This is a genomic window from Microvirga medicaginis (genome assembly GCF_052658925.1).
The window spans coordinates 1-55,003 of the sequence record NZ_JBQWEL010000008.1 but is presented as its reverse complement, the minus strand read 5'-3'; the positions used below and the strand labels follow the sequence as shown (position 1 = coordinate 55,003).

General features: G+C 63.0%; 54 protein-coding genes (1 of these 54 cut by a window edge). 29 read left to right on the top strand and 25 right to left on the bottom strand.

Annotation, left to right across the window (positions count from 1 at the left end; all coding sequences use genetic code 11):
• Both pnp and mbfA read left to right on the top strand, forming a co-directional pair.
• Positions 1 to 1,623 carry the 3' portion of a polyribonucleotide nucleotidyltransferase gene (gene pnp / locus ACUXUR_RS12225; RefSeq protein WP_445502629.1) on the top strand. The gene continues 552 nt to the left of window position 1, outside the view, so 1,623 of the gene's 2,175 nt are visible here — the last part of the coding sequence; its start codon lies off the left edge, out of view; the stop codon is at positions 1,621 to 1,623.
• Positions 1,624 to 1,766: 143 nt separating this feature from the next.
• Positions 1,767 to 2,750: an iron exporter MbfA gene (mbfA, locus tag ACUXUR_RS12220; RefSeq protein WP_445502628.1), complete on the top strand. Its 984-nt coding sequence runs from the start codon at positions 1,767 to 1,769 to the stop codon at positions 2,748 to 2,750.
• 75 nt (positions 2,751 to 2,825) lie between these two features.
• On the opposite strand, the gene ACUXUR_RS12215 is transcribed toward mbfA, so the two are convergent.
• Positions 2,826 to 4,514 carry an adenylate/guanylate cyclase domain-containing protein gene (locus ACUXUR_RS12215; protein ID WP_445502627.1) on the bottom strand — a complete coding sequence of 563 codons (1,689 nt, stop codon included), beginning with the start codon at positions 4,512 to 4,514 and terminating at the stop codon, positions 2,826 to 2,828.
• Between the two features lie 139 nt (positions 4,515 to 4,653).
• Entirely contained in the window at positions 4,654 to 5,592 is a 939-nt protein-coding gene (locus ACUXUR_RS12210) for a DMT family transporter (RefSeq protein WP_445502626.1), read from the bottom strand.
• A gap of 134 nt (positions 5,593 to 5,726) precedes the next feature.
• On the opposite strand from ACUXUR_RS12210, the gene ACUXUR_RS12205 reads away from it, so the two are divergent.
• The 3 genes from ACUXUR_RS12205 to ACUXUR_RS12195 all read left to right on the top strand — a co-directional run bounded on the left by ACUXUR_RS12205 (position 5,727) and on the right by ACUXUR_RS12195 (position 7,910).
• On the top strand, positions 5,727 to 6,341 hold the full coding sequence (locus ACUXUR_RS12205) for a pyridoxamine 5'-phosphate oxidase family protein (RefSeq protein WP_445502625.1): 615 nt from the start codon (positions 5,727 to 5,729) through the stop codon (positions 6,339 to 6,341).
• Positions 6,342 to 6,455: 114 nt separating this feature from the next.
• On the top strand, positions 6,456 to 7,187 hold the full coding sequence (locus ACUXUR_RS12200; RefSeq protein WP_445502624.1) for a helix-turn-helix transcriptional regulator: 732 nt from the start codon (positions 6,456 to 6,458) through the stop codon (positions 7,185 to 7,187).
• A gap of 87 nt (positions 7,188 to 7,274) precedes the next feature.
• The gene (locus tag ACUXUR_RS12195) at positions 7,275 to 7,910 is read left to right on the top strand and encodes an acyl-homoserine-lactone synthase (protein ID WP_445502623.1); all 636 of its coding nucleotides are present in this window, start codon (positions 7,275 to 7,277) and stop codon (positions 7,908 to 7,910) included.
• 273 nt (positions 7,911 to 8,183) lie between these two features.
• On the opposite strand, the gene ACUXUR_RS12190 is transcribed toward ACUXUR_RS12195, so the two are convergent.
• Positions 8,184 to 8,573, bottom strand: coding sequence for a helix-turn-helix domain-containing protein (locus tag ACUXUR_RS12190; protein WP_445502622.1), 390 nt, complete (start codon positions 8,571 to 8,573; stop codon positions 8,184 to 8,186).
• Positions 8,574 to 8,750: 177 nt separating this feature from the next.
• Here ACUXUR_RS12190 and ACUXUR_RS12185 point away from each other — a divergent pair, with 177 nt between their 5' ends.
• Positions 8,751 to 9,101 (top strand): RidA family protein, encoded by a 351-nt coding sequence (locus ACUXUR_RS12185; RefSeq protein ID WP_445502621.1) that lies wholly within the window; start codon positions 8,751 to 8,753, stop codon positions 9,099 to 9,101.
• A gap of 61 nt (positions 9,102 to 9,162) precedes the next feature.
• Here the strand turns inward: ACUXUR_RS12185 and ACUXUR_RS12180 are convergent, their stop codons facing one another.
• The 3 genes from ACUXUR_RS12180 to hslV all read right to left on the bottom strand — a co-directional run bounded on the left by ACUXUR_RS12180 (position 9,163) and on the right by hslV (position 11,744).
• On the bottom strand, positions 9,163 to 9,603 hold the full coding sequence (locus tag ACUXUR_RS12180) for a BA14K family protein (protein WP_445502620.1): 441 nt from the start codon (positions 9,601 to 9,603) through the stop codon (positions 9,163 to 9,165).
• Between the two features lie 242 nt (positions 9,604 to 9,845).
• Entirely contained in the window at positions 9,846 to 11,156 is a 1,311-nt protein-coding gene (hslU, locus tag ACUXUR_RS12175; protein ID WP_445502619.1) for an ATP-dependent protease ATPase subunit HslU, read from the bottom strand.
• 57 nt (positions 11,157 to 11,213) lie between these two features.
• Positions 11,214 to 11,744, bottom strand: a complete 531-nt coding sequence (hslV, locus tag ACUXUR_RS12170; RefSeq protein WP_445502771.1) for an ATP-dependent protease subunit HslV — start codon at positions 11,742 to 11,744, stop codon at positions 11,214 to 11,216.
• Between the two features lie 173 nt (positions 11,745 to 11,917).
• Between hslV and hisB the strand changes: the two genes are divergently transcribed.
• The 9 genes from hisB (at position 11,918) to ACUXUR_RS12125 (ending at position 18,066) form a co-directional block, all read left to right on the top strand.
• On the top strand, positions 11,918 to 12,505 hold the full coding sequence (hisB, locus tag ACUXUR_RS12165; RefSeq protein WP_445502770.1) for an imidazoleglycerol-phosphate dehydratase HisB: 588 nt from the start codon (positions 11,918 to 11,920) through the stop codon (positions 12,503 to 12,505).
• 134 nt (positions 12,506 to 12,639) lie between these two features.
• Positions 12,640 to 13,134: a DUF2628 domain-containing protein gene (locus tag ACUXUR_RS12160; RefSeq protein WP_445502618.1), complete on the top strand. Its 495-nt coding sequence runs from the start codon at positions 12,640 to 12,642 to the stop codon at positions 13,132 to 13,134.
• A complete protein-coding gene (gene hisH / locus ACUXUR_RS12155) occupies positions 13,131 to 13,781 on the top strand; it encodes an imidazole glycerol phosphate synthase subunit HisH (RefSeq protein ID WP_445502617.1) in 651 nt (216 codons plus the stop codon). Before ACUXUR_RS12160 ends, hisH begins: the two co-directional genes overlap by 4 nt.
• On the top strand, positions 13,769 to 14,521 hold the full coding sequence (gene hisA, locus ACUXUR_RS12150; protein WP_445502616.1) for a 1-(5-phosphoribosyl)-5-[(5-phosphoribosylamino)methylideneamino]imidazole-4-carboxamide isomerase: 753 nt from the start codon (positions 13,769 to 13,771) through the stop codon (positions 14,519 to 14,521). The genes hisH and hisA overlap by 13 nt, the downstream gene beginning before the upstream one ends.
• Complete coding sequence (gene hisF, locus ACUXUR_RS12145; protein ID WP_445502615.1) at positions 14,521 to 15,324, top strand: imidazole glycerol phosphate synthase subunit HisF; 804 nt, start codon at positions 14,521 to 14,523, stop codon at positions 15,322 to 15,324. The genes hisA and hisF overlap by 1 nt, the downstream gene beginning before the upstream one ends.
• Before the next feature lie 64 nt (positions 15,325 to 15,388).
• Positions 15,389 to 16,138, top strand: a complete 750-nt coding sequence (map, locus tag ACUXUR_RS12140; protein WP_445502614.1) for a type I methionyl aminopeptidase — start codon at positions 15,389 to 15,391, stop codon at positions 16,136 to 16,138.
• A 7-nt stretch (positions 16,139 to 16,145) separates the two neighbouring features.
• The gene (locus ACUXUR_RS12135) at positions 16,146 to 16,466 is read left to right on the top strand and encodes a phosphoribosyl-ATP diphosphatase (RefSeq protein WP_445502613.1); all 321 of its coding nucleotides are present in this window, start codon (positions 16,146 to 16,148) and stop codon (positions 16,464 to 16,466) included.
• Between the two features lie 47 nt (positions 16,467 to 16,513).
• Positions 16,514 to 17,488, top strand: coding sequence for a type I pantothenate kinase (coaA, locus tag ACUXUR_RS12130; RefSeq protein WP_445502612.1), 975 nt, complete (start codon positions 16,514 to 16,516; stop codon positions 17,486 to 17,488).
• Between the two features lie 59 nt (positions 17,489 to 17,547).
• The gene (locus tag ACUXUR_RS12125) at positions 17,548 to 18,066 is read left to right on the top strand and encodes a YidH family protein (protein WP_445502611.1); all 519 of its coding nucleotides are present in this window, start codon (positions 17,548 to 17,550) and stop codon (positions 18,064 to 18,066) included.
• Positions 18,067 to 18,251: 185 nt separating this feature from the next.
• On the opposite strand, the gene ACUXUR_RS12120 is transcribed toward ACUXUR_RS12125, so the two are convergent.
• The 5 genes from ACUXUR_RS12120 to ACUXUR_RS12100 form a co-directional block, all read right to left on the bottom strand.
• The gene (locus ACUXUR_RS12120; RefSeq protein ID WP_445502610.1) at positions 18,252 to 19,253 is read right to left on the bottom strand and encodes an adenosine kinase; all 1,002 of its coding nucleotides are present in this window, start codon (positions 19,251 to 19,253) and stop codon (positions 18,252 to 18,254) included.
• Between the two features lie 74 nt (positions 19,254 to 19,327).
• The gene (locus ACUXUR_RS12115) at positions 19,328 to 19,735 is read right to left on the bottom strand and encodes a helix-turn-helix domain-containing protein (RefSeq protein WP_445502609.1); all 408 of its coding nucleotides are present in this window, start codon (positions 19,733 to 19,735) and stop codon (positions 19,328 to 19,330) included.
• A 6-nt stretch (positions 19,736 to 19,741) separates the two neighbouring features.
• A complete protein-coding gene (locus ACUXUR_RS12110) occupies positions 19,742 to 20,314 on the bottom strand; it encodes a Smr/MutS family protein (protein WP_445502608.1) in 573 nt (190 codons plus the stop codon).
• On the bottom strand, positions 20,311 to 21,429 hold the full coding sequence (gene mltA, locus ACUXUR_RS12105; protein ID WP_445502607.1) for a murein transglycosylase A: 1,119 nt from the start codon (positions 21,427 to 21,429) through the stop codon (positions 20,311 to 20,313). The genes ACUXUR_RS12110 and mltA overlap by 4 nt, the downstream gene beginning before the upstream one ends.
• Positions 21,430 to 21,479: 50 nt before the next feature.
• A complete protein-coding gene (locus ACUXUR_RS12100; protein WP_445502606.1) occupies positions 21,480 to 22,202 on the bottom strand; it encodes a Tim44/TimA family putative adaptor protein in 723 nt (240 codons plus the stop codon).
• Between the two features lie 264 nt (positions 22,203 to 22,466).
• On the opposite strand from ACUXUR_RS12100, the gene secB reads away from it, so the two are divergent.
• A complete protein-coding gene (secB, locus tag ACUXUR_RS12095; protein ID WP_445502605.1) occupies positions 22,467 to 22,952 on the top strand; it encodes a protein-export chaperone SecB in 486 nt (161 codons plus the stop codon).
• A gap of 213 nt (positions 22,953 to 23,165) precedes the next feature.
• Here secB and dnaQ read toward each other — a convergent pair whose 3' ends face one another.
• The 5 genes from dnaQ to ACUXUR_RS12070 form a co-directional block, all read right to left on the bottom strand.
• Entirely contained in the window at positions 23,166 to 23,894 is a 729-nt protein-coding gene (gene dnaQ / locus ACUXUR_RS12090; protein WP_445502604.1) for a DNA polymerase III subunit epsilon, read from the bottom strand.
• A 2-nt stretch (positions 23,895 to 23,896) separates the two neighbouring features.
• The gene (gene coaE / locus ACUXUR_RS12085) at positions 23,897 to 24,514 is read right to left on the bottom strand and encodes a dephospho-CoA kinase (RefSeq protein ID WP_445502603.1); all 618 of its coding nucleotides are present in this window, start codon (positions 24,512 to 24,514) and stop codon (positions 23,897 to 23,899) included.
• The gene (locus tag ACUXUR_RS12080; RefSeq protein WP_445502602.1) at positions 24,511 to 25,359 is read right to left on the bottom strand and encodes a shikimate dehydrogenase; all 849 of its coding nucleotides are present in this window, start codon (positions 25,357 to 25,359) and stop codon (positions 24,511 to 24,513) included. Before ACUXUR_RS12080 ends, coaE begins: the two co-directional genes overlap by 4 nt.
• A gap of 133 nt (positions 25,360 to 25,492) precedes the next feature.
• The gene (locus tag ACUXUR_RS12075; RefSeq protein WP_445502601.1) at positions 25,493 to 26,110 is read right to left on the bottom strand and encodes a Maf family protein; all 618 of its coding nucleotides are present in this window, start codon (positions 26,108 to 26,110) and stop codon (positions 25,493 to 25,495) included.
• A gap of 4 nt (positions 26,111 to 26,114) precedes the next feature.
• A complete protein-coding gene (locus ACUXUR_RS12070) occupies positions 26,115 to 26,966 on the bottom strand; it encodes a pyruvate, water dikinase regulatory protein (RefSeq protein WP_445502600.1) in 852 nt (283 codons plus the stop codon).
• Positions 26,967 to 27,447: 481 nt separating this feature from the next.
• Between ACUXUR_RS12070 and hemE the strand changes: the two genes are divergently transcribed.
• From hemE to rho, 3 genes are all read left to right on the top strand, one after another.
• Positions 27,448 to 28,485, top strand: a complete 1,038-nt coding sequence (gene hemE, locus ACUXUR_RS12065) for a uroporphyrinogen decarboxylase (protein ID WP_445502599.1) — start codon at positions 27,448 to 27,450, stop codon at positions 28,483 to 28,485.
• 7 nt (positions 28,486 to 28,492) lie between these two features.
• On the top strand, positions 28,493 to 28,915 hold the full coding sequence (gene hemJ, locus ACUXUR_RS12060; protein ID WP_445502769.1) for a protoporphyrinogen oxidase HemJ: 423 nt from the start codon (positions 28,493 to 28,495) through the stop codon (positions 28,913 to 28,915).
• 325 nt (positions 28,916 to 29,240) lie between these two features.
• Positions 29,241 to 30,506: a transcription termination factor Rho gene (rho, locus tag ACUXUR_RS12055; protein WP_445502598.1), complete on the top strand. Its 1,266-nt coding sequence runs from the start codon at positions 29,241 to 29,243 to the stop codon at positions 30,504 to 30,506.
• A gap of 228 nt (positions 30,507 to 30,734) precedes the next feature.
• On the opposite strand, the gene ACUXUR_RS12050 is transcribed toward rho, so the two are convergent.
• Positions 30,735 to 32,741, bottom strand: coding sequence for a thioredoxin domain-containing protein (locus tag ACUXUR_RS12050; protein ID WP_445502597.1), 2,007 nt, complete (start codon positions 32,739 to 32,741; stop codon positions 30,735 to 30,737).
• 132 nt (positions 32,742 to 32,873) lie between these two features.
• Between ACUXUR_RS12050 and mnmE the strand changes: the two genes are divergently transcribed.
• The 5 genes from mnmE (at position 32,874) to ACUXUR_RS12025 (ending at position 38,650) form a co-directional block, all read left to right on the top strand.
• The gene (gene mnmE, locus ACUXUR_RS12045; RefSeq protein WP_445502596.1) at positions 32,874 to 34,184 is read left to right on the top strand and encodes a tRNA uridine-5-carboxymethylaminomethyl(34) synthesis GTPase MnmE; all 1,311 of its coding nucleotides are present in this window, start codon (positions 32,874 to 32,876) and stop codon (positions 34,182 to 34,184) included.
• A 202-nt stretch (positions 34,185 to 34,386) separates the two neighbouring features.
• Positions 34,387 to 36,288, top strand: a complete 1,902-nt coding sequence (gene mnmG, locus ACUXUR_RS12040; RefSeq protein WP_445502595.1) for a tRNA uridine-5-carboxymethylaminomethyl(34) synthesis enzyme MnmG — start codon at positions 34,387 to 34,389, stop codon at positions 36,286 to 36,288.
• Positions 36,285 to 36,911 (top strand): 16S rRNA (guanine(527)-N(7))-methyltransferase RsmG, encoded by a 627-nt coding sequence (gene rsmG, locus ACUXUR_RS12035; RefSeq protein ID WP_445502594.1) that lies wholly within the window; start codon positions 36,285 to 36,287, stop codon positions 36,909 to 36,911. Before mnmG ends, rsmG begins: the two co-directional genes overlap by 4 nt.
• Positions 36,908 to 37,747: a ParA family protein gene (locus tag ACUXUR_RS12030; protein ID WP_445502593.1), complete on the top strand. Its 840-nt coding sequence runs from the start codon at positions 36,908 to 36,910 to the stop codon at positions 37,745 to 37,747. Before rsmG ends, ACUXUR_RS12030 begins: the two co-directional genes overlap by 4 nt.
• Before the next feature lie 18 nt (positions 37,748 to 37,765).
• Complete coding sequence (locus tag ACUXUR_RS12025; RefSeq protein ID WP_445502592.1) at positions 37,766 to 38,650, top strand: ParB/RepB/Spo0J family partition protein; 885 nt, start codon at positions 37,766 to 37,768, stop codon at positions 38,648 to 38,650.
• Between the two features lie 1,605 nt (positions 38,651 to 40,255).
• Here ACUXUR_RS12025 and holA read toward each other — a convergent pair.
• The 3 genes from holA to leuS all read right to left on the bottom strand — a co-directional run bounded on the left by holA (position 40,256) and on the right by leuS (position 44,524).
• A complete protein-coding gene (gene holA / locus ACUXUR_RS12020; protein ID WP_445502591.1) occupies positions 40,256 to 41,275 on the bottom strand; it encodes a DNA polymerase III subunit delta in 1,020 nt (339 codons plus the stop codon).
• Between the two features lie 104 nt (positions 41,276 to 41,379).
• A complete protein-coding gene (locus ACUXUR_RS12015) occupies positions 41,380 to 41,916 on the bottom strand; it encodes an LPS assembly lipoprotein LptE (protein WP_445502590.1) in 537 nt (178 codons plus the stop codon).
• Positions 41,903 to 44,524 (bottom strand): leucine--tRNA ligase, encoded by a 2,622-nt coding sequence (gene leuS / locus ACUXUR_RS12010; protein WP_445502589.1) that lies wholly within the window; start codon positions 44,522 to 44,524, stop codon positions 41,903 to 41,905. Before leuS ends, ACUXUR_RS12015 begins: the two co-directional genes overlap by 14 nt.
• Before the next feature lie 127 nt (positions 44,525 to 44,651).
• Here leuS and ACUXUR_RS12005 point away from each other — a divergent pair, with 127 nt between their 5' ends.
• Together ACUXUR_RS12005 and ACUXUR_RS12000 are read left to right on the top strand one after the other, a co-directional pair.
• A complete protein-coding gene (locus tag ACUXUR_RS12005; RefSeq protein WP_445502588.1) occupies positions 44,652 to 45,335 on the top strand; it encodes a YggS family pyridoxal phosphate-dependent enzyme in 684 nt (227 codons plus the stop codon).
• Positions 45,336 to 45,426: 91 nt separating this feature from the next.
• Positions 45,427 to 46,374, top strand: a complete 948-nt coding sequence (locus ACUXUR_RS12000; RefSeq protein WP_445502587.1) for a DNA-methyltransferase — start codon at positions 45,427 to 45,429, stop codon at positions 46,372 to 46,374.
• Between the two features lie 83 nt (positions 46,375 to 46,457).
• On the opposite strand, the gene ACUXUR_RS11995 is transcribed toward ACUXUR_RS12000, so the two are convergent.
• The gene (locus ACUXUR_RS11995; RefSeq protein WP_445502586.1) at positions 46,458 to 47,453 is read right to left on the bottom strand and encodes an aldo/keto reductase; all 996 of its coding nucleotides are present in this window, start codon (positions 47,451 to 47,453) and stop codon (positions 46,458 to 46,460) included.
• A 117-nt stretch (positions 47,454 to 47,570) separates the two neighbouring features.
• Here ACUXUR_RS11995 and ACUXUR_RS11990 point away from each other — a divergent pair, with 117 nt between their 5' ends.
• Complete coding sequence (locus tag ACUXUR_RS11990; protein WP_445502585.1) at positions 47,571 to 48,473, top strand: LysR family transcriptional regulator; 903 nt, start codon at positions 47,571 to 47,573, stop codon at positions 48,471 to 48,473.
• A gap of 229 nt (positions 48,474 to 48,702) precedes the next feature.
• Here the strand turns inward: ACUXUR_RS11990 and ACUXUR_RS11985 are convergent, their stop codons facing one another.
• Positions 48,703 to 49,236 (bottom strand): L,D-transpeptidase family protein, encoded by a 534-nt coding sequence (locus tag ACUXUR_RS11985; protein ID WP_445502584.1) that lies wholly within the window; start codon positions 49,234 to 49,236, stop codon positions 48,703 to 48,705.
• 218 nt (positions 49,237 to 49,454) lie between these two features.
• On the opposite strand from ACUXUR_RS11985, the gene ACUXUR_RS11980 reads away from it, so the two are divergent.
• A complete protein-coding gene (locus ACUXUR_RS11980; RefSeq protein ID WP_445502583.1) occupies positions 49,455 to 50,141 on the top strand; it encodes a response regulator transcription factor in 687 nt (228 codons plus the stop codon).
• Positions 50,142 to 50,145: 4 nt separating this feature from the next.
• Positions 50,146 to 50,637: a cyclic nucleotide-binding domain-containing protein gene (locus ACUXUR_RS11975; RefSeq protein WP_445502582.1), complete on the top strand. Its 492-nt coding sequence runs from the start codon at positions 50,146 to 50,148 to the stop codon at positions 50,635 to 50,637.
• Positions 50,638 to 50,770: 133 nt separating this feature from the next.
• On the opposite strand, the gene ACUXUR_RS11970 is transcribed toward ACUXUR_RS11975, so the two are convergent.
• The 3 genes from ACUXUR_RS11970 to ACUXUR_RS11960 form a co-directional block, all read right to left on the bottom strand.
• Positions 50,771 to 52,849, bottom strand: a complete 2,079-nt coding sequence (locus ACUXUR_RS11970) for a methyl-accepting chemotaxis protein (protein ID WP_445502581.1) — start codon at positions 52,847 to 52,849, stop codon at positions 50,771 to 50,773.
• A 134-nt stretch (positions 52,850 to 52,983) separates the two neighbouring features.
• Positions 52,984 to 53,796 carry an exodeoxyribonuclease III gene (gene xth, locus ACUXUR_RS11965; RefSeq protein ID WP_445502580.1) on the bottom strand — a complete coding sequence of 271 codons (813 nt, stop codon included), beginning with the start codon at positions 53,794 to 53,796 and terminating at the stop codon, positions 52,984 to 52,986.
• A 122-nt stretch (positions 53,797 to 53,918) separates the two neighbouring features.
• A complete protein-coding gene (locus tag ACUXUR_RS11960) occupies positions 53,919 to 54,875 on the bottom strand; it encodes an outer-membrane lipoprotein carrier protein LolA (RefSeq protein WP_445502579.1) in 957 nt (318 codons plus the stop codon).
• Positions 54,876 to 55,003 lie beyond the last annotated feature (128 nt).

Sequence of the window (55,003 nt, the reverse complement as noted above, 5' to 3'; positions counted from 1 at the left end):
GCCGTGCTCATGGTGGAATCCGAGGCGAAGGAACTGGCCGAGGACGTGATGCTCGGCGCCGTCATGTTCGGCCACAAGCACTTTCAGCCGGTGATCGAGGCCATCATCCGCCTCGCCGAGAAGGCTGCCAAGGAGCCGCGCGACTTCCAGCCGGCCGACGTCTCCGAGGTCGAGAAGGCTGTTCTCGACATCGCCGAGAAGGACCTGCGCGAAGCCTACAAGATCACCAAGAAGCAGGACCGCTACGCTGCCGTCGACGCCGTGAAGGCGAAGGTGATGGACGCGCTCTGCCCGGTTGAAGGTGAAGCCAAGTTCGACGCCGAAAAGGTGAAGGCCGTCTTCAAGGAAGCCCAGGCCAAGGTCGTGCGCTGGAACATCCTCGACGAAGGCAAGCGCATCGACGGCCGCGATCTTCGCACCGTCCGCCCGATTCTCTCGGAAGTCGGCGTTCTGCCGCGCACCCACGGTTCGGCGATCTTCACCCGCGGCGAGACGCAGGCTCTCGTGGTGGCGACGCTCGGCACCGGCGAGGACGAGCAGTTCATCGACGAGCTCGAAGGCACCCGCAAGGAAACCTTCCTGCTGCACTACAACTTCCCGCCCTACTCCGTCGGTGAGACGGGCCGCATGGGCTCACCCGGCCGCCGCGAGATCGGCCACGGCAAGCTCGCCTGGCGCGCCATCCACCCGATGCTGCCGGCTTCCCACGAGTTCCCCTACACGATCCGCGTCGTGTCGGAGATCACGGAGTCGAACGGCTCGTCCTCCATGGCCACCGTCTGCGGCTCTTCGCTGGCCCTGATGGATGCGGGCGTTCCGCTGCGCCGTCCGGTGGCGGGCATCGCCATGGGCCTCATCCTCGAGGGTGAGCGCTATGCGGTTCTGTCCGACATCCTCGGCGACGAGGATCACCTCGGCGACATGGACTTCAAGGTGGCCGGTACCGACCAGGGCATCACGTCGCTCCAGATGGACATCAAGATCGCCGGCATCACCGAGGAGATCATGCGCGTCGCGCTCGATCAGGCCAAGGAAGGTCGCGCTCACATCCTGGGCGAGATGAACAAGGCCCTGACCGCTCCGCGCGCCGAGCTCGGCGAGCACGCGCCGCGCATCGAGACGATGCAGATCCCGGTCGACAAGATCCGCGAGGTCATCGGTTCGGGCGGCAAGGTCATCCGCGAGATCGTGGAGAAGACCGGCGCAAAGATCGACATCAACGACGACGGCCTCATCAAGATCGCCTCGGCCGACGGCAAGTCGATCAAGGCCGCCTACAACTGGATCCGCTCCATCGTGGCGGAGCCGGAAGTCGGCATGATCTACGACGGCACGGTCGTGAAGGTGATGGAGTTCGGCGCCTTCGTGAACTTCTTCGGTTCCCGCGATGGCCTCGTGCACATCTCGGAGCTCGCCAAGAACCGCGTCGCCAAGGTGACGGACGTCGTCAAGGAAGGCGACAAGGTGAAGGTGAAGTTCCTCGGTACCGACGAGCGCGGCAAGGTCCGCCTCTCCATGAAGGTCGTGAACCAGGAGACCGGCGAGGACATCACCGAGCAGCTCAAGGCCGAGCGCGAAGCCGAAAAGGCCCAGCGCGACCAGCAGAAGGCTGCGGGCGAGTAGGCCTCTCGGTTCTCGGGAAAGATCAGGAAGCGCGGCGAAAGCCGCGCTTTTTTGTTGCGCTCTTCACGAGGATCGAGCTTGGCGCGATTGACGCTCTGGTCGAGGGGCGATATTTAGAATTATTCTAAACATGGCTTCCCGGCATGCTCTCTCGCGTCTTCGGCTTCGACCGCCGCCCCTTCGACTCTCTCAGCGAACAGGAAATCCTCGCCCTTGCGATTTCCTCGGAAGAGGACGACGCGCGGATCTATCGATCCTATGCCGAGGGCCTGCGCGAGTCCTTTCCCCAATCGGCCAAGGTCTTCGACGAGATGGCGGCCGAGGAGGACGGGCACCGGGCGGCGCTGATCGAGCTGCACCGCAGGCGTTTCGGCGAGACGATTCCGTTGATCCGCCGCGAGCATGTGCGCGGCTATTACGAGAGAAAGCCCGACTGGCTCGTGCGCCCGCTCGGCATCGAGAAGGTGCGCACCGCCGCCGAGACCATGGAGGCACAAGCCTATCGGTTCAATGTGGAAGCCGCCAAGCGCACCAAGGATGCCTCGACCCGTAAGCTGTTGGGAGATCTGGCGACGGCGGAGCAGGGCCATGAATCCCTCGCCCGCCGGCTCGACCTCGCCTACACGCCGGAATCGGTGAAGGAGGAAGAGGCCCAGACGGAGCGGCGGCAATTCATCCTGACTTACGTCCAGCCGGGCCTGGCGGGCCTCATGGACGGCTCGGTTTCGACGCTCGCTCCCATTTTTGCGGCGGCGTTTGCCACGCAGGATACCTGGCAGACCTTCCTCGTCGGCCTCTCGGCCTCGGTGGGTGCCGGCATCTCCATGGGCTTCACGGAAGCAGCCCACGATGACGGCAGACTCTCCGGACGCGGCTCGCCCGTCAAGCGCGGTCTGGCCTCCGGGATCATGACCGCTATCGGGGGCCTCGGCCACGCCCTGCCCTACCTCATCCCGCATTTCTGGACCGCAACGATCATCGCCGCCGCCGTGGTGTTCGTGGAGCTCTGGGCCATCGCCTTCATCCAGAACCGCTATATGGAGACGCCCTTCCTGCGCGCCGCCTTCCAGGTGGTGCTCGGCGGCGCGCTGGTTTTCGGAGCGGGCGTCCTGATCGGGAATGCATAGGATGGATTGCTGTACTGGAGCGCGGGATCGGCCCTTGCGCTCGGAGTGCGCCTTTTCATGTTTTTGCGAAGACAATCAGCGGGCCAATTCGCTCACCTCGGGAATGATCCAGCTGTCGATCGGAGCGGCACGACCTCGAAGGGGGATCGTGCGCCGTTCGCGGCTTGAAAGATCGAGCCCGGCACGAACGGCAACGTCCTGCGAGATCACGAGCTCCACATCGAGATCCTTGGCCAGACCCTCCAGGCGGCTTGCGGCATTGATGGTATCGCCCACGGCGGTCAGGCTCGTCGCCTGACCGTAACCCATCTCGCCGACGATGGCAGGGCCTGCGTGAAGGCTCATGGCGATCTGCAACGGCTTCTCGAATTCGCTCGCATATTGCCTGTTGAGAGCGGTGAGCCCTGCGCGAATCCTCAAGGCCGCATCGATGGCCTGTTTGGCCGCTTCCTGCGATGTCGTCTTCAAGCCGAAGAGAGCCAACGCCCCATCACCGATGAACTTGTCGATATGGCCGCCGGCATTCTCCACGCATTCGCCCACCATCTCGAAATAGCGGTTGAGGATGAAGACCGTGTCGAAGGGCAGATGCCGTTCCGCCAGGCTCGTGAATCCACGCAGGTCGCAGAAGAGGACTGCGATCTCGCGTTCCTGCCCCTGCGCCCTGCCGCCCCGCACCAGAGATGTCAGGCCGTTGCGGCTCGTCGACAGGATCGGCACCACCGCGACATCGTGAACCGGCCTGAACTGGCAGGCGAGCCTCACATCGGGCCCGGCCTTGATCCGCGCCAGGGTTCCGCGCTCCTGGCCGCTGGGAGGCGGTTGTCCCTCTTCACCGCCGACGACACGCACGCGGCACGTGGAACAGCGCCCTCGCCCGCCGCAGACGGAGATATGCGGGATGCCTGCGATCCGGCTCGCTTCCAGCACGCTGAAGCCGAGAGGCACGCTGACGATCTGATTGTTGGGATAGATGATCCGAACTCTTTGCGACTGCAGCAGAGTCCTGCGGACGACGCGCGCAGCGAGCGTGCCCGCGATGAGCGCCGCGAAGGACGCATAAAGACCCGTATTGATATTGGCGAGCGTCTCGGCGGCCGATGATGCAACCCGCATGGCGGGCCCAAATTGGTCCGGAGCCCTGGCGATCTCCTTGCCCGCCGATACGAAGCCGAGCAAAGCGAGCACCGGCACGAGAATGGCACCTGTGTAGAGCAGCAGGGCATAACGGGAGAACCAGGTTTTCGCGCGCAGCCAGAAGAAGATTCCCAAGCACCCGTGAAGCCACGCAACGACGAGGGCAATGCTCTGCCGAAGACCGATCTCGGGCGCCCTGATCCAGAGATTGCGGATCACTTCAGGATAGCCCGAGGCCCAGCCGGTCAGGCTCCATTCGACCCGGGTCGCCACCACATGCGAAATCACCAGAAACGGAAGCGAAAGCCCTAAAAGCAATTGCGTCGCCTCTCTCCAAGGCATTCGCAGGGTTCGCCGCCTGTAGAGCGCCTGGAGCGCCATCAGAAAATGAATCAGCAGCGCTCCGTAGAGCAGGACAGTTCCGAGCGGATTTCGCCAGAGAAGATTGAACCACCCCCGCCCCTTTTCCATCGCTTCAAGAGAAATGAGGCCCAGAGCATGATTGCCGAAATGGGTGAGCAGAAAAAGGCCGAGGACGAGGCCCGTCGCCAAGCGCACGTCACGCCAGCGAAATGGGATCGCGGCAGGAGTGCTCTCAAGAGCCGGTCTCGCCTGATCGTGCTGCATGCGCCTCCTGGAGACCCTCCTGTCTCCCGCTCCTTTCAAGGGAGCACAAGTGTGGAACTGCTGATAGGCAGATGCCGCACCTCAAGGATTGTCAAATCACTATCGCTGGATCGCGAGTGCGTCCGTTCTTTGTTAAGAATCAGCCCTTCCGCTCGGACAGGGTGAACCAGCCGATGCCGAGGATGACGAGAGCGGCGCCGAGCCAATCCGTGCCGCTCACCGCGTCCCCCAGAACCACCATGGCGAGCACGATGGTGACCACGGGACTGAGCATGCCGATTGTGGCGTTGGCCTGAGCGGTAATCTGTTTCAGCGCAGCGCTTAAGAAAAATGACGGCAGCACCGTTGCGCCGAAAGCGAGCGCCAGCCCCAGGCCCCACAGAGAGGGCGAAACCAGGATCGTCTCGAAAGGATGCGTCACCAGGAACTGCAGGATGACGGCGATGCCCGCCGCGCCCATGGCAATGCAGGTGAAGAGTTGCGGGCCGACCTTCATGATGATGGGCTTCGCAAAGAGCTGGTAGAGCGCGAAGGTGACAGCGGCCGCAAGCACGTAGAGAGCGCCGTTCATGGTGCTCGCGCCGAAGGTGGAGAAGTTCTGCGCGAAGAGAAGCGCAAGGCCTCCATAGCTCACCGCGAAGGCGAGCAACGCCTTCGGCTTGATCGGCTGACGGAAGAAGGCTGCGCCGAACAAAACCACGAAGAGCGGATAGGTGAAGAGGATCAGCCGCTCGAAATGGGCCGAGATGTATTCAAGGCCTTTGAAGTCGAGATAGCTCGAAATCCAATAGCCGATAAGACCGACGCCGAAGGCCCGCAGGAGCAGACCTCTCCCCGGCAAGTTTTGCCCTTTCGCCTTCTGGCTCATGACCGCATGCGTGCCGATGACGAGATAGAACGGCAAGGCCAGAATCATGCGCAGGGCCAGCGTCGTTTCCGCGTCGATTCCTTGGGCATAGGCGAGCTTGATCAGAATGCCTTTGGTGGCGAACAGCGTCGCGCCCACAGCCGCCATGGCATATCCCATGTAAGGCGGGCGCTTGGCGTCTTTGGCGGTGATGTCGATGGCAGAGGTCATGAGCGCTTCCTTGAGGAAACCACCTGTTTCACACCCCTTGCGAAGGCACAAGATTTCATCCTGCATCCCTCCGTTGCGGTCAGGGCGAGGGAAGGCTATGCCTTGACCGCATCCAACATCAGGAGAGGCTCTGCATGCCGGCCATGATCTCCAGCATCGCCGAACTCGAGGCGCTCTACGGCGAGCCTTCCGAAGCCTCGCTCCTGAAAGAGGCCGGCCGCATCATCCCGGAATACCGCGCCTTCATCGAGGCCTCGCCCTTCGTGGCGCTGGCGACACATGGGCCCGAGGGGCTCGATTGCTCTCCGCGTGGCGATGGCCCCGGTTTCGTGCGCGTGCAGGATGAAAAGACTCTGCTGATGCCGGACCGCCGGGGCAACAATCGCCTCGATTCGCTTCGCAACATCGTGCGCAACCCGCAGGTCGGGCTGCTCTTCCTGACCCCGGGCATCGGCGAAACGTTGCGCGTGAATGGGCTTGCAGTGATTTCCGTCGAGCCTGCGCTTCTCCAGAGCTTCGCTGTTGACGGCAAGGCGCCGAAATCCGTGATCGCGATCACGATCGAGACGGTCTATTTCCAATGTGCCCGCGCGATCCTGCGCTCGGAGCTGTGGAATCCGCAAAAGCATGTGGCGCGTGAGCGCCTGCCGAGCGCCGGCCAGATTCTTGCCGCCGTGAGCCAGAACCGCTTCGATGGCGAGGCCTACGACAGGGCCCTCCCCGAGCGGCAGAAGACGACGCTCTACTGATCCTGACCTGAAGGCGCCTTACCGCCTTTCACAATTCGTGACTTAATCGATATATTATTAATATTGACGTCCGCCGGGGCCGTGCCGCAAAGTGCTCGAAAACCGAGAGCGGATATGGCGGGCAGATCCCTCAGCGAGACGATCGCTTTCATCCAGAAGCTCGACCAGGCGCGAAACCCGGAAGAGGTTTGCACGCTCCTGTTGACTATCACGCGCCGCTTTGGTGTCGAGCGCATCCTCGCCGGGTTGATTCCAGCCCCCGGAGCCGACCGGCAAACGCAGCTCTCACATGTCGTCATGAATGCTTGGCCCGAAGAATGGGCCCGCCGCTACTTCTCGCACGGTTACCTTTTTCGCGATCCCACGATCGAACAGGTTCAGTGTGCAACGACGTCGTTCCTGTGGAGCGAGCTGGAGCCGAAATACCGGTCCGATTCGGCCGCGCGACGCATAATGGCGGAAGCCGGCGAGTTCAAGCTCAGGGAAGGGTATACGATCCCGCTCGTGACCCTTGAGGGAGAGGTCGCCGGATTTTCGCTCGCCGGCGAATGCCTGGAGATCGCGCCGGAAGAAAAACCTATGCTTTCCCTCGTTGCAACTTACGCCCTGGGCCGTGCTCTGCCGTTGCGCCAATCCCCGAAGCGGAGGGTGACCAGCCTGTCACCACGCGAGCGACAAGCCCTCCAATGGGCAGCGGAGGGTCTGTCCGACGGCGATATCAGTGACAAGATGGGCATTTCCGAGCACGGCGTCGACAAGCACATGCGCTCGGCCCGCTCGAAACTCGGAGCGGCAAGTCGAACTCACGCCGTCGCCGAGGCGCTGCGTCAGAGCCTCATCTTATAGCTCATCGTATAGAGAGTACGGAAAAGCGTACTTTTGTGGTTTCGGCCGATCGGCACAATGCCTCCATCGCAAACGAAGGGGGCGATCGTGATTCACATCGTAACACCACAGAATATGCACCTCTATCAGGAGGAAATGGAACAGGCCTACCGGCTGCGCCACCGCATCTTTGTCGATGAAATGAAATGGACCGATCTGGCCAAGCCGGATGGGCGCGAGATCGATCAGTTCGACAATGAACATGCCGTCCATATGCTCTGCATTGCCGATGGAAAGGTGCTGGGTTATCAGCGTATGTTGCCTTCGACTCGGCCACACCTGCTTTCAGATGTCTTACCGCAATTATGCGAAGACGAGCGTCCCGTTGGTGCGCATATTTGGGAATGGACGCGTTACTGCGTTGAACCGGCGCATCGCGAGCGAGGCAGGGCACTCAGTCCGGTCGCCAATGCACTGCTTTCGGGTATTGTGGAGTGGGGCCTGGAGAGCGGGATCAACACCATCATTATCGAAATGAATCCACTATGGCTCCTGCGGCTTGTGCAGCTTCATTTTCGAACCATTCCGCTCGGGCTTCCGCAATCAGTAGGCGGTCAGGATGTCGTCGCCGTAACAGCATCGTTTGACCGACGCACTCTGTTGCGCCTTCAGGAGATGCGAGGTGACAGCCGCCGTGTCTTGATTCAGCCGCAGCAGACTGGGCCAATGCGTCTCGCGGGGTGAACGATGACGCGCCAATCCATCAAAATCAGCCCTGAGAAGGAGATCGTCATTCTCCAGTTTTGGGCTCAAGCCGTTGACATCATCCGAAGCTTTTCACCGGAGGAAATTCAGTCTGTGAAAGGCCTCGCCCAGGCTTTGGACGCCGCACGAAAATTGCCCGATGCGATTGGTTGGGGCGAAGAGCATACAGCTCGGAGCCGAGTGTCGAGGAATACGGGGTCTAAAAGCCAGAGAGGTCGTGCCACTTGATCATGGTAAGGATTCAATCGCTTCCTATGAAGGCTTAATACGGACAATGGCCTCGGCCATATTAACGAAGCTCTGGCGGATAGTCGGATCTGTCATCCGGGCAAAGGCCCGCGCTAAAGCAAGACCCTCGCGCGTCTCCATTATCTGCGAAAGATCGCCTTCGACGTTGTCGTCGGAGGCGATCTTTGCATAGCCTTCAAAGAAATACGTTATCGGGACGCTCAAAGCCTCTGCGATATTGATCAAGCGGCCTGTGCCGATGCGATTGGTACCCTTCTCGTATTTCTGAACCTGTTGAAAAGTGATCCCAAGAAGCTCTCCTAGGCGTTCTTGGCTCATGCCCAAAACCGTGCGCCGCATCCGAATACGCATGCCGACATGTCTGTCGCCAGCATTAGGACTCTTCTTCGCCATTCTCGACCCCGTCACTTTGTATCCTATCGGTAAAGGCCGAGTTCGATTTTTGCAACCTGAAGATGATCGTCGGCGGGTCTGGTGTCCCCACTTCGAACAGCAATGTTCTCAAGAGCCCTCTTGACCACAATGCCCGCACATCGGACAAGCGGGCATAGTTTTGAGAAGGGGCGTATCATGACGATCCAACGCATCAATCCCGGTCCCCGCATGAGCGGCGCCGTCGTTCACGGCAACACGGTCTATCTCGCAGGCCAGGTCGCCAATCAGGCTGCAGGCAAGAGCGTCACCGAGCAGACGCAGGAAATTCTCGCGATCATCGACAGTCTGCTGGCGGAAGCCGGCACCGACAAGTCGAAGATCCTGATGACCAATATCTGGCTCACTGACATGAGCACGTTTCAGGAGATGAACGCCGTGTGGGACGCCTGGGTCTCCCCCGGCAATACTCCCGCCCGCGCCACCGTCGAGGCGAAGCTGGCAGCTCCTCAATTCAAGGTCGAGATCGCCGTCATCGCGGCGAAGTAAATCTTCGCGGCAAAAAAGAAGCGGGCCGAAAGCCCGCTTCAATTTTCTCACCTCACCCGTCTTACGGGCAGGGATGACGAAGGCCGTCATACCCCAGATAGGTGCCCGAGGCCGGATCGTAGGAGCGGTAGCGCTGTGCGCAATAGGCGTTGCCACGATAGACCGGAGCTGCCTGCGATTGGGCGATCGCGCCGCCGATGATGGCGCCCGTGGCGAGGCCCAGAGCGCCGGCGGCCAGGGCATTGCCGCGATCACGGCGATAGTAGCCATAGCGGCGTCCATAATAAGGACGGCCGTAGTAGCGACGCTCCACATAGCGGGGACCGCCGCGGTAATAGTACCGGCGATACTGCACGTAATCCGATTTCACATCGCCCTTCTGAATGGCGGCAACGAGTTCGTTCACGGGAGCGGCCTGCGCCTCGACCGCCGAAGCGGGGGTATTGAGGCCGAAGGTGCCGAGAGCCGCAGTCGCGGCAAGAGCCATGAGCATCTTACGCATGGGGTACTCCTTCAAGTCGTCCTGTCTCGAGGGGCGAACGCATCACACAGGAGGTCGTTCCCCGGACCGGCATTTTTGTCTAACGCGTCTCGCGAAAAAGTGAGGACTTCCTGACCGACACGTCATCGCCGGCCCTGTGCCGGTGATCCCGATTGGGTAGTGCGCCGCGCCTTTCCAATCGGGATGGCCGAGACTGATCCCGGGATCAAGTCCGGGGATGGCGGAGAAGGGGTGTTCTCGGATCACAGAATGAACCGGCTCAGATCCGTATTCTTGGCAAGCGTTTCCACTTCGCCGCGCACGTATTCCGCCGTGATCGTCACCGTCTCGCCCGAACGGTCCGGAGCGGTGAAGGAGATATCGTCCAGCACCCGCTCCAGCACCGTCTGCAGGCGCCGAGCACCGATGTTCTCAACGGTGTTGTTCACCTCAACCGCAACTTGAGCCAGCGCGTCGATGGCATCGTCCGAGAAGCTCAGGTTCACGCCTTCCGTCTTCATCAGCGCCACGGATTGCTTGATGAGGCTCGCTTCCGTCTCGGTGAGGATGCGTTTGAAATCCTCCACGGTGAGCGGCGAAAGCTCCACGCGGATCGGCAGACGGCCCTGCAATTCGGGCAGAAGATCAGACGGCTTCGAGACGTGGAACGCGCCTGATGCGATGAAGAGAATATGGTCCGTCTTCACCGGTCCATATTTGGTGGAAACGGTGGTGCCTTCGATCAGCGGCAGCAGATCGCGCTGCACGCCTTCGCGCGACACGTCGGCACCGGAACGGCCTTCCCGGGCGCAGATCTTGTCGATCTCGTCGAGGAAGACGATGCCGTTGTTTTCCACCTGGCGCAGGGCCTCCTGCACGATGGCGTCCTGATCGAGCATCTTGTCGGCCTCTTCCGTCACCAGCGGCTCATAGGCTTCCTGAACCGTGGTGCGGCGCGTCTTGCGCTGCCCCCCAAAGGCCTTGCCGAACATGTCGGAGAGATTAATCGCACCCACCGATGCGCCCGGCATGCCGGGAATCTCGAACATGGGCATGCCGCCCCCGCCCGATTGCTGCAGCTCGATCTCGATTTCCTTGTCGTCGAGCTCGTTGGCGCGCAGCTTCCGGCGGAACGCATCGCGCGTCGCGGCACTGGCGGTGGCCCCGACGAGAGCATCGAGCACGCGCTCTTCCGCCGCCACATGGGCCTTGGCCTGAACCTGACGGCGGCGCTCGTCCTTCACGAGGCCGATGCCGATCTCGACCAGATCGCGCACGATCTGCTCCACGTCCCGGCCCACATAGCCCACTTCCGTGAACTTCGTTGCCTCAACCTTGATGAAGGGTGCGCCCGCGAGCTTGGCGAGGCGGCGGGAGATCTCCGTCTTGCCGCAGCCGGTGGGGCCGATCATCAGAATGTTCTTCGGCGCCACCTCTTCACGAAGGCTGCCTTCGAGCTGCTGACGCCGCCAGCGGTTGCGCAGGGCAATAGCGACGGCGCGCTTCGCGTCATTCTGGCCAACGATGTAACGGTCGAGTTCCGAAACGATTTCACGGGGAGAGAATGTGGTCATGAACTGATCTTCCAAGGCATCCGTGCCGGAGGGGAGGGGTCCGAGTTCCGGATAAAACTATGCTGTTTCCAGCGTCTCGATGACGATGTTCGAATTCGTGTAGACGCAGATCTCGGCCGCAATCGCGAGAGAACGGCGGACGATGGCTTCCGCATCCATGCTGGAATCCGCCAAGGCCCGCGCGGCGGCGAGCGCGTAATTGCCGCCGGAGCCGATGGCCGCGATGCCGTTTTCCGGCTCCAGCACGTCGCCGGCGCCGGAGAGCAGCAGGCCCACCTCCTTGTCCGCGACAAGCATCATCGCTTCCAGGCGGCGCAGGTAGCGGTCGGTGCGCCAGTCCTTGGTGAGCTCCACACAGGCGCGGGTGAGCTGGCCGGGATATTGCTCGAGCTTGGCCTCCAGCCGCTCGAAGAGAGTGAAGGCGTCGGCCGTCGAGCCGGCAAAGCCGCCGATGACCCCGCCCTTGGACAGGCGGCGCACCTTTCGGGCATTGCCCTTCACGATGGTCTGACCCAAGCTGACCTGCCCGTCACCGCCGATGACGACGCGATTGCCTTTGCGGACCATGAGGATCGTGGTGGCATGCATGCTGCGGGGGGTGGCGTCTTCGGACACGAGGCGAACTCCAGCGGACGGGGAGAGGGTTAAAAATCGTTTGGACCCTGACTTAATCACTCAACGGGCAAAAGCAACGCGGGTAGCGTTTCTCGCGCGGTCTTGGTAGAAGGCGTGCGTCTCACACTCCGCAAAGGACATTCATGATGCGCTCCGCGAGCGTCAGCCGTCGCACCGCCGAGACCGATGTGGCCGTGTCGATTGCCCTCGATGGCACCGGCAAGGCCGAGATCTCCACGGGGGTCGGCTTCCTCGACCATATGCTGGAACTCTTTGCCCGCCACGGTCTCTTCGACCTGACCGTGAAGGTGACGGGCGATCTGCATGTGGACCAGCATCATACGACGGAGGACACCGGCATCGCGCTGGGCCAGGCCATCCTGAAGGCGCTTGGCGATAAAAAGGGCATCACCCGCTATGCGGACATCCATCTGCCGATGGACGAGACGCTGACGCGGATCGCGCTCGATATTTCCGGCCGCCCGTTCCTGGTCTTCCGCACCTCCTTCCCCACGGAGAAGATCGGCGCATTCGACACCGAACTGGTGCGCGAGTTCTTCCAGGCCTTCGCCGTGCAGGCGGGGCTGACGCTCCACGTCGAGACGCTCTACGGGGAGAACAGCCACCACATCGCCGAGAGCTGCTTCAAGGGTTTGGCACGTGCCTTGCGTCAGGCCGTGGCCGTGGACCCAAGGGAAGAGGGGCGCGTTCCCTCCACCAAGGGCACGCTCTAGAGCATCGGACGCAAAAGTGCGAAGCGGTTTTGCGTGGAAAGATGCGACGAAAAGGTGCTCTAAGTTCAAGCAAGAGACCCTTGTCCGGCCGGATTAATCCCGCCTTGCTGGACAAGGTTTGAGGAAACGACGCCATGACCACCTATACCCTGCACCTTCCGCGCGATGCGCGGCCAGGTGATCCGGCTGCTTTGGAGGAGTCGGAGCTCGTGAAGGATGCGTTCTCCTGGGGCGCGTTCCTCTTCACCTTCCTCTGGTTTTTCGTCCACCGGCTCTGGCTTGCCGGCCTTGCCGTCCTCGTGATCGTCTTCGCCTTCGGCGGCCTCCTGGAGGTGTTGAACGTGCACAAGGGCGCCGGCACCGTGGCGATGCTGCTCCTGCAGGCGCTGATCGGCCTTGAGGCGAACAGCCTCAGGCGCTGGACCCTCGCGCGCCGTGGACTTGGCTTGGCCGATGTGGTCGCTGCCGACGACCAGGATGAGGCCGAAGCCAAGGCTTTTGCCCGCTGGCTGGCGCAGCGTCCCGCCTCGGTCCTGACCCGCAATCCGGCCCCCGCGCCGGTTCCATCCACCCTCCGGAGGCCCGACCCGGTGATCGGCCTCTTCCCCGATGCGGAGCGTCCCCGGTGAGCGTCGTCATCATCGATTACGGGTCCGGCAACCTGCACTCAGCCGCCAAGGCCTTTGAGCGCGCGGCCCGCGAGGCAGGCCTCGACCAGACCATTACCGTCTCTTCCGACCCGGCCCTCGTCGGACAAGCCGACCGGATCGTGCTGCCGGGCGTCGGCGCCTTCGCCGATTGCCGCCGCGGCCTCGATTCCGTGCCCGGCATGGTGGAGATTCTCCAGCGCGTCGTGCGCGAGGAGGGGCGTCCCTTCCTCGGCATCTGCGTGGGCATGCAGCTCATGGCCACGCGCGGCCTTGAGCACACCACCAGCTATGGCCTCGACTGGATCCATGGCGACGTGAAGGCGATCGAGCCGAAGGATCCGTCGCTCAAGATCCCCCATATGGGCTGGAACACCCTCACCCTGGCAAAGCCCCATCCGCTGATGGACGGCATTCCCACCGGACCAGACGGTCTGCACGCCTATTTCGTGCATTCCTATGCGCTGACGCCGAACGATCCGAACGATGTGGTCGCCACCACCGATTACGGCGGGCCGGTCACGGCCATCGTCGGACGCGACAACATCGTCGGCACCCAATTTCACCCCGAAAAGAGCCAGGCGCTCGGCCTCAGGCTCATTGCCAATTTCCTGAGGTGGCGCCCGTGATCCTTTATCCCGCAATCGATCTGAAGGAAGGCCGCTGCGTTCGCCTGATCCAGGGCGACATGGACCAGGCGACAATCTTCAACGACGATCCGGCCGATCAGGCGGCGACCTTCGAGGCTCAGGGCTTCGAGTGGCTGCACGTGGTCGATCTCGACGGGGCCTTCGCCGGCAAGCCGATGAATGCCTCCGCCGTGGAAGAAATCCTCAAGCGCGTGACGATCCCCGTGCAGCTCGGCGGCGGCATCCGCGACATGAAGACCGTCGAGGGCTGGCTCGCGAAGGGCGTGACCCGCGTGATCATCGGCACGGCCGCCGTGCGCGACCCGGCCTTCGTGCGCGAGGCGGCACGGCTCCATCCGGGCAAGATCGCGGTCGGCATCGACGCGAAGGACGGCCTCGTCGCCGTAGAGGGCTGGGCGCAGACTTCGACCCTCTCGGCCGAGGAACTCGGACGCCGCTTCGAGGATGCAGGCGTGGCCGCAATCATCTACACGGACATCGCCCGCGACGGCATCTTGAAAGGCCTCAACTTCCCGATGACGCTGGGCCTCGCCCGCGCCGTTTCGATCCCGGTCATCGCGTCGGGCGGTCTGGCCTCCATGGCCGATATCGAGCGTCTGACCCAACCCGATTGCGCCGTGCTCAACGGCGCCATTTCCGGCCGCGCGCTCTATGACGGGCGCATCGATCCGGTCGAAGCGCTGGCGCTGCTGCGCGCCGTGCGCAAGGAAAATGCCTGATGCTGAAAGTGCGTCTCATTCCCTGCCTCGATGTGAAGGACGGGCGCGTCGTGAAGGGCGTGCAATTCGTCGATCTTGTCGATGCGGGCGATCCGGTGGAAGCCGCGAAGGCCTATGATGCGGCCGGCGCCGACGAACTCTGCTTCCTCGACATCACCGCGAGCCACGAGGCGAGGGGAATCCTGCTCGACGTGGTGCAGCGCACGGCGGAAGCCTGCTTCATGCCGCTCACCGTCGGCGGCGGCGTGCGCAATGTGGAGGATATCCGCAAGCTGCTGCTCGCCGGGGCCGACAAGGTGTCGATCAACACCGCAGCGGTGAAGAACCCGGACTTCGTGCGCGAGGCCGCGGAGAAATTCGGTGCGCAATGCATCGTCGTCGCTATCGACGCGAAGAAGGTCTCGGGTGAGGGGGAAGAACCGCGCTGGGAAATCTTCACCCATGGCGGGCGTAACCCCACCGGCATCGATGCCATCGCCTTCGCGAAGCAGGTGGCCGAACTCGGGGCCGGCGAACTCCTCGTCACCTCCATGGACCGGGACGGCACCAAGGGCGGCTACGATCTCGCGCTCGTGCGCGCCATTGCGGATGCCGTGTCCGTGCCCGTCATCGCCTCCGGCGGCGTCGGCAATCTCGATCACCTGGTCGATGGCGTGAAGGACGGCCATGCCAGCGCCGTGCTCGCAGCTTCCATCTTCCATTTCGGCACGCACACGATCGGCGAGGCGAAGGGCTACATGGCGAAGGCAGGTCTGAAGATGCGGTTGGATGAACCAGCGCAGAGCGCTGCAAATCGGCATTGAGCGCGGCCTTCACGACAATCGCAGCCAACCGTCCCCGGTAAGACAAAGGGAAGGGATTTAGCGAATGACGATCTCCAACGAGGATGATCTGAACAAGCTCCAGGAAATCGGCAGGATCGTCGCCAATACCCTTGAGGCCATGGCTGCGGCGCTCGAGCCCGGTATGACGACGGCGGAGCTCGATACGATCGGGCGGCAGTTTCTTGAGAAAGCCGGCGCTCGTCCGGGCCCGGAAATAATTTATGATTTTCCCGGCGCAACCTGCATCAGCGTGAACGAGCAGATCGCCCATGGCATTCCCGGATCCCGCCGGATCGAGGCGGGCGACCTCGTCAACATCGATATCTCGGCGGAAAAGAACGGCGTCTATGCCGATACCGGCGCTTCCTTCGCGGTCCCGCCGACCACGAATGCCGTCAAGCGGCTATGCCGGGACGGCCGGCGCGCCATGTGGGTCGGCTTGCGCCAAGTCGGTGCCGACAAGCCGATTGCCGGAATCGGCCAAGCCATCGGGAAATTTGCGGAGAAGAACGGCTATACCTTAGTTCGTAACCTGGCGAGCCACGGCATCGGCTATTCCCTGCATGAGGAGCCGGGGGAGATTCCCACTTGGCCGGACCGCTCCGAGCGGCGGATCATGAATGAGGGCCTCGTCTTCACAGTGGAGCCCTTCCTGTCCCTGGGCGCGAACTGGGCAACCGACGGCGACGATGAATGGACGCTGCTCAGCGACCCGCGCGCGCCAACGGTCCAATACGAGCATACGGTCGTCGCCACCCGTAATGGTCCTCTTGTCGTAACGCTGCCGGGCTAGTTCAACCATGACCTCCTTCACCCTCGACGACCTCGCCCGCATCGTGGCCCAGCGTGCCGCGGCACCGGCGACCGAGTCCTATACGGCCAAGCTCCTGAGCGAAGGGCCTGCAAAAGCGGCCAAGAAGCTGGGGGAGGAGGCTGTGGAGGCGGCGCTCGCCGCCGTCCAGGGCGACCGGCAGAACCTGACGGCGGAAGCGGCGGACGTGCTCTATCACCTTTTGGTCGTGTTGCAGGGCGCCAATATTCCGCTAAGTGAAGTCATGGCCGAATTGGAGCGCCGCACCGCGCAATCGGGGCTCGCCGAGAAGGCCGCGCGCAAGTCGTGATATGAAGTCGTGACCTTAAAGCCGTGACCTCGATAAGGGGGGCTCGCATGGACCAGCCCAACGTCGTTTCCAACGAGGCGGACGACGACCTCTCGCCCTACCGCACGTTTACGCGCGATGAATGGGCAAAGCTTCGCGCCGATGCGCCCATGACGCTCACCGCCGACGAGGTGATGCGGCTGCAATCCCTCAACGATCCCATTTCCCTCGATGAGGTGGCGGCCATCTACCTGCCGCTCTCGCGTCTGCTCTCGCTCTACGTCGCGGCGACCCAGGGGCTGTTCAAGGCGACCCAGCGCTTCCTGCTCGCCGAGCGGGAGGAGAAGGTGCCCTATATCATCGGCGTCGCGGGCTCGGTGGCGGTCGGCAAATCCACCACGGCGCGCGTGCTGAAAGCGCTCCTCGCCCGCTGGCCCAACACGCCGAAGGTGGATCTCGTCACCACGGACGGCTTCCTTCTGCCCAACGCCGAGCTGACACGGCTTGGCCTGATGGAGCGCAAAGGTTTCCCGGAAAGCTACGACACCGGCAAGCTCCTGCACTTCCTCGCCGACATCAAGGCGGGCAAGCGTAACGTGAAGGCGCCGCTCTACTCGCACCTGGTCTATGACGTGGTGCCCGGCGAGGAAACGAATGTCGACCGGCCCGACATTCTCATCGTCGAAGGTCTCAACGTGCTCCAGCCCGCGCGTCTTCCGAAAGACGGCACGGCCATCCCCTTCGTATCCGACTTCTTCGACTTCTCCGTCTATATCGACGCGGAGGAGGAGGACCTGCATCGCTGGTACGTGAGCCGCTTCCTGCGCCTGCGCCACACGGCGTTCCGCGATCCGCTCTCTTACTTTCGCCGCTATGCGGAGATTCCGGAAGAGGAGGCCATCGCCATCGCCGACGGTCTGTGGAATCGGATCAACCTGCTGAACCTGCGCGAAAACATCGTGCCCACCCGCCAGCGCGCGAGCCTGATCCTGACAAAGGGAGCGAGCCACCGCATCGAAACCGTGGCTTTGCGACGTCTGTAGGACAGACCTGACCTTTTTCGCAATCTTGAGCGTTGTGCCCCTGGTGAGAGGGAGAACGCATGGCCACGCCACCGGTCGAGGACAAGCTCAAGCGCAGCGCAGAACATGCGAAACAGGCTGCCGCGCAGACCCAGGAAGCGGCTGAAAATACACAGGAGGCGGCCCAGCATACGCAGGCCGCGGCCAAGACGACGGCTGTCGCCAGTGTGCAGATGAAGGACAGCGCGGACCGGCGCACGGAACTGGCCGCAAACCGCACCGTGTTCGCTGCCGAGCGCACCTATGCGGCCTGGGTGCGAACAGGCCTGGCGTCGCTCGCCTCCGGCATCGGCGCGAAGAAGCTTTTGGAAGGCGTGGTGCCGGAATGGATGATCATTTCCACCGGCTCCGTGCTGGTGTTCTTCAGCGCCTTCTGCTTCGCAGCCGCCGTGTGGCGTCAGGTGTTCACCGGCGCACAGCCGCCGCAGCCGGATGTGCAGCGCCTTCCGCCGTACCTGCTCGTGATCTTCAACGGCTTTCTGATGCTCGTCGCGCTGGCAGCCCTGTTCGGGCTGTGGTTCGGGCGGACGGGCGGGTGATCTGCTGCTTCAGCGAAACTTCGCGCTCGTTCTGAGGAGCAGCCATGAGGCTGCGTCTCGAAGGATAGTCCAGTGCTCTCTGGATTCTCCTTCGAGACGGTCGCTTAAGCGACCTCCTCAGGATGAGGACAGTGGGTTTCAAAACGAAAATGGCCGGGACAAGCCCGGCCATGACGAAAGAGGTCTTACCCCAACAACCCTTCCTGCTGCGCGAGTTCGCGCAGGTTCGCCTGCGGGCGGGCGCCGAGATGGCTGATGATTTCAGCCGCCGCCAGGCCGCCGAGGCGGGCGCAATCGGCAAGCTCCAGGTTCTGCACGAGACCGGCGAGGAAGCCCGAGGCGAAGAGGTCGCCCGCGCCGGTGGTATCGACCACGCGCTCCACGGGGAAAGCCGGAATGCTGAGCGTCTCGCCGCGGCTCACCACCAGCGCGCCGTCCGCCGAACGGGTGATGACGCCGAGCAGGTTCTCCTCGCGCAAAGCGGCCAGCGCACTCTCCGCCGAGGACGTGCCATAGAGGCTCTGCAGCTCGTGGATGTTGGCGAAAAGAATATCGAGGCTGCCGTCACGCATGAGGCCGAGGAACTCGTCACGGTAGCGGTCGACGCAGAAAGCGTCGGAGAGGGTGAGGGCGACCTTGTTGCCGGCCTCGTGCGCGATCTTCACCGCCTTGCGGAACGCTTCCTTTGCGGCCGGCGGATCCCAGAGATAGCCTTCGAGGTAGACGATGCTCGCAGCGCGCACCGTCTCCGGGTTCACGTCGTCGGGCGTGAGGTTCTGGCAGGCGCCGAGATAGGTGTTCATGGTGCGCTCGCCGTCGGGCGTCACCAGGATGAAGCTGCGCGCGGTGGCGGGACCGTCCTCGGCGAAAGCCACGTCGTAATGCACGTCGATGGCCTTCAGATCATGCGCGAAGAGTTTTCCCGTCTCGTCGTTCTTCACCTTGCCGATGAAGCCCGCCTTCACGCCCAGGGCCGCAGCGCCTGCTGCCGTATTGGCGCCCGAGCCGCCCGACACGATCACCGCAGGACCCATGTCCCGGTAGAGCTCCTCGGCACGCGCCTCGTCGATGAGCTGCATGGAGCCCTTGTGCACCTTCTTCTGGAGCAGGAAGGCCTCGTCGGTATGGGCGAGCACGTCAACGATGGCGTTGCCGAGCGTGAGCACGTCGATGCGGGTCTGGGACATGAAAAACCACGATGTTTGAAGGAATCAAGGGCGCTTTGGCATCCGGCGCCCCCAGGGTCAAGACCGACGCCTTCTCAGACGGTGTCCTGCACGGCCTGGATCGGCAGCGGAGCGCGGCGCTCGCGCCCTTGAGCGTGGTTCAGAATGGCGAGCATGTCCTCAAGCTCACCCTCAGAGAGGTTTCGGATCTCGCGGGCGAGGCGATTGGCGAGGAGCGTTGCCTTGGGATCGGCGCCAGCGGTGTCGATCTTCACGCGCGGATCGGAGAGATCGGCAAGCCGCATCAGCTCGTCGGCCTCGTCCCAGATGATGTGGAAATATTGCAGCACGCCCTGGATGAGCGTCCAGGTGGGCTTGCCGCGCTCGCCGCGCTCAAGAGCCGAGAGATAGGCGCTCGATACGCCCAGATGGGCGGCCATGTCCTTCAACATCAATCCGCGTTCGCGGCGCAACTGCCGCACCCGTTCGCCAAAGGGAGTCATCGGTATTTATCCCGCGCCCCGCCTTCGGCGGAGCCTGACATAGAGTGCACCGGAACCGCCATGTTGGGGAGAGGCCTCCTCGAAGCCGATCACAAGAGATCTGAGATCGGCCAAGCGCAGCCAGTGCGGCACCATGCGGCGCAGCACGCCGCGCTCATCGAAGAGACCGTTGTTGACGACCGAACCGCCCTTGCCGGTGATGACGAGGACGAGGCTATGCCCGGAATTCTGCGCCCGGTGCAGGAAGTGGATCAGCGCGAAATGCGCCTCCTCCTGGCGCATCCCGTGAAGATCGATGACGCTGTCCACGTCCTTCCGGCCCCGGCGCAGGGCCTGAAGCGTCTTCCGTTCCACGGGAGCGAGCGGCGGGAGCGAGGGTTTCTTGGGGGGTGAAGGCAGGGGTGCCGGAGAGGTGGCAAGAACCTGCGGGGCAGGGGCCGTTGCGGTCTCCGCCTCAGGCTCGCGTTCCGGCTCAGGCGGCAATACCTTGCCCTTCATGGGCTGCACGTTGCGGGCCACGTGCGACCAGAGCCGCCGCTCCTCGGGGCTGAGCTGACGTGTCCGGCGACGCCTGGTCATGGCTGAGCTTTGGGCTTGAGCACCACGAAGCGCGTGGTGTGACGCAACAGACCTGCGCGCGTGCCCGCTTCCTCGCCGCTGCCGAAGAAGAAATCGCCTCGCGCGGGACCGACGATGGCCGAGCCCGTATCCTGGGCGATCATAAGGCGGCGCAAGGGCTCGGATCTGTCGAGAGTAGAGGGCAATTCGCCCTCCAGCCAGAAGGGCAGGCCATAGGCCCAGAGCGAGCGGTCCACCGCCAGACTCCGGCCTGGAACCAGTGGAAAGCCCGCGCCGCCGATGGGTCCGTCCTCGGGGCTAAGCTCATCGGCCTCGCGGAAGAAGATGTAGGACTGGTTCTGCCGCATCAGCTCCTTGGCGGGACCGGGATGGCTCTTCAACCAGCCCATGAGCTTTTCCAGCGTCATGGTTTCGAGATCCATCTCGCCCCGCTGCACCAGCACGCGGCCGATGGAGGTGTAGGGGCGCCCGTTGCGGCCCGCATAGGCGACGCGCATCACCGAGCCGTCGGTCAGGCGGATGCGGGACGACCCCTGCACATGGATGATGAAGGCCTCGGCAGGCTCGCGAAGATACACGACCGGTTTCGCAAGCGATCCTAAGCCACCGTCTTCGATGGCGGCGCGATCGGGATAGGGCGCGTAGCCCTTCGCCGTGCGCCGGGCGGCCTGCAGCGCCCTGTCGATGCCGGGCAGAGTCTCGCCCTGCGGGATCGTGACGAGATCGTCGGGCCTTGCGAGCAATGGCACCTTGAAGCCCGAATCGGGCGTGCGCGAACCCAGAAACTCGGGTTCGTAATAGCCGGTCAGAAAGCCGTTGCCGGAATGGGGGATGATGGCGAAGGGCTGAAAATGCGTCTCGAAGAACCGGCGTGCCTCCGAGCGGGAGAGATTTTCGTTGTTCAGGGCCTCTCGGCAGATCGCGAGGAGGTGATGCTCGGGCGCTTGCGCGGGTCTCAATTCGGCAGCACTCGCATCGAGAGCATGGCAGGAGCGCAGGAAGGCTTTGAAGGCGGCGGCGTGGTCGTCGTTCGCCCATGCATCGAGATCCTGGAAGGACAAAGCCTCGAGGCGCGCCTGAGCCGCCAGACGTGACGCTGCTTCCGTTTCCGGCATGGTCACGATCCAGGCGAAGAGACACGCGAGGAGGACTCGCCCGGCATGCCTCATTGCCCCGCTTCGGTCGCGACGAGCTGCCAGTTGGGATCGCGGCTGCCGAGCGTGCGGGCGAAGGTCCACACATCGGTGACCTCGGCCACCTGATCGGGGCTGCCGTCGACTACCACGCCCGCCGCATCGCGGGTCACGGTGATCAGCTGGGAGACGAAGCGCACCACGATCTGCGCGGTCTTGTTGTGCACCTCGGCACCGGCCATCTCGGCCTTGTCGATGGAGACGAAGGTGGTCTCGACCCGCTCGCCACGCTGTTCACGCTCCGTGATGGCGCGCTCGAAGCCTTCATAGACTTCGCGGGAGAGAAGATCCTTCAGGGTCTTACGGTCACCCGCCGCAAAGGCGGAGACGATCATCTCATAAGCCGCCTTGGCCCCTTCGAGGAAGCCGGCAGCATCGAAACCCGGCTCGGCACGGGCGATGTTGTCGAGGGCCCCGGCCATGGGTGTGCCGGGCTCGGCGAAACCCTTCCAGCGTTCGGCGATCTGAAGCTCGGCCGCAGGACGGGTGCCGTTGGCACCGGGAAGGCGCACCACATTGTGATCGGGTTCGGCGTTCGAATTGCCCGGCCGCAAGGGCGCATCGCGGCGCGAGAGCGGATCGAAGGGCGGCTGTTCGTTGCCGGTCTTCTGCCCCAGCACCGAGCGAAGGCGCCAGATCACGAAGATCGCGAGAACGATGAAAATGAGGGTCGTGATGTCGAAGGAATCCTGCATCGTCGATCCGTTGTCAGCCTGCCCAAACCCGGCTTGGCGCCAGGCGTTGCCCCAAAGGGAGAAGATGTGATCCTTTGCATATGGGGTCTTCCGGTCGTAACATCCACCTTTCCCCGCGACAAGCGAAGGAGGCCCGCAATCTTGCCTCTTGAGCCGGAAACATGATAGCGCGGAGATCCATGGCCCGTTGCCGATCAGGTGCCTTCAAATGTGAAGCGCCACGTCCGGGTCGACCGATTTACCTCTCTTCGGAGCATGAAACCCATGGCCGACAACCCGGCAAACAACGGAGCGCCCGGCGGCATGCCCGCGCTGAACGCTCTTGCGCAATATTGCAAGGATTTCTCGTTCGAGAATCCCAACGCCCCCCGCTCCCTGCAGCAGCAGTCGGAAGGTCCGCAGATCAACCTGCAGGTCAACGTGAACGCCAAACAGCTGGCGGAGGCCGATTTCGAGGTGGATCTCACTCTCGAAGGCAATGCCAAGACTGGCAATGACGTGTTGTTCGCCTTCGAGCTCACCTATTCCGGCGTGTTCCGCGTGCAGAACATCCCGCAGGAGCAGCTGCATCCGGTGGTGATGATCGAGTGCCCGCGCCTGCTCTTTCCCTTCGCCCGTCAGATCGTGGCCGATGCGGTGCGCAACGGCGGCTTCCCGCCCCTCTACATCGATCCTATCGATTTCGTTGCTCTCTACCGCCAGCGCGTGGCGGAGATGCAGGGCGAGCAGGGCGGCCAGACCCTGTCGTAACTCGATTCGGCACTTTAAGCTTTTATTCCAGGCGGAGCAGGCAACTGCTCCGCTTCTTTCGTGTTCCACGACACAGCCTCACCCTAAGGAGCGTAGCGTCTCGAAGGACGAGGGCGTCTCCAGTGCGCTGTGGATCCTCCTTCGAGACGCAGCCTGACGGCTGCTCCTCAGGATGAGGGCAGAGAAATTTGCTCTCGGGAAAGACGTCGCACTTTACGACGAGGCTTCCGGCGAAGCTTCGCCGAGATATTCGCGCCACAGGGAGTTCGGCCCGAGCTGCTCGATGAAGGCAGCATGCGCGGCACGTTCTTCATCCGTCAGACGCGAGATCATCGGCCGCGGTTTCGCCTCGCGCGGCGTGGCGGAACCTGAGCGCAGGGCAGGGCCGTTGCCCTTCGCCGGCTGCGCAGAGAGATCGAAGCCGACCTGCCGTCCGCCGATCAGCTCGATATAGACTTCGGCCAGGATCTCGGCGTCGAGCAATGCGCCGTGTTTGGTGCGCTTGGAATTGTCGATGCCGTAGCGCGAGCAGAGCGCATCGAGATTGTTCGCCGCGCCCGGATGCTTGCGGCGCGCCATGATGAGCGTATCGACCACATCACCCAGATTGATGGCCGGATGCCCGGTGCGCGCGAATTCCGCATTGATGAAGCCGATGTCGAAGGCGGCGTTGTGAATGACGAGCCGTCCATCGCGAATGAATTCATAAAATTCGTCCACGACAGCCGCAAAGACCGGCTTGTCGGCGAGGAATTCGTCGCTCAATCCGTGCACCGCGAGCGCGCCGGCGGAGACCCGGCATTCCGGATTGATGTAGACGTGATAGCTCCTGCCCGTCGGGATGTGGTTGAGAAGCTCGACGCAGCCGATTTCGATGATGCGATCACCCTTGGCGTGATCGGTGCCGGTGGTTTCGGTATCGAGAACGATCTCTCGCAGCATCGTCAAACACTCTCCTTCAACAATTCACGGCGGCCGGGCCGTCCCGCGAGACAGGCAAGGATAGACCGCACCTGCGCCTCGGCGGAAGCAAAGGTGCGGCTCGTATCGACAATAAAATGCGCGCGGGCGCGCTTTTCAGCATCCGGCATCTGTTTACCCAGGATCGCTTGAAATGTCTCTTCCGTCATGCCGGGCCGCCCCATCACACGCGCGCGCTGCACGTCCGCTGGAGCAGAGACGACCAGAACCGCATCGCAGCGCTTGTCGCCTCCCGTCTCGAAAAGAAGCGGAATATCGAGCACGGCGAGCGATGCGGTTGTCGAAGCACGTGCGAGGAAATTGTCCTCCTCCTCACGCACCAGAGGATGCACGATACTCTCGAGCAGTTTCAGTTTTTCGGCGCTGTTGAGCACGGCCTGGCCGAGCCTGCGGCGATCCACCACGCCCTCGACGACGGTTCCGGGAAACGCGTTCTCGATCAGCGGCGCGGCGCGCCCGCGATAAAGCGCGTGGACGGCGGCATCCGCATCATGCACAGGGACGCCAAGTTTCCGGAAGAGATCGGCCGTGGCCGATTTTCCCATGCCGATGGAGCCGGTGAGCCCGAGCACGAAGGTCATGTCGCGCCCTCGATGTCGGCGACGATCAGCGCGCGCAAGTCGGGCGTCACTTCGGGCCTCACGCCGAACCAGCGCTCAAAACCGGGCACCGCCTGGTGCAGCAGCATTCCCAACCCATCGACAATCCGCAGACCATGCGCCTCGGCAGCCGCGAGCAGCGGCGTTTTCAACGGGACATAGACGATGTCGGCGACGACAGCGTTTCCTGGCGCCTTGGCGAGATCGATGAGAAGGGGAGGCTGCCCCGCCATGCCGAGCGAGGTGGTGTTGACGATGAGCTGCGACCCTGCAAGCGCGCGGTCGATTTCATCCCACGCCAGGGCCTCGAGTGTCACGGCGCTGTAGCGTTCGAGATCGCGAATGAGCTCCTCGGCCTTCGACACGGTGCGGTTGGCGACGACGATCCGCTTCAACGGGCGGTCCTGCAGGCCTGCCACGATGCCGCGTGCCGCACCGCCCGCGCCAAGAACGAGCGCTGTGTCCACAGCTTGCTCCCAGCCTGTTCCCAGGCTCTGATCGAGATTGGCCATGAAGCCAAGCACATCCGTGTTGTCACCCCACAACACGCCGTTCTCGAGCCAGAGGGTATTGACGGCCTTCAGACGCTCGGCGCGTTCCGTCCTGCGCGCGACGCCTGCAAAAGCCGCTTCCTTGTGCGGGATCGTGACATTGCCGCCGGCAAAACCCTGCTCATGAAAACTCCTCAGGAAATTCCCGAAGTTCACAGGTTCGACATCAATCCGCTCATAAGAGCCCGCGATGCCGTGGGTTCTAAGCCAGTAACCGTGGATGAGCGGCGAGCGGGAATGCTTGATCGGATGGCCGACGACGAAGGCCTTGGTCATGACGTGCAGATCCTAGCGCATCGTTTGGTGCGAAAAAGTGGATCCGGTTTTTCGCACCAAACGATGCGCTTTGTATAGAAGGGAGCATCGGATTGATCCCAAAAGTGCAAATCCACTTTTCCCGTCCGAGGCTCTAGAGAGAAAGGCATCCGAGACGGCGCAGGGCCGACAGAAGCGGAAGCAGCGGCAGCCCCAGAATGGTGGAGTGATCGCCCTCCACGGAATCAAAGAGATGAACGCCGAGGCCCTCATATTGATAGATACCGACGCTGTGGAGCACGCTGGGGCCGGCGAGTTCGAGATAAAGATCGATGGCCTCGTCCGTCAGGGGACGCATCGCGAGAATGGCGGTCGCCACGAAGCTTTCCACCACTGTCCCCCCGATGGCGATGGCACCGGCGGAATGGAGCGCATGGCTTTTTCCCGAGAGCGCCTGCAGCTGGCGGCGCGCGGCTTCGCGATCATCCGCTTTGTGAAACACGCTCGCGCCGCAGGCGAGAACCTGGTCGGCGCCCAGCACGATGCGTTCCGGATGACGGCTGCTCACGGCCAGTGCTTTCTCAGTGGCAAGACGTGCGGCCAAAGTCGGCGAATCGAGCCCTTCGCTTTGCGCCGCTTGTTCGACGGCGCGTTCATCGACATTCGAGCTTTGTGTCTCAACCGACAACCCCGCGCTCACAAGCAGCGCGAGCCGTGTCGCGCTGGTCGATGCAAGCAGCAGGTTTTCCGAGGCAGTCCAGAGCGCGGGCATCGTTCTACTCCGCGATGAATTTCAGGCGATGATCGCGATAGAGATCGATGATCGCCGCCGCCGTCTCCTCGATGGAACGGCGTGTCACATCGATCACCGGCCAGCCATGGCGCGCGAAGAGCCGACGCGAGGCCGCGATTTCTTCCGCCACCGCCTCGCGATCCACATAGGATGTATCGTCATCGGCGTTGAGACTGAGCAGACGGTTCTGCCGGATCTGCACGATGCGCTCAGGCGTCGCGACGAGGCCGACGATGAGAGCCTTCTTTGCCGCGGCCAGTTTGGCTGGCAGCGGCATGCCCGGGACGAGCGGAAAATTGGCTGTCTTCAACCCACGATTGGCGAGATAGACGGCCGTCGGCGTTTTCGAGGTGCGGCTCACGCCCATGAGGATCACGTCCGCCTCGTCCAGATCGTCCGGCAGATGCCCGTCATCGTGCATGAGCGTGAAGTTCATGGCGTCGATGCGCTTGAAATATTCCGCGTTCAGCATGTGCTGCGCGCCCGGCCGTGCGGTCGAATGAGTGCCGAGATAGGAGGAGATCAGCGAGTGCACCGGCGCAAGCACGGAGAGGCACGGGGAGCTCGTGGCACGGCAGACATCTTCCAGGCGGCTCGTGAGATCCGTATCGACGAGGGTGTAGAGCACGATGCCGGGAGCGGCTTCGATCTCGGCGAGCACGCGCTCGAGCTGGGTGGTGGAGCGCACCAGCGGATAGACATGCTCGATGGCAGCCACCCCTTCATATTGCGCCACCACCGCGCGGGCGACGGTGATCAGGGTCTCGCCGGTCGAGTCCGAAACGAGATGGAGATGGAAGTAGCTGCGTCCCGCCACGGTGGTTCTCCCGAGCATCGGACCAAAAAGCGGGAACCGCTTCTAGGTCCGATCCGATTAGGACCCATCCGATGTTCTCTGGTCAATTGGCGCATCGCTCGATGCGGAAACCGGGTCCACTTTTCCGCGCGATGCATAAAGGAGTCGACAAGTGTGGATAGAACGGCCTGATTCAGAGGTCCAGGGCAGGGGGCTGTGATCTGTCGGGTCAACCATCAACAGAGGAGCTTCATGTGTGAGTCTGAATTCTCAGCCGTGGGGGAATCCGGCACGAATCACGTTTCATTGTGGCATTAACCTCCCGTTTAAATTCGTTAACGGGCTGTTAAGGTTTAAGAATTCGGAAACGATTGAGGCAAGGCTGCCCTACCCATTAATGAACAGTTAATGGCTTGGCCGGTGTGGAGAGGTTGTGGACGGGGTTGCGGCTTTGTGATTCACGGCCCAAGAGAAACATCAGATTCTTAGATTCAAAGATTATTCTTATTAGAGAGGGCCTGTGAGCGAGCGTCCCACCAAAGCGATCCTCCGCGTGCTGAACGGCGAACCGGTCTGGCCTCTGCCGATCTGGATCATGCGTCAGGCCGGCCGCTATCTGCCGGAATATCGCGAGACCCGGAAACAGGCGGGTTCCTTTCTCGACCTTTGCTACACCCCGAGGCTCGCCGAGGAGGTGACCCTTCAGCCCATCCGGCGCTTCGGCTTCGACGCCTCGATCCTGTTCTCCGACATCCTGGTCATCCCCCATGCGCTGGGCCAGGACGTGCGCTTTGTCGAGAACGAAGGACCCAAGCTCGATCCCGTCACCTCGGACAAGGATTTTTCCAGGCTTGCCGATGAGCTGCCGCTGGAGCGGCTCGACCCGGTCTTCGAGACCCTGGATCGCTTGAGCAAATCTCTGCCGAAGGAGACCACCCTTCTAGGCTTCTGCGGTGCGCCCTGGACGGTGGCGAGCTACATGATCGCCGGCAAGGGCACCCCGGACCAGGCGCCGGCCCGGCTCACCGCCTATCGCGACCCGGCCTTCATGGACGCGCTCATCGACCGGCTGGTGCGGGCCTCCACCGCCTATCTCATCCGCCAGATCGATGCGGGCGCGGAAGCGGTCCAGATCTTCGAGAGCTTCGGCTCGGCCCTGCCGCCGGCTCTCTTCGACCGGCTCTCCCTCAACCCGATCCGTCGGATGGTGGAGGGCTTGAAGGCTGCCCGGCCCCAGGCCAGGGCGATCGTCTTCGTGCGCGGCGGCGGTGCCAATCTTCACCGCTTCGCGTCTGCCGGGATCGGCGACGCGCTCGCCCTCGATTGGACGCTCGATCCCGCCATGGTGCTGCCGAGCCTGCCGGGCACGGTTGCGACCCAGGGCAATCTCGACCCGCTGGCGCTGATCGCCGGCGGTGCGCCGATGGAGCAGGGGATCGATCATATCCTTCAGAGCGTGCGCGGCCGTCCGCATATCTTCAATCTCGGTCACGGCATCCTGCCGGAGACGCCGATCGCGCATGTCGAGCAGATGATCGCTCGCGTGCGGGGGGCTTGAAACGATGCTGTATCTCTGGATCAAGGCGATCCACGTCATCGCGGTCATCGCCTGGATGGCGGGCATGCTCTACCTGCCGCGCCTCTTCGTCTATCATTGCGACGCACCGAAGGGTTCGATCCAGTCCGAGACCTTCAAGATCATGGAGCGGCGCCTGCTCAAGGCGATCATCAACCCGGCGATGATCGTCGTCTGGGTGCTCGGCCTCTACATGATCTGGGACGGCGGCTGGTACACCTCCGGCTGGCTGCACGCGAAGGTTCTTCTCGTGCTGATCCTCTCCGGCGTGCACGGCGTCTATGTCCGCAGGTTCAAGGAATTCGCTGCGGACAAGAACACGCGGCCCGCGAAATACTATCGCGTCCTCAACGAGGTCCCGACATTGCTCATGATCGGCATCGTGATCCTGGTGATCGTGAAGCCGTTCTGACGTTTTGCACCCTGTCATCACCGGCCTTGTGCCGGTGATCCAGATTGACGAGGTGCAGTGCTTCCCAGAAACGGGATGGCTGGGACAAGCCCGGCCATGACGGACCGGATGACCCTTTCCGAAAAAGGTTATCCAAACAGGACTTGAGGAAAACCGCGAAGGCGGGTATAAAGAAATTCTCTTCCATAAAAGACAGGTTGCGCTGCACGGGCCCTCAGGGCTCTCTCAAGTCACCTCGTGAACCGGGCGGCCCTGTCGAATATTTCCCCGATCTCCCCGCGCACAGTGAACCTGCCCGCGCATTTTACCCCGAGAGTGTTCCCCGATGAGGGAAATCAAACTTCAAGACCTGAAATCCAAAACGCCTACCGAACTCATTGCCTTTGCCGAGGAGCTCGAGGTCGAGAACGCGAGCACGATGCGCAAGCAGGAGCTCATGTTCGCCATCCTCAAGCAGCTTGCGGCGCGCGAGGTGGAGATCATCGGCGCCGGCGTGGTCGAGGTGCTGCAGGACGGCTTCGGCTTTCTCCGCTCCGCCGATTCGAACTACCTGCCGGGCCCTGACGACATTTACGTCTCGCCGAGCCAAATCCGCCGCTTCGGCCTCCGCACCGGCGATACGGTGGATGGCCCGATCCGGGGCCCGAAGGAGGGCGAGCGCTACTTCGCTCTGCTCAAGGTCAATACCATCAATTTCGAGGATCCCGAGAAGATCCGGCACAAGGTCCATTTCGACAACCTGACGCCGCTCTTCCCGCATGAGCGCTTCAAGCTCGAGATCGACGATCCGACCAGAAAAGATTTCTCGCCGCGCATCATCGATATCGTGTCGCCCATCGGCAAGGGTCAGCGCGCGCTCATCGTCGCGCCGCCGCGCACCGGTAAGACGGTGCTGATGCAGAACGTGGCACAGTCGATCACCACGAATCACCCCGAGTGCTACCTCATCGTGCTGCTCATCGACGAGCGTCCGGAAGAGGTGACCGACATGCAGCGCTCCGTGAAGGGCGAGGTCGTGGCCTCCACCTTCGACGAGCCGGCAACCCGCCACGTGCAGGTTGCCGAGATGGTGATCGAGAAGGCCAAGCGCCTCGTGGAGCATGGCCGCGACGTGGTCATCCTGCTCGATTCGATCACGCGTCTGGGCCGCGCCTACAACACGGTGGTGCCGTCTTCGGGCAAGGTCCTCACCGGCGGTGTGGACGCCAATGCCCTGCAGCGCCCGAAGCGCTTCTTCGGTGCCGCGCGCAACATCGAGGAGGGCGGTTCGCTCACCATCATCGCGACAGCGCTCATCGACACCGGCTCGCGCATGGACGAAGTGATCTTCGAAGAGTTCAAGGGCACCGGCAACTCGGAAATCATCCTTGACCGCAAGGTCGCCGACAAGCGCACCTTCCCGGCCATCGACATCACCCGCTCCGGCACCCGCAAGGAGGAGCTGCTGGTGGCTAGCGACACGCTCAAGAAGATGTACGTGCTGCGCCGCATCCTCAACCCGATGGGCACGGTGGACGCGATCGAGTTCCTTCTCGACAAGCTGCGTCAGACCAAGTCGAACCAGGACTTCTTCGACTCGATGAACACCTGAGGCGGAACGTCCGCCTGCGGAGTTTTAACCCCATCCTCCTCGCGGAGGGTGGGGTTTTTTGTTTGGGGTGTTTCCATGCGGACTGGACCTTTACTCCTTTCTCAAATCACTCCCATCATCCAGAGCAGAAGCAGGGTAATGCCAGCGGAGATCAGGAGCGAACCTGCACAGCCGACCCGGTTCGAGAAGAAAAAGAACATTGATGCTCCGGCTTTGTCGTCGCGCTTCTTATGATTTCAGCATCTCCTGCACCTGATCCATCAGAGCGTCAGGCGTAGTGACCGGAAGCGCGCAGCGCATGCCGGCGCAGACGAGCGCCTGAGCTTCCTGAGCTGACGAGACGAGGGCTTTGGCCGGATGGTTCTCATCGAGAGCCTCACCAGATCGGAGCAGGCGCACGCTCCGATCGAGATAAGGTATGCGCAGTGCCGTCTCGTGAAGCGGCTTCGCATTGCTTCCCGTGACGAGAATGCTCAAGCCTCTGAGATGCAGATCGAGCGCATTCAGAATCGAGGTGTGGCCGAGAGGCGAGGAGCGGGCGATGCCGATGAGTCCCGTCAGGATCTCCGTTGCGCGCTGATGATCGTCCTGGGTCTCGGTGATCTGCGCGAGCCGCACGAGCGCTTCCGCGAAGACGCCGTTGGCATTGGGCACCGCTTCGTCATGACTCGGCTGCGGACGCACCACGAGCGGATCGGCGCTGCGTGCGGTCATTGCGAGACAACCGGTCTCCTCGACCATGAATTCTGTCAGCAGCACATCACGCCAGGTTTCCGCATCTTGCAGGTAAGACGCGTCGTTCGTCGCTTCATAAAGGGCAAGAGCCGCCCGCATCATGGCGGCGTGATCAAGAGCGAAGCCGGGGAAGATCAACGAACCGCTTCGCCAGGAATGACCGAGCTGCCCGTTTCGGCTCATCGACAGGTGAATGAAACGATAGGCGCGCTGTGCCAGTGCGATCCATTCCGGATGGTCGAGGAGGGGAGCCGCACGAACGAGGCCCGAGATCATCAGCCCGTTCCAGTCGGCGAGCACCTTGTCGTCGAGCCCGGGCCGGACGCGGGTGGACCGCCGCTCCATCAGCTTCGTCCGCATCGCGGCGAGACGCTCTTCGACCGGGGCGGGGGCCTCGCCCGTGATCAGCCGGTTCGGAATATTGTGGCCCTCGAAGTTGCCCTGCTCGGTGATGTCGTAGACCTTGGCGAAATAGGCGGCATCCTCCTCGCCGAGAATCTCTCGAATTTCAGCGAGGCTCCACACATAGAAGCGGCCTTCCTCGCCTTCGGAATCGGCGTCCAGGCTCGAGGCGAAGGCGCCCTCCGGCGTCACCATCTCCCGTTCGAGCCAGGTGACGATTCCCTCCGCGGCGTCCTTGAACAAGGCGCGCCCGGTCTCGGCATGAGCGAGAGCATAGAGCTCCAGGAGCTGCGCATTGTCGTAGAGCATCTTTTCGAAATGCGGCACGAGCCAGCGCTCATCCACCGCGTAGCGGGCAAAGCCTCCGCCGAGGTGGTCGCGAATGCCGCCGAGCGCCATCTGCTCCACGGTCAGAAGAAACCGTCTGCGGGCCTCCTCGTCACCGGCGCGGCGGGCATAGCGGAGGAGATATTCGAGGATCGTCGGGTTCGGGAATTTCGGCGCACCCTGAAGGCCGCCATGCTCCGTGTCGATCAGTTCGGCGAGACGCAGGCCCATGCGGTCGAGATCGTCGAGACCCAACGTGCCGCCGTCGGATTCCGCACCTCTCGCCAGATGCTGCTTCAGGGCATCGCGGTTCTTGAGAATGCGCTCCGGCTCCGCATGATAGAGGCGGCTGATCTCCTTGAGCACCTGGACGAAGCCGGGACGACCGAAGCGCGGCTCCTTGGGGAAATAGGTGCCGCCCCAGAACGGCTCGCCCTCGGGCGTCAGGAACATGGTGAGCGGCCAGCCGCCCTGTTCGCCGAGAAGGTGGAGGGCGCTCATATAGACATGATCCACATCGGGTCGCTCCTCCCGGTCGACCTTGATGTTCACGTAGAGCTCGTTCATGACGGCGGCCACGTCCGGGTCCTCGAAGCTCTCGTGGGCCATCACGTGACACCAATGACAGGCGGCATAACCGATGGAGATGAGGATGGGCTTATCAAGCCGCTTCGCCTCGGCGAGGGCCTCCGGTCCCCATTCCCACCAATGGACAGGATTGTTCTTGTGCTGCAGGAGATAGGGTGAACTGGCATTCCCGAGGCGGTTCATGAATCCTGCTCTTGGCTGTTGGTTCGCTCACGTGAAGCGGATCGATCGATCCGGATCAGAACCATCCTGGGTCCGTCTCGCGTGAACGCCTCACCAAACATAATCGCCCGGTCCGTTAAGAGGTCCATATCTATGCGTTCGGATGACACCATCTTCGCCACCGCTTCCGGCCATGGACGCGCGGCTGTCTGCATCATCCGCATCAGCGGGCCGCAGAGCCTGACCATTCTCGAAACCCTCGGCGGCAGCGTGCCCGAGCCGCGTCATGCCGCCGTACGAACCTTAAGGGAGCCTGCCTCGGGCGAGCCGCTCGATCAGGCGCTCGTGCTCTGGATGCCGGGACCGCGCAGCTTCACGGGGGAGGACCAGGCCGAGCTTCACATCCATGGCGGCCTCGCCACGAGGGCGGCGGTGCTCAGGGCGCTCGGCACGATCCCCGGCTGCCGTCCGGCCGAAGCGGGTGAGTTCACCCGTCGGGCCTTTCTCAACGGGCGCATGGACCTTTCTCAGGTTGAAGGCCTCGCCGACGTGATCGATGCGGAGACGGAGGCGCAGCGCCGCCAGGCCATGCTCCAGCTCGAAGGCCGTCTCGGCAATGCGGCCGAGAATTGGCGCGAGGGCATCCTTCAGGCTCTGGCCCTCTTGGAAGCGAGCCTCGATTTTTCGGATGAAGGAGATGTGCCCCAGGATCTGGAGGCCGATATCCTGAACCGGCTCGATCATCTCCATGCCGAGATCGCGCAGGCGCTCTCGAGCCGCAGCGGCGAGCGCCTGCGCGAGGGTTTTACGGTCGTGCTCGCCGGACCTCCCAATGCCGGCAAGTCGACGCTTCTCAACGCGCTCGCCCGGAGGGATGTGGCCATCGTCTCGCCGATTGCGGGAACCACCCGCGACGTCATCGAGGTCCATTGCGATCTGGGTGGCCTGCCCGTGGTGATCGTTGATACCGCGGGCCTGCGGGAGAGCGGGGATGTGATCGAGCAGGAGGGTGTCTCCCGCGCCCGCGCCCGAGCGCAGGACGCCGACCTCGTGCTCTGGCTCATCCCTCCGGAAGGGGCGGAGACCGGCGCACCGCCCGCCCGGCGGCTTCTGAAGGTCGCCACCAAGGCCGACTTGAATCGAAGCCGTCACGATTGCGATCTCTCGATCTCGGCCTCGACCGGGGAGGGGCTCTCTGAGTTGATCGCCGCTTTGGAGCATGAGGCCGAGGCGGCCTTGGGAAAGGGCGACGCCATTCTCACCCGGGAGCGCCATCGCAAGGCTCTCGAACGGGCGCATGACTCCCTGGCAGCCGGGTGGAAGCTGTTGATTTCGCGCGGTCCCCTGGAACTTGCTGCTGAAGAAGTCCGTCTCGCGGCTCGTGCCGTGGGGGAGATTACGGGCAGGGTCGATGTCGAGGATGTGCTGGATCGCCTGTTTTCCAGCTTCTGCATCGGCAAATAGCGGCACCGGTAACGATAAAGCGAATCTGTGCGACTCTGCGCGAGGCCTGTTCACGAATCGGTTGAATGGTGCTGAATCCCACCTGCACAGCCTGTGCGAATCCTGTGCAGAACCGGTGGGCGGGGCGAATGTTTCACGTGGAACATTTTGCCCTTTTGACCTCTTCGCCGCGAGGTCCTAGACCGCAGGCATGGAGAATTTCGTGAGTCAGCTCTCAGCGCGTGACGTGTTTGATGTCGTCGTGGTCGGTGGCGGCCATGCGGGTGCGGAAGCCGCTGCCGCCTCTGCGCGCATGGGCGCGCATACGGCCCTTGTGACGCATAAGTTTGCGACTGTGGGCGCCATGTCGTGCAACCCGGCGATCGGTGGTCTCGGAAAGGGCCATCTCGTGCGCGAGATCGACGCCCTCGACGGCGTCATGGGACGTATGGCCGATAAGGCCGGCATCCAGTTTCGCCTCCTGAACCGCCGCAAGGGGCCCGCCGTTCGCGGTCCCCGCACTCAGGCCGACCGGAAGCTCTATGCCCGGGCGATGCAGGCCGAACTGCTCCAGACCGAAAACCTCACCACCGTGGAAGGGGAGGCGGACGACCTCATCGTGCAGGATGGGCGCGTGACGGGCCTGCTCCTGGCTGACGGCCGGACGCTCGCGACGGGCGCCGTGGTGATCACCACCGGCACCTTCCTGTCCGGCCTCATCCATATCGGCGAGAAGAAGATCCCGGCCGGCCGCATGGGCGAGCGCCCTTCGCTCGGTCTCCCGAAGACCTTCGCGCGTCTCGGTTTTACCCTCGGCCGCCTCAAGACCGGCACGCCGCCGCGTCTCGACGGCCGCACGATCGACTGGGCAGGGATCGACAAGCAGGCGGCGGATGACGATCCGGTGCCGTTCTCGCTCCTGACGGACAAGATCACGAATCCTCAGATTGAGTGCGGCATCACCCGCACCACGGCCAAGGTGCATGAACTGGTCCGGGGCAATCTGCACCGCTCGGCCATGTATTCCGGCGATATCCAGGGCACCGGTCCGCGCTATTGCCCCTCCATCGAGGACAAGGTGGTGCGCTTCGGCGACCGCGACGGACACCAGATCTTTCTTGAGCCGGAGGGCCTCGACGACATCAAAGTCTATCCCAATGGGATCTCGACCTCTCTGCCCGAGGACGTCCAGCTGGAATTCCTGAAGCATATTCCCGGCCTTGAGAAGGTGCGGATGCTTCAGCCGGCCTATGCCATCGAGTACGATTATGTCGATCCGCGAAACCTGACGGCCGGGCTTGAGACTAAGGTGGTGAAGGGCCTCTTCCTCGCGGGTCAGATCAACGGCACCACAGGCTACGAAGAGGCGGGGGCTCAAGGGCTTGTCGCCGGCATCAATGCCGCTCGCCGCGCCGTCGGACAGGAAAGCGTGATCTTCGACCGGGCCGAGTCCTATATCGGCGTGCTGATCGATGACCTGATCACGCGCGGGGTCAGCGAGCCCTACCGCATGTTCACCTCCCGCTCGGAATATCGGCTCAGCCTGCGCATCGACAATGTGGACGAGCGCCTGACGGGGAAGGGGCTGGAGATCGGCTGCGTCGGCTCCGAACGCGAAGTCCATTTCCGCCGCTCTCAAGATGAAATCCGGTCCATCCGTGAAAAGCTGCAATCCCTGAACCTCACGCCTCAGGAAGCAGGGCGCCACGGCCTTGGGCTGAACCAGGACGGCATTCGCCGCAGCGCCTATCAGCTGCTCTCTTATCCGACGATCGGCTGGAGCGACCTCGTCAAGGCTTGGCCGGAACTCTCTTGCGTGAGTCCGCAGATTCAGGAGCGGCTGGAGACGGATGCCACCTACGCCGTATATCTCGACCGGCAGAAGGCGGATATTGCTGCCTATCGTCGGGACGAGGGGATCGTGCTGGAGGAGACGCTCGATTTCCAAGGCCTCCCGGGTCTGTCGAATGAGATCAAGGCCAAGCTCGATTTCGTTCGTCCGAAGACTTTGGGGCAAGCTGCGCGCATCGAGGGTATTACCCCTGCCGCGCTCACGCTTCTGGCCGCTCATGCGAAGAAAGCCACTGTGAAAGGATCGCGCTCTGTGGATTCGGTGGCCTCATGAGCGCGACTGCATCCTCCCACCGCGACTTGAATGTTTCACGTGAAACACGTGAGAAGCTCGAGCTTCTGGAACGAGAGCTTCGCCGTTGGCAGGCCATCAAGAACCTCGTCGGCCCGGCTACGCTCGATCATATCTGGGATAGGCATATCGTCGATTCCCTCCAGCTTCTGGAATTGGCGCCCGAGGCCAGGACCTGGATCGATCTCGGCTCCGGCGCCGGATTCCCCGGCCTTGTGCTCGCCATTGCCGGGCAGGAGAGGGGATTGAAGGTTCACCTGGTCGAGAGCAATTCCCGTAAATGCGCCTTCTTGCGCCAGATTGTCCGCCTCACGGGTGCCTCGGCGACGGTTCATGAGGCGCGGCTTGAGACCGTCATTCCCGGTTTCGTAGGTAAGGCCGATGTGGTGTCGGCCCGGGCGCTCGCCTCGCTGACCCAGCTCCTGGAATGGACTGAGCCCATGTTGAAAACGGGGACAATTGGTCTCTTTCCCAAAGGGCGTGAGGTCGAGTCCGAATTGACCGAAGCCCGGAAAAAGTGGACATTCAAGGCAGACATCCTGCCAAGCCGTACCGATTCTGAGGCCAGGATTCTTCGCATAACCTCCATCGAGAGCCATTCATGATGACCGACCGCAGCGAATCCGAAGCTGGAGCGCGTGCCGTGAAGCCACGCATTCTTGTGCTCGCCAACCAGAAGGGCGGCGTCGGCAAGACGACGACGGCCATCAATCTCGGTACGGCTCTGGCCGCCATCGGCGAGAAGGTGCTGATCATCGATCTCGACCCACAGGGCAACGCCTCGACCGGCCTCGGCATCGACCGCAAGAGCCGTCAGGTCTCGACCTATCACGTTCTGGCCGGTGAAGCTTCGCTTGCCGAGAGCATCACCGAGACGGCAGTGCCGGGTCTCTGGCTCGCGCCCTCGACGCTCGACCTGCTCGGCGTCGAACTGGAGATCGCAAACGAACGGAATCGTGCCCATCGTCTCCGGTCAGCAATTCAGGGTTTGACGGCCAATCAGGTAAATGAACCTTTTACCTATGTTCTGATCGATTGCCCGCCTTCTTTGAACCTCCTGACCATCAACGCCTTGACCGCTGCTGATGCGGTTCTTGTCCCCCTCCAGTGCGAATTTTTTGCTCTGGAAGGTCTCAGCCAGCTGCTCACGACGGTCGAACAGGTCCGTTCGGCTCTCAACCCGGATCTCACGATCCATGGCGTTGTGCTCACCATGTTCGACCCCCGCAACAACCTGTCGGGGCAGGTGGTGGCCGACGTGCGCGAGTTCATGGGCGACAAGGTCTACGAGACCATGATCCCGCGAAATGTCCGTGTCTCGGAGGCGCCGTCTCACGGCAAGCCGGTGCTGCTCTACGACATCAAGTGCACGGGCTCCCAAGCATACTTACGTTTGGCATCCGAAATCATTCAGCGTGAACGCGCCCTGCGCGCCGCGTAACAAGAGTTGAGACAAACAATGGCAAGAGAAGCGAAGTCGCTCGGCCGGGGCTTGGCCGCATTGATCGGCGAGGTCGGGGCCGAAATCGGGACCATGCAGAGCAGCAGCAACAAGGGCGGCCAGAAGAAGGTGCCCGTCGAGTTCCTGCGCCCCAATCCGCGCAATCCGCGCAAAGTGTTCGAGGATGCCGAGCTTCAGGAGCTGACGCAGTCCATCAAGGACCGTGGCATCATCCAGCCCATCGTGGTCCGGCCCATGCCGAACCAGGCTGACACTTATGAGATCGTCGCCGGCGAGCGCCGTTGGCGCGCATCGCAGAAAGCGGGCCTGCACGAAGTGCCGGTGGTCATCGTCAATATCGATGACAAGACCTCGCTGGAATACGCCATTCTCGAAAACGTCCAGCGCGCCGATCTCAATCCCATCGAAGAGGCGGAAGGCTATGCACGCCTGATGGCCGAGTTCTCCTACACACAGGAGAATCTCTCGAAGATCATCGGCAAGAGCCGCAGCCATATCGCCAATATGATGCGCCTCAGCGATCTGCCCGATCCGGTAAAGAAGCTCCTGGTCGATCGCAAGCTCTCTGCCGGTCATGGTCGCGCGCTGCTTGCCGTGAAGGACCCGGTGGCAGTCGCCAAACAGGTGCTCGACGCTGGTCTGAGCGTGCGCCAGGTCGAGGCGATCGCGCAGACCGAGAGCGCGGAACCTGCCAGGCTCGAGACGAAATCGGCCAAGCCCAAGATGGAGAAGGACCCCGATACCCGTGCGCTGGAGCGGGTTCTCCAGGATGTCCTGGGACTCACCGTCTCCATCGACCACAAGGGCAATGGCGGCGAATTGCGCATTCGCTACAAGACATTGGAGCAGCTCGATGGCCTGTGCCGGCGGCTGAATCCATAAAAACTGTTCCGGCGCAACACCTTGCCAGCTTCCATCATCACCGGCCCCGTGCCGGTGATCTCGTTTGATGGACCCCGCGCTCTTCCTCATCGGGGGGCCGGGACTGATCCCTGGATCAAATCCAAGCTCGGCCATGAATAAAGATGAACCCTTCCGGACGGAGAGCCTCATGGGATCCGGGACCGGCTTCAGAGGCTGGAGCAGACCGCCTCTCCGGTCCGGGAGAGAGGTTCAGTGTGAGGGGGCCGGCGGGCTCAGGAGAGAGGACAGGCTTTCGAGCAAGCGCCGGTTGCCGTTTGAGCGCCGGTTCCCGAGTGGGCGCGTGTCCCTGTTGTGGGGAGGGCCAGGATAGGGATGTGAGCGAGAGCCTAGAGCATCGGACGAAAAAAGCGGGATTCACTTTTGGGATTCGATCCGATGCTCTCTTCTTTGATGAGCGCATCGTTCGGGGCGGAAAACCGAGTCCACTTTTCGCTGACGCGGCCCTCCGGGTCACTGACGCGGCCCTTCGGGTCCGCACGATGCGCTAGCGAACTGCCTCTCCGTGGCAGGGCAATCGTTACGGCTGTAACCGAACGGTCGCGTCCTTCCGACGTCATGGCCGTCCCCGGACAGGCTTCGGGGGTCATTCGCGTTCATCTGGTCTTCCTGCCCTGTGCCTGCTCCTTCCCGTCATGGCCGCACTTGTTGCGGCTCTCCCCGTCGTGGACCCGCTGAGCCATGAAGACGTGGATCCCCGGCCGGGGATGACGCGAGAGGCTGCGGCAGGCGGGAGGGCGCAGCCGGAGCATGTTCTCACTCTGTTCTTGACAATATGCCTAAACTGAGTTACATCTGCTGCATCCCAACCTGCCGGGGGCGCGCTCGCGAGGCGTCGTGACTGCGGGGTCGGGAGCGGTCCCGTGCGGGAGGTCAACGCAGCCTCCAGCGACGGGAGGCCCAGGCTGTGCAAGTCGGGCTCGGATCGGTCACAAGCCGCCCGCAGGTCGAGAGGCGACCGCTGCGGTGGCCGCTTGCGGCGGTTGACGGAGCCGGTGCCGCCTGTCCGCCTAAAAAAGCCGTGCGCGAGGAGCCGTTCGGTTCCACGCTTCACTTCCAAGATCGAGCCGGACCGCTCCTCGCGCCCCCTCGACCCACACCCTCGGAACGCCACCGGCCCCGAGGACAATGGCGCATGCCCTCGCCGCTCTTTGACCTTCCCCACTGATAGCGCCCGTGTCATCCCGGCGGTCCGCCTGTGACCCCGCCCGGATCATCCCCGGTGAGCGTGAGCGAGGGAAGGGGATCCAGAGCGCTGCGCCTGATCGTGGCTTCATCGTGGCTTCCCGTCCCCTCCGATGGCTTTCACCCTCTCCGGCCGGAAATGACACTCTCCCCATCAGCCGCCCCGAACTTGATCCGGCCATTATGGCATTGATTATGGCATTGATCGCGCCGCCTCTAGGCATGGATCTCCGGAACGAGCCCGAGGCTGACAAGGGCCTCACCTCTCCGGCATCAGAGCTGTCCCGGATCTGAACCCGAGGAGCAGGCCCCATCCCGCTTTCATCCCCGCTGCCATCGTCCAGAGGAGCAGATGCAGTCAGCTTCTCCAAAGGCGACGAATTACCGCCGCGCCATCCGCGCAAGATCGAGGAGGGTCTTGGCCGCGATCGTGTCGTCGAGATTCGACAGGCGGCGGGTATCGAGGAGGCTTGCCTGGACAAGGGCGATGGCTGTCTTGAGGCTCTCGCTCGTCCAGCGCTGAAGATGGCGCTCGACCAGCGGCTTGCGGCGAAAGTGCAGGCTGCGCATGGTTTCCATCACCGCCGGAATGGGCCGGCCTTCCTCCACGGTGAGGCGGGCGGTGAGCAGCATCAGGGCATGGCGGAGCGCCGCGCCCAGCAGCACGGCGGCATTCACGCCCTCTGCGGCGAGGCGCCGTGAACCGATTTCAAGATTCGTGCCGTCGCCGCCGAAAGCGGCATCGATGACGGCGTCCATGGCAAGGCTCGACACGTCGCTCATGATCGCATCGACGTCCTCAAGCGTGATCTCTCGTTTTCCATGCGCATAGAGCATGAGCTTCGAGATCTCGCCACGGGTTGCCAGCCGGTCCCCGCCGAGGCTGGCGATGAGAGCCGTGCGGGCCTCGCGGGTGATGGAAAAACCGTTGTTTTTCAAGGTTTCGTCCACGACCGCGCCGAGATCCTTGCCCGTATCCGCATAGCAGGGCAGGGCGAGCGCCTTCTGTGAACGCTCGCAGAGAGTGCGTAAGGGCGAGGATTTCGGGAGATCGCCGCCTTCAATGACGATGACCGTGTCCGTCAGCTCACCTTTCAGCACCGCATCCACCGCAGGGGCGATGTTGCGGGAGGTGGATTTCACCCAGATCGCGCGTTTGCCGCCGAACAGGCCCACAGTGCCAGCCTCGTCCGCGAGACGGGCGGGATCCGAGGCGATGTCGTCGCCGTCGATCCGAATGAGCTGGAAGGGGTCGGTGGGGTCGTCCACCGAGCGCTCCGCGACGGCGCGGGCGCGCTCGTTGATGAGACCCATGTCCGGGCCATAGAACAGGTACACGCCGATGCGCGGATCGGGACGCCGCAGCGCCCCTTCCACATCGCTGGTCTTGACGGCAACCATATCAGAGCGTTCCCCGTGAATGCAGCTTCATGGAGAACGCTCTAAATTCTTGAAATAGAGGCATTTTCTTTCGCAAAACCGGATCAACTTTTGCGGAAAATGCTTCAGCTGCCGGCGGAGAGCGTCGCCGCCAGACGGGTTTTCACCTGCTCCGCCAGGACCTTGGCGAGCCTGATCTCGGCATCGCGCTGAGCGCGCACGGTGGCGAAGCGCTGCTGATAGCGGTCATAGCTGGTCGTGGAGGTCGCCGCTCCCTTGGTATAGACCGTGTTTCCATCGAGGCTCGTCAGCGTGTAGGTGAGCGTTCCGCCAACGATGGCGGAGCTTGCCCGGCCGGTCTCGGTGTCGACGATCGGCGTCGAGAGAGATCGCCTGAGAGCCAGCTTGAGCACATATCGTTTCGGCGTGTTGGAGCCCGAGCCGTTCAGCGCATAGACCAGCTCGCTGCGCAGGTAATGACCCATCACCGCCTGGTTGTCCGGCCAGTCGATCTCGGGAACATCGATGGAGGCCAGGACCGTCTGGAGCGGTTGGCCGGAGGCGGTCGGCCCGTAGAGCGGCTTAAAGCAGGCGGTCAGGCCAAAGGAGAGGCCCGCCACGACAGCGAGGCGGGCCAGGCTTTTAAAATTAAGCGACGACATTCACGATCCTCTGGGGAACGACGATGATCTTGCGGGCGGGCTTCCCTTCCATAGCCTTTTGCACGGCCTCAAGCGAGAGCACAGCCGCCTCAATCGTGGCCTGATCCGCATCGCGCGCGACTGTGACGTCCGCACGCTTCTTGCCGTTGACCTGGACCGGCAGGGTGATCGTGTCCTCCACGAGCAGCGAACGGTCGACGATCGGCCAGGCCGTGTCGGTCACGAGGCCGGGCTGCCCCAGCAATTCCCAGCATTCCTCGGCCAGATGCGGCATCATGGGAGCGAGCAGCTGGACGAAGATGCGGCCGGCTTCGCCGAAGGCGGCGGAAAGGCCGGGCTCATCGGCGGCCTTGGCCCGGTTCGCCAGATCCTGCAGGGAGTTGGCGAGTTCGTAGAGATGCGCCACGCAGCGGTTGAAGCGCAGGCGCTCCACATCCTCTTCCACGGCAGCGAGCGCCTTGTGCGCGGCCTTGCGGACGGCGAGCCCGATCGGGCCCTCGGAAGCAGCGCCGTTGCCGCCGCTCATGCGCTCCGCGAGATCGCCGACGAGACGCCACACGCGCTGCACGAAGCGGCCGGCGCCCTGCACGCCCTCCTCTGTCCAGATCACGTCGCGCTCAGGGGGCGAGTCGGAGAGCATGAACCAGCGGGCCGTGTCGGCGCCGTAGGATGCGATGATCTCGTCCGGATCGACCGTGTTCTTCTTCGACTTCGACATCTTCTCGATGGAGCCGATCTCGATGGGCGCGCCCGTCTCCACATGGAAGGCCTTGCGCGTGTTGCCTTGAGTCTCGAAGCGAACGTCGCTCGGCAGCACCCAGGCACCGCTCTGGTCCTTGTAGGTCTCGTGCACCACCATGCCCTGCGTGAACAGGCCCGCAAACGGCTCGTCCAGGCCCGCATGGCCCGTCTTCTTCATCGCGCGGGTGAAGAAGCGCGAATAGAGCAGGTGCAGGATCGCGTGCTCGATGCCGCCGATATACTGATCGACCGGGAGCCAGGAATCGACCGTGGCGCGATCCGTCGGCTCGTTCTCGAGGGTCGGGTCCGTGAAACGGGCGAAGTACCAGGACGAATCCACGAAGGTGTCCATGGTGTCCGTCTCGCGGCGGGCCGCCTTGCCGCATTTCGGGCAATCCACGTGCTTCCAGGTGGGGTGACGGTCGAGCGGGTTGCCCGGCACGTCGAAGGACACGTCCTCCGGCAGCACCACCGGCAGCTGGTCCTTCGGCACGGGCACGACACCGCAATCATCGCAATGGATGATCGGGATCGGGCAGCCCCAGTAGCGCTGGCGCGAGATGCCCCAGTCGCGCAGACGGAAATTCACCTTGCGCTCGGCCACAGGACGGTTGTCGCGCGTTTCCTGTTCGAGGCGCCTGGCCACCTCTTCCTTCGCCTCGGCGATGGTCATGCCGTCGAGGAAGCGGGAATTGATCATCCGGCCCTCGCCATCATAGGCGGTGTCGGTGATGACGAAGGTGGCCGGGTCCACATCCGGCGGGCAGACGACCGGCGAGTTGCCGAGGCCGTATTTGTTGACGAAGTCCAGGTCGCGCTGGTCATGCGCCGGGCAGCCGAAGATCGCGCCCGTGCCGTATTCCATCAGAATGAAATTCGCGACGTAGACCGGCAGCGTCCAGTTCGGGTCGAACGGATGGACGGCGCGCACGCCCGTATCGAAGCCGAGTTTTTCCGCCTTCTCGATGGCCTCCTGCGCAGTGCCGACGCGCTTGGCCTCCTCGATGAAGGCGGCAAGCTCCGGGTTCTTCGCAGCGGCGGCCTTCGCCAGCGGATGGTCGGGAGCCACCGCCATGAACTTCGCGCCGAAGAGCGTATCGGGACGTGTGGTGTAGATCTCGAGCTCGGTCTCGCCGTTTGGAGCCGTTTCGGGCTTCAGGGCGAAGCGCACCAGCAGGCCTTCCGAGCGGCCGATCCAGTTGCGCTGCATCAGGCGCACCTTCTCCGGCCAGCGGTCGAGGGTGTCGAGCCTGTCGTCGAGATCCTGGGCGTAATCGGTGATCTTCAGGAACCACTGGGTCAGCTCGCGCTGCTCCACGAGCGCGCCGGAGCGCCAGCCGCGTCCGTCGATCACCTGCTCGTTGGCGAGCACCGTGTGATCAACCGGGTCCCAGTTCACCTTGGCGGTCTTGCGGTCGACGAGACCGGCCTCAAGGAAGTCCAGGAACATGCGCTGCTGGTGCTTGTAGTAGCTCGGATCGCAGGTTGCGATCTCGCGGCTCCAGTCGAGCGACAGGCCCATGCTCTGCAGCTGCGCGCGCATGGTGGCGATATTGGCGTAGGTCCATTCCTTCGGGTGGACCTTGTTCTGCATGGCGGCGTTCTCCGCCGGCATGCCGAAGGCGTCCCAACCCATCGGGTGGAGCACGTTGAAGCCCTTGGCCCGCTTGTAGCGCGCCACCACGTCGCCCATGGTGTAGTTGCGCACGTGACCCATATGGATGCGCCCTGACGGATAGGGGAACATCTCAAGCACGTAATATTTCGGACGCGGGTCGTCGTTGCTGGTCTTGAACAGGTTGCGGTCGTTCCAGACCTTCCGCCATTTCAGCTCGGCTTCCTTGGCGTTGTAGCGCTCGGGCCTCATTTTTCGTCAATCATCCGTCGGTTCGAGATTCAAGCGGCTTGCGCCGCCACGTTGCGGCGGACTAGGACACAGCTCTCCCGCGCGGTCAACGGTTTCGCGCGCGAGAAGATGGCTTTGAGAGGGTCCCATGAGTGAGAACGGCGCGGTCGATGGCTTGAAAGAGGTGCGGGAGGCAATCCGCCGCGCTGCGTCGGACTACGACCGTGACCCCGCTGGCATCACGCTGGTGGCCGTCTCCAAGACCTTCGGCCCTGAGGTCATCGAGCCGGTTCTCGCCGCAGGCCAGCGGGTGTTCGGCGAAAACTACGTCCAGGAGGCCAAGGCCAAGTGGCCTGAGCTGCGCAAGCGCTACCCGGATGTGGAGCTCCACATGATCGGTCCGCTCCAGTCCAACAAGGCCAAGGAGGCGGTGGAGCTTTTCGACGTGATCCACACCCTCGACCGACCCTCGCTGGCAGAGGCGCTCGCCAAGGAGATCGCCAAGCAGGGGAAGAAGCCGCGCCTGCTCGTCCAGGTGAACACGGGCGAGGAACCGCAGAAGGGCGGCGTCATTCCGGCTGAGGTCGACGCCTTCCTGGAGACCTGCCGCACGAAATATGGCCTCGAGATCGAAGGCCTCATGTGCATTCCCCCGGCGGAGGACCCGCCGTCGCCCCATTTCGCTCTCCTCAACACCATCGCCAAGCGGCATGGGCTGAAGGTGCTCTCGATGGGCATGAGCGCCGATTTCGATGAGGCGATCCAGCTCGGCGCGACGCATGTGCGGGTGGGCAGCGCGATCTTCGGGGTACGCTCGAAGCCTGCGGCATGAATGATGTGGAGCGGGGAGGCTGGGCGCCGTTCCGCGCTACCGGTGCTCTTGCTGCTCCCGTAAGATGCGCTCGGATCCGAAGTAGTTTTCAGTGACGCAAGCACCAGCCAAACGCCTCCGCATCACCCCAACAGAAGAGGTTGGAGAACGCGCGCCGCTCGATGGGGTGCTTGCAGGCGATTCGATCGAACTCATCAAGTCTCTCCCCGATGAGAGCGTGCATCTGATCCTCAGCGACATCCCCTATGGCATCGGCGCCGAGGACTGGGACGTGCTGCACACCAACACCAATTCCGCCTATCTCGGCGCCAGCCCTGCACAGGCGAAAGCAGGCGCGGTGTTCAAGAAACGCGGCAAGCCCATCAACGGCTGGTCGGAAGCGGATCGTGCGATCCCGCGTGAATATTACGAATGGTGCCTCACATGGGCACCGGAATGGCTGCGCGTGTTGAAACCCGGTGGCTCGGCGCTCGTCTTCGCAGGCCGTCGGCTTGCGCATCGCTGCATTTCCGCGATGGAGGATTCAGGCTTCTCCTACAAGGATATGCTCGCCTGGATGCGCGCCCGCGCGCCGCATCGCGCGCAACGACTGAGCGCCGTTTATGAACGCCGCGGCGACGCAGAGGCTGCGAAGACATGGGAGGGTTGGCGCGTCGGCAATCTGCGCCCGACTTTCGAGCCGATCCTGTGGCTGACGAAACCCTACAAGATCGGCACGACGCTTGCCGACAACGCACTCATCCATGGCGTCGGCGCGTATCATCAGGATGCCCTGCTGACATACGTTTCGGACCCTGAGAACGTGCTCGATCTCGGCTTCATGCCGAAGGAAGGCGGGCTTCATCCCACACAAAAGCCTATGCGCCTGATGCAGGCGCTCATCGAACTCACGACGCGGGAAGGCCAGATCGTGCTCGATCCCTTCTGCGGCAGCGGCACGACGCTGGTGGCCGCAAAACATCTAAATCGCCGCTTCATCGGGTTCGAAGCGGAAGAGGCATATGTGGAGATCGCACGCAAACGGATCAGAGAAGGTTGAGTGCTCCCTCAACCTTCTCGATCGTCTTGCGAGGCTGAAAGCGGTGCGACCGTTGAGAACGATCGTACCGCGTGTGCGAGAACTTAGGCCCTTTCGCTGTCTAGGTGGCCCATGAGGGCCGTAGGATAACGATCGCCTGCAGCGGCCCCTTTGGGAATTGCCCGTTCAATAGCGGCGATGTCCTCCTCCGTCAGTTGAATGTTCAGCGCGCCGAGAGCCTCGCCGAGACGATCGCGGCGACGGGCGCCGACCAGAGGCACAATGTCCTGTCCTTTCGCAGCCACCCAGGCGATGGCGATCTGCGCTACGCTGGCACCCTTCGCATCCGCCAGGCGGCGCAGAGCCTCGACCAGCTCCAGGTTCTTGTCGACGTTGCCCTCCTGGAAGCGCGGTCCGGCGGCCCGCCAGTCACCGGCGCCGGCCCTGCTCTTCTGCCAATGTCCGCTGATCAGGCCGCGCGAGAGCACGCCATAAGCGGTGATCCCGATCCTCAGCTCGCGGCAGACGGGCAGGATCCGGTCCTCGATGCCACGCGAGAGAAGGGAATATTCGATCTGAAGATCGCATATCGGATGCACGGCGGCGGCGCGGCGGATTGTGTCCGCACCCACTTCCGACAAACCGATATGGCGGACGTAGCCGGCCTTCACCATGTCGGCGATCGCGCCGATCGTGTCCTCGATCGGCACATCGGGGTCGAGCCGCGAGGGGCGGTAAATGTCGATATGATCGACCCCAAGTCGCTTGAGAGAATAGGCCAGGAAGGTCTTCACTGCCTTCGGGCGCGCATCGTAGCCCATCCAGCCACCGGACGGGTCGCGCAAGGCGCCGAACTTCACGCTGATCAGGGCTTGATCGCGGTCCCTGCCCTTCAAGGCCTCGCCGATCAGCATCTCGTTGTGGCCCATGCCATAGAAATCGCCCGTGTCGAGCAGGGTGATGCCAACTTCCAGAGCGGCGTGAATGGTTGCGATGCTCTCGTCCCGGTCAGCGGGCCCGTACATGTCCGACATTCCCATGCAGCCGAGACCAAGAACGGAGACGCGTGGCCCGGCCACGCCCAATTGGCGGTGTTGCATTGCACAGATCCTTATCTTTCGCAGCGAGCGGCGCACCGCTCATGAATGAATAATCGCACCTTCCTATTCGTGCGATAATCCGGCATAACGAGAACAGGTTGTCCGGAATTTCGAACAATGGCTGAACCCGATCTTGCCGACCTGGAGGTCTTTGCCGCCGTCGCCCGTGCCCGCAGCTTTCGCAGCGTGGCGCGGCTGCGCGGAGTTTCAGCCTCATCCCTGAGCGAGGCGTTGCGCCGGCTGGAGACACGGCTCGGCGTGCGGCTTCTCAATCGTACCACGCGCAGCGTCACGCCCACGGAAGCAGGTCAGCGGCTGCTGGAGCGGCTTGCCCCCGCCTTGAGCGAGGTGACGGCCGCACTCGACGTGGTGAACGGCTTTCGCGACAGCCCGACGGGCACTCTCCGACTCAACGTACCGGGCGCCGTCGCCAGATTGATTCTGCCCGGCATCGTATCGTCTTTTCTCAAGATGCATCCCGGCATCACCATGGAGGTTTCGGTCGACGACAGCTTCATCGACGTACTCGCGGCAGGTTTCGATGCCGGCATCCGTTATGACGAGCGTCTGGAAAAGGACATGATCGCCGTGCCCATCGGGCCGCGTATCCAGCGCTTCGTGACCGCAGCATCGCCAGCCTATCTTGCCGTCCACGGAAGACCGTCGCACCCGAAAGACCTGCTGCGGCATGCCTGCATCCGGCACCGTTTCGCAAGCGGCGTCATGCTTCCATGGGAGTTCGAGCGCGATGGCGAGGTCGTCAAGATTAGTCCGACCGGACAGCTCATCGCGAACACGATCGACCTGGAAATCAGCGCCGCTGTCAACGGGCTCGGTGTGATAGGTACTTTCGAAGGTTTCCTAGAGCCCGCGCTTTCGAGCGGCGCCCTTGTGCCGATCCTGGTGGAATGGTCCCAGGGCTTTTCAGGTCCTTTTCTGTACTACCCGAGCCGCCGTCACATGCCCGCACCTCTGAGGGCCTTCGTCGATTTCATCAAAGGCAGCGCCGACAAGGCGTGAGAGCGTGCCAGTGAAATTACGAGAAGCTCACGGTTTCTTCCCGTCAGAGCCGCTCAGGGATCGCTTGAGCCATCCGCTCCGCGCTACCCGGCCCGAATTCCAGATAGAGATAAGGCTCGATCAGCTCCAGCTTGAGCCGCCATTCCTTGAGCCCGAAGCGCGCTCAATAACGCTTCGACGTACGGCGTGGGGCGAGGGGCCCCCGAGCAGGTGGCGACCAGGATCATGGTCAGCCGACGATTTCGATCCGCGTCTGCGGCCCGATCCGCTCCAAAAGCCGCCGGATCATGCGGGGCTCCACCGCCACGCAGCCTTCGGTCGGCACAAAGCCGGGGCGGGCGAGGTGGAGGAAGATGGCGCTGCCGCGGCCTCGTCTGATGGGGCCCCGGTTCCAGGCGATGTCGATGACCACGTCGTAGAGATGGTCGTTCCGCCACATCTTCTCGTGGCTCGTGGGACAGGGCAGGGGGATGAGCTGGTTATAGCGCCGGTCTTGGGGCTCGTCCGACCAGCCGTCCATTGGGCGGATCGGCCGCAGCTTCAGACCCGTGCGGGGGCGGGAACCACGGTCGGCCCGGTAGAAGGCCTGCAGCAGACGAAAGCGACCCACTGGAGAGGCGCCGTCGCCTTCGCGCTTTGCATGGCTCGTGCCGGAGCGCCCAATGGCGCAGGGCAGGGTGAGATTGCCGGCCTTGAGCCACCCCCGCCTGTGGTCGAGCGGGGAGCGGTGGACGCGGATGACATTGACGCGAGTACGCTTCATAGGCAGTGGAAGGGCAGGGCCTGCCCCTTGTTGTCAAGCTGGGAATGATTACTCTAATGCAACGAGCGTGATCTGAAAGCAGAATGCTTGCGCCGGCAGGGACTTCAAAGAGCCCGGCTGTCCGAGCGGATCATGCCTGCAAGACAGGAGCAGGTGTTGCCTTCGCTCCTCGAAAGCCGCCCCGGCGCTAATGCTGTTCATCGTGTGAAGGGTTTGAGATGTCGAATGCCAGCCGCCTCCTCGTCGTGGACGACGATCAGGACCTGCGCGACACCCTGTCCGAGCAGTTGGGCCTCCACGAGGAATTCCAGGTCACTACCGTGGATACGGCATCGGCCGCCATCGAGGCGGTGAAGGGCGACCGGATCGACCTCGCCATCATGGATGTGGGCCTGCCCGACATGGACGGCCGCGAGGCGGTGAGGGTCATGCGCCAGAACGGTTTCCGCAGCCCGATCATCATGCTCACCGGCCAAGGCTCGGACAACGATACCGTCATGGGCCTGGAGGCGGGTGCCAACGATTACGTGGTCAAACCCTTCAAGTTCGCCGTCCTGTTGGCCCGCATCCGCGCGCAGCTGCGCCAATATGAGGCGAGCGAGGATGCAGTGTTCCAGATCGGGCCCTATACCTTCCGTCCAGGCTCCAAGCTTTTGACCAACGAGAAGGGCTCGAAGCTCAAGCTGACGGAGAAGGAGACCGCGATCCTGCGCTATCTCTATCGCGCCGGTCAGGCGGTCGTGGGGCGCGATACGCTGCTCACCGAGGTCTGGGGCTACAATTCCAGCGTGACCACCCATACGCTGGAAACGCATATTTATCGGTTGCGCCAAAAGATCGAGGCCGATCCTTCCAATGCCCGCATCCTGGTGACCGAGCCTGGCGGCTACAAGCTGATCCCGTAGAACCATGGCTCTCGACGACGATATCGCGGTCCTGTCCCAGGCTCCCCTGTTCAACCTGCTGGAGCGCGATGCCCTGCGTCTCGTGGCCTTTGCCTCGGAAACCCGGAATCTCCGCGCGGGCGATGTGCTGTTTCGCAAAGGCGACCGCTCGGATGGCGGTTATGTGGTGAGCCGAGGCGCCATCGCGCTCGATGCCAACGAGGACGGCTCGCCTGCAGCCTTCGTGGCGGGTCCTGGCTCCCTGATCGGTCAGGCGGCCCTGTTCACCCGAATCTCCCGACCCGCCACGGCGACGGCCCAGGAAGCTTCCACCGTGATCCGCGTCACGCCAAGCCTCATGCGCCGCGTCCTGGAGGAATTTCCCGATGCGGCGGCCGCCATGCAGGATGCCATGGCCGCAGAACTCGCCCGCCTGAGCCAGGGGCTGGAGCGCGTGCGCCAGAAGCTCATCGCCATCGACGGCGAGGATATTCCGGCGAAATCCACGGATGAGTGAGGGCTCTGAGCGCATCGTGCGGAACGATGCGCCTATTTAGCAATAACGCATCGGATCCGATGCTCCCTTCATAGATCAGCGCATCGTTTTGAGCAGAAAACCGGGGCCGCTTTCAGGTCCGACGCTTTCTTCCTCACGCTGCTTTCACGCCTGACAGGAACGAGCCGACTTCGCGGCTGAGCGTCTCGGAATGGCGCGCCAGCTCCTGTGCGGAGGTCAGCACCTGTGCGGCCGCCATGCCGGTTTCGCCTGCGCCTTGACGGACCTCGTTGATATTGCCGGTCACCGCTTCCGTGCCGCGCGCGGCTTCCTGCACGTTGCGCGAGATTTCAGCAGTCGCCGCGCCCTGCTCCTCCATGGCGGCCGAGATCGAGAGCGAGATCTGCGACATCTCAGCGATGGTGCGCGCGATGTTCTGGATCGCCTGCACGGCCTCAGCGGTGGCCTGCTGCACGGAGCCGATCTGTGCCGAGATTTCTTCGGTAGCCTTCGAGGTCTGCGTCGCGAGATGCTTTACTTCGCTTGCCACGACGGCGAAGCCCTTGCCGGCCTCGCCGGCACGCGCCGCCTCGATGGTGGCGTTGAGCGCCAGAAGATTGGTCTGCGAGGCGATGGTGTTGATGAGCTGGACCACATCGCCGATCCGCTCGGCGGAAGCAGCGAGCGCCTGCACGGTCTCGTTGGTCCGCTGGGCGTCCGAGACGGCCTGCTCGGCGATGCGCGAGGACTGGCCGACCTGGCTAGCGATCTCGCGGATGGAGATCGACAGCTCTTCAGTCGCAGCCGCGACCGTCTGCACATTGGCCGAAGTCTGCTCGGCTGCGGAGGCAACGCTCACCGATTGGTTCGTGGTCTGATCCGCCACCGAGGTCATCGACTGGGCGGTCGATTCCATTTGCGCTGCGGCTGAAGAAAGGCCGCTCGTGAGCACCGACACATTGGCCTCGAATTGCTTAGTGAGCTGATCCAGAACCTGCGCGCGGCGCATCTTCGCCTCGGCTTCGACGGCGGCGGCCTCGTCGGCTTCCCTTTTGGCGATCAGGGCTTCCTTGAAGACTTGCACAGCACCCGCCATCGCGCCGATTTCATCGACACGCTCGATATCGGTGACCTTCACGCCGGTGTCGCCGCGCGCTAGGGTCTTCATGGTTTCGGTGATGCGCGTGATCGGCGTGGCGAGCGACCGGGCGGCCCACCAGGCACCGGCCAGAGCCAGGACGAGGAGGATGGCCGCGGTGAGCAGCATCAGGTTGCGGGCTTCGACTGCGCCCGTGATCATGGCGTCGGCAGGAACCGAGATCGACAGAAGCCACGGCTCGTCGATTCCGGGGAAGGTCACCGGGACGACGGCGCGATAGGTCTCCTCGCCCGAGGCGTCCGCGATCATCGTGTCGGCGAAACCGGCCGAGGATGCCTTGGCCTTCTCCGTCAGCTCGGCGATGACCTTGTCATCGGCCGGTTTCCCGAGAAGCTGCGCGTCCTTGTTGGCAACCCACAATCCTCCTGAGCCGATCAGGCTCACGGTTCCCTCACCGAACGGCTTCAACGCGCCGATGGCCTCCGAGATCTTGTTGAGGGCCATGTCGGCGGTGATGATGCCGACCGGTTTCTTGTCACGACGCACGACGATGCTGACCGTCGACATCAGCACGTCCTCGCCATCGACCTTGTAGGTATAGGCCGGAACGATTTGGTTGCGGTTTTCGCGCAGGGGCTTGCCGTACCAGTTCTCGATCTCTTGCGGCTTCGTCAGGTTGATGGGCTCGACGGAAACCTTCCGCTCTTTGGTCCAGTAGAAATAGGGAGCGAAGCGGCCTGTCGGGTCCGAATAGGTATCGGCGAGAAAGTCCTTGTCGTGCCTGTCCAGGCCATCCGGCTCGAAGGCGAGCGTCATGCCGACCAGGTAGGGCTGAGCCTCGACGGATCGCGCAACCACTTCCGCAAGCTCTCCCCGCTCCACCTTCTCGTCGTAGATGATGGCTTCGACGGCCGAATTGAGCACTGTCGCGGCCGAAACGGCGCGGCCGATCTCGGATTGGACGAAGCCCTTATACTGGTTGAGAAGCGTATTCGCCGTCACGATGGCCTCGGTCCGGCCCGAGCGCATCATGATCTGCGTGCCCGCGAAGGTCAGAACCGCGCAGGCCCCGATGAAGCCAGCTCCTGCAAGCAACAGAACCCGGGTTTTGATCGAACGTAGCTTAAGAACCATCCGCTTGCCCCCAAGACATGGCTTCTCGAATTTATTCGCCTTCTACAAAGCCTGGCTTGTGCCTGGCTTGTGGGGGCACGGCGTATGGTGTGATTCTTAGGTAAATCGTCCGCGGACGATGTCCGCGGCATCGATCACAATTCCAATTCCACCGTCACCGGCGCATGGTCGGACGGACGCTCCCAGCCGCGGGTGTCGCGGGTCACATCGACGGATTGCAGCGAGCCTGTCAGCGCATCCGAGATCCAGATGTGATCGAGCCGGCGGCCTTTATCGGCAGCCGCCCAATCGGGTGAGCGGTAGCTCCACCAGGAATAGATCTTTTCCGGTTCCGGGCGTAAGACGCGCATGGCGTCGATCCAGCCGGCTTCCTGGCGCAGTTCTTCCAGCGCTTGCGTCTCGACGGGCGTGTGGCTCACCACGTCAAGAAGCTGCTTGTGGCTCCACACATCGTGCTCGAGAGGCGCGACGTTGAGATCGCCGACGAGAATCGCGGGACCGGATGTGGGCTTCGCCTTTGAGCCCCAGGCGCGCATTTCTGTAAGAAAATCGAGCTTGTGGCGGAATTTCTCGTTGAGCTCCGGATCGGGGATGTCGCCGCCGGCGGGCACGTAGAAATTATGGATCGTGATGCCGGAAGCAGCCTTCGCCTGGCCGAGGGTCACCGTGATGTGGCGTGCATCCTGACGGCCGCACATCTCCATCACGCTCGTTTCCGAAAACGGATAGCGCGAGAGGATCGCAACGCCATTATAGCCCTTCTGGCCCATATGGACGACGAAGGGATAGCCGAAGGATTGCAGCTCCTTCATGGGCAGCTTGTCGTTCGGGCACTTGGTCTCCTGCAGGCACAGGATGTCGGGTCGCCGATCCTTCAGGAAGCGTTCGACCTGATCGATGCGCAGGCGGACGGAATTGATGTTCCAGGTAGAGACGGTGAGTTTCACGGGAGGTCCTTCGAGAGACCTCTCCGGGCTACGACAGATTTGCGCCGGAGGGAAGATCGAAAGCCTTGTCCGGCGCCATGGAGACCGGTTCGCCGTCAGGCGAGGTGCTGAGAAAGAAGCAGCTACCTGTTGCCGTCCCCGCGGATCTCTTCGTACTGGATCCTGAACAGGTCCTGGTCGATGCGACGGCCCTTTTGGACCTGGTTCAACACCACGACGGTCTGGAATCCTTGTGCGTCGATGATGCGCCACTGATTGAGATTCTGCACCTCGGGATCGAAGAACAGGGTGATGCGGGAGGTGCCGCCGAGCGTGGACGAATCCTCAAGGTTGATACGGACTGCGTTGGGCTCGCTGGTGATGCCGGTGATCTTGATGTCCTGGCCGAGGCTGACCCGCTCGCGCAGCAGGAATTTCAGCGGCGTCTGCGAAATCGAATAGAGATCCTGGGTGGCGAGCTTCCGGTCGCGGACGGCGACCGAGCGCCCGTCGGCGATCACTTCGAGGGTGGCCGGAGGATCGTATTCGAAGCGCACCTTGCCGGGCCGCTGAAGATAGAGCGTGCCGCCCGTCCGCCGCCCGTCGCCGCCAACTTGCGTAAAATCGGCGATGAGGGTGTTGAGATTGGTGAAATAGGCGTTCGCCCGCTCCACGATGGCGCTGTTCGGCAGGGGCTGGCCTTGGCCGACCGGCCCCATGGAGGCCGTCACGATGGGCTTCGGCGCGATGGAGATGGGCTCGGCTTCGGAAGGCTGCGTTGTCGATGTTTCGGCGAAAGCCGGCCGGGCCGGCGGCAGAGGCGTGGTGGCGGCGAGCACCTGCTCGGCATTCACGGGCCTCGCGATCGCAGGGCGAACCGGCTGAGCGACGGCGTCGATCGGCGTCGGGGCCGTCGCGGTCGAGGAGGCCCGATGGAAGGACGAGGTTGGAAGCGATGGCGCGGAGGCATTGAATCCTTGGCTGATCGGCCGCTTGGGCGGCAGGATCATGTCCATGGGCAGCGTCTGTGCGGCAGCCGGCAGCGGGCCCGCAAGAGCGGATGCCACGGTCGCCAGACCGGCAAAGCTGAACAGACGCATTCGAACCTTCCTTCGATAGAGACTATGACCGCAGCTGCGCTTTAGCGCAGCGCCGAAAGATGACGCAGGGCTGCGGCCAAGGTTCCATCTATATAGGCCTAGTCGTCTCCGCCGTGAGGGCTCTCCAG

What these genes read in the sequence shown, in the direction of transcription:
- ACUXUR_RS12110 (WP_445502608.1), bottom strand. Translation starts at nt 20,314, where the DNA reads ATGACCAGGCGTCGCCGGACACGTCAGCTCAGCCCCGAGGAGCGGCGG.
- hisB (WP_445502770.1), top strand. Translation starts at nt 11,918, where the DNA reads ATGCGCTCCGCGAGCGTCAGCCGTCGCACCGCCGAGACCGATGTGGCC.
- rsmG (WP_445502594.1), top strand. Translation starts at nt 36,285, where the DNA reads ATGAGCGCGACTGCATCCTCCCACCGCGACTTGAATGTTTCACGTGAA.
- map (WP_445502614.1), top strand. Translation starts at nt 15,389, where the DNA reads ATGACGATCTCCAACGAGGATGATCTGAACAAGCTCCAGGAAATCGGC.
- ACUXUR_RS12100 (WP_445502606.1), bottom strand. Translation starts at nt 22,202, where the DNA reads ATGCAGGATTCCTTCGACATCACGACCCTCATTTTCATCGTTCTCGCG.
- ACUXUR_RS12190 (WP_445502622.1), bottom strand. Translation starts at nt 8,573, where the DNA reads ATGGCGAAGAAGAGTCCTAATGCTGGCGACAGACATGTCGGCATGCGT.
- hisF (WP_445502615.1), top strand. Translation starts at nt 14,521, where the DNA reads ATGCTGAAAGTGCGTCTCATTCCCTGCCTCGATGTGAAGGACGGGCGC.
- ACUXUR_RS12215 (WP_445502627.1), bottom strand. Translation starts at nt 4,514, where the DNA reads ATGCAGCACGATCAGGCGAGACCGGCTCTTGAGAGCACTCCTGCCGCG.
- ACUXUR_RS12075 (WP_445502601.1), bottom strand. Translation starts at nt 26,110, where the DNA reads ATGCCCGCGCTCTGGACTGCCTCGGAAAACCTGCTGCTTGCATCGACC.
- ACUXUR_RS11960 (WP_445502579.1), bottom strand. Translation starts at nt 54,875, where the DNA reads ATGCGTCTGTTCAGCTTTGCCGGTCTGGCGACCGTGGCATCCGCTCTT.
- coaA (WP_445502612.1), top strand. Translation starts at nt 16,514, where the DNA reads ATGGACCAGCCCAACGTCGTTTCCAACGAGGCGGACGACGACCTCTCG.
- ACUXUR_RS12025 (WP_445502592.1), top strand. Translation starts at nt 37,766, where the DNA reads ATGGCAAGAGAAGCGAAGTCGCTCGGCCGGGGCTTGGCCGCATTGATC.
- ACUXUR_RS12205 (WP_445502625.1), top strand. Translation starts at nt 5,727, where the DNA reads ATGCCGGCCATGATCTCCAGCATCGCCGAACTCGAGGCGCTCTACGGC.
- mltA (WP_445502607.1), bottom strand. Translation starts at nt 21,429, where the DNA reads ATGCCGGAAACGGAAGCAGCGTCACGTCTGGCGGCTCAGGCGCGCCTC.
- rho (WP_445502598.1), top strand. Translation starts at nt 29,241, where the DNA reads ATGAGGGAAATCAAACTTCAAGACCTGAAATCCAAAACGCCTACCGAA.
- hslU (WP_445502619.1), bottom strand. Translation starts at nt 11,156, where the DNA reads ATGACCACATTCTCTCCCCGTGAAATCGTTTCGGAACTCGACCGTTAC.
- holA (WP_445502591.1), bottom strand. Translation starts at nt 41,275, where the DNA reads ATGGTTGCCGTCAAGACCAGCGATGTGGAAGGGGCGCTGCGGCGTCCC.
- ACUXUR_RS12210 (WP_445502626.1), bottom strand. Translation starts at nt 5,592, where the DNA reads ATGACCTCTGCCATCGACATCACCGCCAAAGACGCCAAGCGCCCGCCT.
- ACUXUR_RS12050 (WP_445502597.1), bottom strand. Translation starts at nt 32,741, where the DNA reads ATGAACCGCCTCGGGAATGCCAGTTCACCCTATCTCCTGCAGCACAAG.
- coaE (WP_445502603.1), bottom strand. Translation starts at nt 24,514, where the DNA reads ATGACCTTCGTGCTCGGGCTCACCGGCTCCATCGGCATGGGAAAATCG.
- ACUXUR_RS12005 (WP_445502588.1), top strand. Translation starts at nt 44,652, where the DNA reads ATGAGTGAGAACGGCGCGGTCGATGGCTTGAAAGAGGTGCGGGAGGCA.
- ACUXUR_RS12080 (WP_445502602.1), bottom strand. Translation starts at nt 25,359, where the DNA reads ATGACCAAGGCCTTCGTCGTCGGCCATCCGATCAAGCATTCCCGCTCG.
- dnaQ (WP_445502604.1), bottom strand. Translation starts at nt 23,894, where the DNA reads ATGCTGCGAGAGATCGTTCTCGATACCGAAACCACCGGCACCGATCAC.
- ACUXUR_RS12115 (WP_445502609.1), bottom strand. Translation starts at nt 19,735, where the DNA reads ATGACTCCCTTTGGCGAACGGGTGCGGCAGTTGCGCCGCGAACGCGGA.
- ACUXUR_RS11985 (WP_445502584.1), bottom strand. Translation starts at nt 49,236, where the DNA reads ATGAAGCGTACTCGCGTCAATGTCATCCGCGTCCACCGCTCCCCGCTC.
- ACUXUR_RS12185 (WP_445502621.1), top strand. Translation starts at nt 8,751, where the DNA reads ATGACGATCCAACGCATCAATCCCGGTCCCCGCATGAGCGGCGCCGTC.
- ACUXUR_RS12160 (WP_445502618.1), top strand. Translation starts at nt 12,640, where the DNA reads ATGACCACCTATACCCTGCACCTTCCGCGCGATGCGCGGCCAGGTGAT.
- ACUXUR_RS12180 (WP_445502620.1), bottom strand. Translation starts at nt 9,603, where the DNA reads ATGCGTAAGATGCTCATGGCTCTTGCCGCGACTGCGGCTCTCGGCACC.
- ACUXUR_RS12070 (WP_445502600.1), bottom strand. Translation starts at nt 26,966, where the DNA reads ATGCTCGGGAGAACCACCGTGGCGGGACGCAGCTACTTCCATCTCCAT.
- ACUXUR_RS11970 (WP_445502581.1), bottom strand. Translation starts at nt 52,849, where the DNA reads ATGGTTCTTAAGCTACGTTCGATCAAAACCCGGGTTCTGTTGCTTGCA.
- ACUXUR_RS12200 (WP_445502624.1), top strand. Translation starts at nt 6,456, where the DNA reads ATGGCGGGCAGATCCCTCAGCGAGACGATCGCTTTCATCCAGAAGCTC.
- leuS (WP_445502589.1), bottom strand. Translation starts at nt 44,524, where the DNA reads ATGAGGCCCGAGCGCTACAACGCCAAGGAAGCCGAGCTGAAATGGCGG.
- secB (WP_445502605.1), top strand. Translation starts at nt 22,467, where the DNA reads ATGGCCGACAACCCGGCAAACAACGGAGCGCCCGGCGGCATGCCCGCG.
- ACUXUR_RS11995 (WP_445502586.1), bottom strand. Translation starts at nt 47,453, where the DNA reads ATGCAACACCGCCAATTGGGCGTGGCCGGGCCACGCGTCTCCGTTCTT.
- ACUXUR_RS12125 (WP_445502611.1), top strand. Translation starts at nt 17,548, where the DNA reads ATGGCCACGCCACCGGTCGAGGACAAGCTCAAGCGCAGCGCAGAACAT.
- ACUXUR_RS12120 (WP_445502610.1), bottom strand. Translation starts at nt 19,253, where the DNA reads ATGTCCCAGACCCGCATCGACGTGCTCACGCTCGGCAACGCCATCGTT.
- mbfA (WP_445502628.1), top strand. Translation starts at nt 1,767, where the DNA reads ATGCTCTCTCGCGTCTTCGGCTTCGACCGCCGCCCCTTCGACTCTCTC.
- ACUXUR_RS11990 (WP_445502585.1), top strand. Translation starts at nt 47,571, where the DNA reads ATGGCTGAACCCGATCTTGCCGACCTGGAGGTCTTTGCCGCCGTCGCC.
- ACUXUR_RS11980 (WP_445502583.1), top strand. Translation starts at nt 49,455, where the DNA reads ATGTCGAATGCCAGCCGCCTCCTCGTCGTGGACGACGATCAGGACCTG.
- ACUXUR_RS11975 (WP_445502582.1), top strand. Translation starts at nt 50,146, where the DNA reads ATGGCTCTCGACGACGATATCGCGGTCCTGTCCCAGGCTCCCCTGTTC.
- ACUXUR_RS12135 (WP_445502613.1), top strand. Translation starts at nt 16,146, where the DNA reads ATGACCTCCTTCACCCTCGACGACCTCGCCCGCATCGTGGCCCAGCGT.
- hslV (WP_445502771.1), bottom strand. Translation starts at nt 11,744, where the DNA reads ATGCATGCCACCACGATCCTCATGGTCCGCAAAGGCAATCGCGTCGTC.
- mnmE (WP_445502596.1), top strand. Translation starts at nt 32,874, where the DNA reads ATGCGTTCGGATGACACCATCTTCGCCACCGCTTCCGGCCATGGACGC.
- ACUXUR_RS12030 (WP_445502593.1), top strand. Translation starts at nt 36,908, where the DNA reads ATGATGACCGACCGCAGCGAATCCGAAGCTGGAGCGCGTGCCGTGAAG.
- ACUXUR_RS12015 (WP_445502590.1), bottom strand. Translation starts at nt 41,916, where the DNA reads ATGTCGTCGCTTAATTTTAAAAGCCTGGCCCGCCTCGCTGTCGTGGCG.